Origin of the sequence: Parabacteroides sp. Y3-G-102 (assembly GCF_023656845.1) — a bacterium.
GTDB classification, from domain to species: domain Bacteria; phylum Bacteroidota; class Bacteroidia; order Bacteroidales; family Tannerellaceae; genus Parabacteroides; species Parabacteroides distasonis.
Genome location: NZ_JAMOKU010000023.1, coordinates 1 through 57,671 on the forward strand (window position 1 = coordinate 1; position 57,671 = coordinate 57,671).

Consider the following 57,671-nt stretch of genomic DNA (forward strand, 5'->3'; position numbering starts at 1 on the left):
AGTCTTTTAATGCTAAAATTAAGGCGTTTAGAGCTGCTTTAAGAGGAGTAACGGATATAAAATTCTTTCTTTTCAGACTTACAAAGCTGTATGCTTAATCCCCCAGGTTTATCGGGTGAGCCGCTTTCTCCGCCACAGCGAATAAGGATTTGAAGTCTACGATTCCGGCGCCCATCTCCGTGCTGCCCTTTCCATCCGCGTTCGCGTCTTTCAAGTGCCAGTTGGCGAAACGACCGGGATAACGGTTCACGTAATCATGACATTTAAAACCGCCATACACTAATTGAGCCGTATCGATCTGGAAAGTAACCAGCCCTTTGTCCGTATTCTCGATCATCACGTCGAACGGGATCTTCCCTTCCAGCTCATGGAATTCATCCACATGGTTATGGAAAGCGAAACGCAACCCATTCGCCTTCGCAATCTCACCACATTTATTAAATTGATCCGCTAAACGCTTCACGTCCGAAAGGCTCTTGATATCTTTGGAGGGATAACCCGCCTGAACAATCCATTTACAGCCTACCTCTGCCGTATCGGCGGCATTCTTTTTCCAGAAGTCCCATCCCTTGGTATCACCCTCCGCCAGCAAACCGCTTCCGGTATGGGAACCTACCATACGGGCACCCAGATCCGCCAGATATTTCTTCATCTCGGCCGGGGATTTCCCGTAGAATTTGCCATCCCGGTAACCGGCGGCTTCCATCCGTTTATAACCGATATCCACCAAAGCCTTCATCGTACCGTCAAAATCCGTCTTCAAGTCGTCCCGGACACTATACAACTGTACACCTATCGCTTTCTCTTTTTTAGCCAAGATAGAGGCAAAGCCATTCGGTACTACACTCAGTGCAGCCACAGCGGCACCCGCTTTCAAAAAATTCCGTCTCGTTATCATCATACTATTCTTTAAGATTAACGTCGCTAAAGGTAGCAAAATTATTTCTACTTTCGCGCACATTTAAACAAACGATCATGCAAGGAACAAAAAATCTGACCGAAGGGGTCATCTCCCGGCAACTATTCAATCTGGCGATGCCGATCATGGGTACCTCATTTATCCAAATGGCCTATAGCATCACCGACATGGCTTGGGTAGGCCGATTGGGAAGCGAGGCCGTAGCCGCTATCGGCGCCGTTGGTATCCTTACTTGGATGACGAACTCGATCTCTTACTTGAATAAAGTAGGCTCGGAGGTGAGTGTCGGGCAAAGTATCGGGGCGCAAAACGTGGAAGATGCCCGAGGATTCGCTTCCCATAACCTAACGATCGCCTTGATCCTCTCGCTTTGTTGGGGATTCTTGCTATTCGTCCTCGCTCATCCGATTATCGGCTTCTACAAACTGGAGGAACCGATCGCGTTGAACGCCGTGGAATATTTGAGAATCGTCGCTTCCGCATTCCCATTTATCTTCCTCTCGGCGGCGTTTACCGGGATTCATAATGCGGCGGGATTGAGTAAGATTCCATTTTATATCAGCGGAACAGGTCTTTTACTGAATATGGTGCTAGATCCTTTATTTATACTCGGCTTCCATTTGGGCACGGCGGGCGCGGCTTGGGCTACGTGGATCTCCCAAGCGGTGGTTTGCGGACTATTCGTCTATCAGCTAAAATGCCGCAATAAATTGTTCGGGGGATTCCCTTTCTTTGTCCGTTTAAAGGAACGCTACACCAAGCGGATCTTCCAATTGGGCCTGCCGGTAGCGTTATTAAATACATTCTTCGCGATCATCAATCTTTTTATGGCTCGTACAGCTTCCACCTACGGAGGGCATATCGGTTTGATGACGCTTACGGCAGGCGGACAAATGGAGGCGATCGCATGGAACACCTCACAAGGCTTCAGTACGGCCCTCTCCGCTTTCACCGCCCAGAACTACGCCGCACGCAAGAAAGAACGTATCTTGACCGCTTATCATACGACGCTTAAAATGACTTCTATCATCGGTGTACTCTGCACGTTGTTATTCGTCTTTTACGGTAGCGAGGTCTTCTCGCTGATCGTGCCGGAGCAAGCCGCTTATGAGGCCGGTGGTATATTTCTCCGGATCGACGGATATTCGATGATCTTCATGATGCTGGAGATTACCACGCAAGGCATGTTCTACGGTACCGGCCGAACGGTTCCGCCGGCGATCATCAGCATCTCGTGTAACACCTTACGCATACCTTTGGCCATCGGGCTAGCGGCAGCGGGACTGGGTATTACGGGTGTTTGGTGGGCGATCAGCCTTTCCAGCATGCTAAAAGGTGTCGTCGCTTTCATTTGGTTCAGTATCTTACAGAAGAAGATCTTGTAAGCGGAACAATTCTTACCGATTTTCCGTACATTCGCGATTAAAATGACATTCAATTAAAAAAACAACCTATATGGATAACAAATTCAAACCGGAAACCCTGTGCGTACAGGCCGGTTGGCAACCCAAGAAAGGAGAACCCCGTGTCCTCCCGATCTATCAAAGCACGACATTCAAGTATGAGACGAGCGAGCAGATGGCTAAATTGTTCGATTTGGAGGAAAGCGGCTATTTCTATACCCGCCTTCAAAACCCGACAAACGAGGCTGTAGCCGCCAAGATCGCGGCGTTGGAAGGTGGCGTGGCCGCCATGCTGACCTCATCCGGACAGGCCGCTAGCTTTTTCGCTTTCTTCAATATTTGCGAGGCTGGCGATCATATCGTAAGCGCTACCAGCATTTATGGAGGTACTTATAATCTACTGGCCGTTACCTTGAAGAAGCTGGGAATCGAATGCACGTTCGTAGATCAAGATGCGAGTGAGGAAGAGATCTCCAAGGCTTTCCGCCCGAATACGAAGGCGATGTTCGGCGAGATGATCTCCAATCCGGGCGTTATGGTATTGGATGTGGAGAAGTTTGCCCGCATCGCCCATAATCATGGCGTACCCTTGATCGTCGATAATACGTTCGCCACGCCGATCAATTGCCGTCCGTTCGAATGGGGAGCGGATATCGTTACGCACTCCACGACTAAATATATGGATGGCCATGCCACGAGCGTGGGTGGTTGTATCGTGGATAGCGGCAATTTCGACTGGGAGGCGCATGCCGAGAAGTTCCCGGGACTTTGCCAACCGGACCCTTCTTACCACGGATTGACCTATACCAAGGCATTCGGGAAATTAGCGTTCATCACGAAAGCGACTAGCCAACTGATGCGTGACCTCGGAGCGATCCAATCCCCGCAAAACGCATTCCTATTGAATCTGGGATTGGAGACCTTGCATCTTCGTGTACCGCAGCATTGCAAAAACGCCTTGGCGGTAGCGCAGTGGCTACAGAAATGTGATAAGGTAGCTTGGGTTCATTATCCGGAATTGGAAGGCAATCCGTACCATGAACTCGCCAAGAAGTATCTACCGAATGGCTCTTGCGGTGTATTATCCTTCGGATTGAAAGGTGGACGTGAGGTGGCGATCAAGTTTATGGATAGCTTGAAACTCGCCGCTATCGTAACTCACGTAGCGGATGCCCGTACTTGCGTGCTTCACCCGGCCAGTCATACGCACCGCCAGTTGAGCGATGAGCAATTGATAGAGGCTGGCGTGGCTCCGGACTTGATCCGCTTCTCTGTAGGTATCGAGAACGCCGATGATATCATCGCCGATATTGAGCAAGCGCTGAATAAATAAGACATCTGTGCCATGCTGATGAAACGCTTGTGCCATCAGCATGGCACACCTGCATCTACAGCACGGTACTGCTATAAGTTCCTAGATAGGCAGGAATCTCCCCAGACGCGCCACCCAATTTGTCGTAATCCTCCCTAGGCTCGTTACCGGATGTTCCTCACGCAACAAATCCTCACGGAACTCACGAAGAATAAGCCAATCCGCCTGTTTCACCCAATGCCGGAAGACCGGATTCTCCACATGACTTTCCGAAATGGATAATAACACGTCCAGATCAAAACAATCAGCGACAACGCCTGCGCCAGACAAAGAGGCATCGTAAGCATTGCAAGCTTGCTCAATATGTGTAGGAACCATCAATACAGGTTTATTCAGATACATCGCCTCACATACGGATTCGAACCCGGCGGTCGTAGCATAAGCCTTCGCCCCCGACATATAACGTAGAAACAACGTATCATCCAGCTGATGGAAAGAAAGGCAATCGTCTATTTTCACCTCGGCTCGCTGATCTTTCTTATCCCAAAAGAAATGCATCGGAACCGAAGGATGACGGGAATGCCAAGAACGGATCTCCTCACTAAACCCGCTATTCAACAAATAACCATGTAAATAACTGCCGTTCGAGGGAACCGCATCCAAGACTTCTTGCCTTAATAAAGGAGGAACCACGACTATTCCTCCCAACGGCGCCTCACGCATCTTCCGAAAAGACAAGGCTAATTTTTTGACGGAACCTATCGCCGTTAATCTCGTAAAAAATCGTAGCGATGCCAACGACAATGTGCTCTGCTTCGGGAAAACGAAGTCCGGATGCAAGAATAGATATTGATGGGCGATACATACCATCGTCGCTTTCGGACGGAGAATCAAGTAAGTCAGCCCCGTCAATAGCTCGTAGAAATTCACGACAACATCCGCATCCGTCTGCCGAATCATCCGGTCGATATAACGGATACTTCCCATGTATTTATGCAGACGCAATACATTATATAATACGCTACGCATCAAACTCACTTGTTTATTCTTAGCCGTCGGTAAAAAATTCGGACTCTCAAACGGATATACCGGCGATTGTATCTTATTCAAGAAGAAATCCGGCAAACGGCGGGCCGGGCTTTTTCCTACCAACACACCAACGATCTCATGCCCTTCGGCCATCAATTTCTGGCGTAAGGATAACGCTTGGGTCAAGTGCCCACGTCCCTCACCTTGTATGATAAACAGAATTTTCATACGGCATTCGCATATAGTTGTACATTATTATATGTAACAATATCCCACTCTCCTTGTTCATCCTCCACGAGAGCGGTCATGCTTTCCACCCAATCGCCGGAATTTAGATAATGCACATTACCATACCATACGCTCGCCGCTTGATGAATATGGCCGCAAATAATCCCATCCAAATGCTTGGCCTCCGCTAAGCGTACCAGCTCTTTCTCAAACTCCGAGATATAAGAGACCGCACTTTTCACCCGGTGTTTCACCTCTTGGGATAAAGAGAAATAAGGTTTTCCTTGCCGCTCTCTACGATGATTGTAAACCTTATTCAACCACAATAAAAAAGTATATCCCACATCCCCGAGCATGGCAAGCCAACGCATATGGGTCGTAACCGTATCGAAAATATCGCCATGTGTCACGAAATAGCGTTTTCCTTGTCTCGTCTTCAGTAAATAATCCTTTACGATCGATATATTGGAGAACTTAAAAGGAGCCAAGCTATCGAGAAAATCATCATGGTTCCCCACTACATAGATAATCTCCGTACCCCTTTTCTCCATCATCTTCATCAATACCTTAAAGAAATCGGTATGCTTTTGTTTCCAGCGTTTACCGGATTTCTTCAATTGCCAGCCATCGATGATATCACCATTCAAAATCAATCGATCGCAATCTACGTGCTTGAGAAAACGGGTGACCTCCTCCGTCCGGGAATGTTCCGATCCCAAATGGATGTCAGAGAGGACAATAGTCGGATAGTACTTTCTTAATATCATCTTTTCCTTGTTTAAGATGATACAAAAGAACACTTTCGGTATTACAAGTTCACGACAACCTAATGAAAAAGACATAACAAAAAGGCCAGCTCTTCACAAAGCCGGCCTTTTCTCGTTTAACTTTAAATATTAAAAAATTATGATGACATTTTACTTTACCTATTCTTCTGATTGAGTAGCCTCGTAAGCCTTTAACAACTTCTCTTGTACATCGGCAGGAACTAACTCGTAACTAGCGAACTTCATCGTAAAGGAAGCACGTCCGCCCGTAATGGAGCTTAGTGAAGTAGAATAGTTAGACATCTCTTTCAAAGGAACTTTCGCCAATAGTTTCTCAAATCCCTTCTCGCTATTCATACCCATAATCAAGGCACGGCGTCCTTGCAAGTCACTCATCACATCTCCCAGATAATCAGCAGGAACGGAAACCTCGACATCGTAAACAGGCTCCAAGATCTTAGGGCCAGCCTCCTTGAAAGCGGTACTGAACGCATTGCGTCCGGCAAGCATGAAAGAGATTTCATTACTGTCTACCGGGTGCATCTTACCATCGTATACGCAAATACGCACATCGCGAGCATACGAACCCGTCAACGGCCCTTGCTCCATACGAGCCATGATACCTTTTAGGATAGCCGGCAAGAAACGAGCGTCGATAGCACCACCAACGATACAGTTTACGAACACGACTTTACCACCCCAATCCAAATCAATTATCTGAGTATCACGAACATTCATCTTATACTCCTGTCCGCCGAAACGGTAGGTATCCGGAGCAGGCATACCTTCATAATAAGGCTCGATAATCAAGTGAACTTCACCGAACTGGCCTGCGCCACCAGATTGTTTCTTATGGCGGTAATCCGCACGGGCCGCTTTCGTAATCGTCTCACGATACGGGATCTTCGGCTCCAGATATTCGATCGGCAATTTATCATTATTCTCGATTCTCCATTTCAATGTACGAAGATGGAACTCACCTTGACCGGAAACGATTGTCTGCTTCAATTCCTTGGACTGCTCGATTACCCATGTCGGGTCTTCCTCACGCATACGTATCAAGATTTCCATCATCTTCTCGGCGTCAGCCTCATTCACCGGCTTGATAGCACGACGATATTTCGGATCCGGATATTTAATGAAGTCGAAACGATAATCACAACCCTTTCCGTTCAATGTATTACCACGGCGAACATCCTTTAACTTAACGGTCGCTCCAATATCACCCGCCACCATTTCCGTAACCGGGGTACGAGTTTGTCCGGCTACCGCAAATAACTGTGCGATACGCTCCTTGGAACCACGATCGGCATTCATCAAATCGTCACCTTCTTTTACTTTTCCTGATATCACTTTAAAATAGGAAACCTGACCAATATGAGGTTCCACGGTAGTCTTGAAGAAGAACAAGCTAGTAGGACCATTCGAGTCCGGAGTCACCTCTACGCCTTCCGTAGTAATCAGACGAGGCATCTTGTCGGTACAAGGAACCACGTTACCCAAGAACTCCAACGTACGACGAACACACATATCACGACCGGCACATACGCAGAATACCGGGAACATACCGCGAGTAACCAAGCCCGCACGGATACCGGCACGCATATCATCCTCGCTCAAGGCACCTTCCTCAAAGAATTTCTCCATCAAAGTATCATCGTTCTCAGCGGCGGCTTCCACCAAGGCTTGATGCAACTCCATCGCCTTATCCATTTCCTCGGCGGGGATTTCCAATACATCAGGAACTCCACCTTCCGGTTTCCAACGATACATCTTCATTTTTAATACATCCACCACGGCATTGAAAGAAGAGCCGCAGCTAATCGGATATTGGATCGGAACGATCTTACTGCCCCAACGGTCTTTCAACTGGGCGATAGTTCCCTCATAGTCGGCTTTATCATTATCAAGCTGATTGACAACGAAAATCACCGGTTTATGAAATTGTTCAGTATACCGGAACTGGTTAATGGTTCCAACCTCAACACCGTACTGGGCATTCAATACCATCAGTGCCGTATCCGTGACATTCAGAGCGGAAACAGCTCCTCCAACGAAATCATCCGAACCCGGACAATCGATGAAATTCAGCTTCCGATCCTGCCACTCAACACTGAAAACGGTTGAGAAAACTGAGTATCCATACTCTTTCTCAACCGGGAAATAATCGGACACCGTATTTCCTGCCTCAACGGAGCCGCGACGTTTTATAACTCCACCCTCGTAAAGCATAGCTTCAGCGAGAGTGGTTTTCCCAGAGCCCGAACTTCCCAAGATAGAGATGTTCTTAATTTCATTTGTTTGGTATACTTTCATGATATCAGGATTTATTTGAGTTTAACAATACGTTTATTTGGCGTGAATCACTTTCACGAGGGCGCAAATTAGAGATTGTAAAGGAAAAAAGCAATTATCGCCCGGTGTTTGAGAACTATGTTGTGCAGCAGCAAGGTTTTTTGAAATTTAAATTATATCTTTGTGTAAAGATATAATTGTGTCCATACAGATGGCAGGTTTATACATCCACGTTCCTTTTTGCGCCAAGCGGTGTTTATACTGTGACTTTTTTTCCAATACGGAGATGAAGTATAAAGAGCCGTATATAAACGCACTTATAAAAGAGATGGAATTGCGGAAGGGATATATAGGAAACGAAGCATTAGAAACCATTTACTTCGGGGGCGGTACTCCTTCCCAATTAGACGAGAAGGATTTTGGCAAGATATTCGAGGCCATCTATCGTCATTTTGATGTAGCCGAGCAAATGGAGATTACCTTAGAGGCGAATCCGGATGACATGAAACGAGAATATGTATCGCTTCTCCGTAATTATCCTTTTAATCGGGTCAGTATGGGTGTACAGAGTTTTCATCCGGAAGATTTGCGTTTTCTGAATCGTCGCCATGACCGGGAACAAGCGATTAAAGCAGTAGAACTATGCAAGGAATATGGGATTACAAATATCAGTATCGATTTGATCTACGGACTCCCCAACCAAACGCAGCAAGCATGGGAAGAGAATTTGCGACAAGCGATCCGGTTGGATGTTCCCCATCTTTCCGCCTACCACCTCATTTACGAGGAAGGTACCGCACTTTACAAATTGCTGGAAGCGGGAAAAGTGACCCCCATAAACGAGGAGTTAAGCGTCTCGTTCTTTTCCACATTAATAGATCGGTTGGCAGAAGCAGGCTATTTGCATTACGAGATATCTAATTTCGCCCGTCCCGGGTTCTTCTCCAAGCACAATAGCTCCTACTGGACCGGAAAGAAATATCTAGGCCTCGGTCCTTCCGCCCATTCTTATAACGGGATAGACCGGGAATGGAATCCATCTTCTCTACCTATATATATAGACGGTATAGAAAATGGGCATCCGACAATAGAATCCGAGGATTTAGACCTATGCACCCGGTACAACGACTTCATCATCACCGGCCTTCGAACCATGTGGGGAGTCTCTTTCGCTGATATCCAGACAAAATTTGGCAGGAAGCTCCTTTCTTATTGTCAAAAGCAAGCTCAACCCCATATCAACCAAGGTCTCTTATTACAAACCGGTGACAAATTGATTTTATCCAAGTCAGGAATCTTCGTTTCCGACGGAATCATGAGTGATCTACTTTGGGTATAAAAATTAACAAAACCACCACTTTCTCCAACAAACCTGTTAGTTAAAAGTACATTTCCTGCACATTTTCACGATTTTTGAGAAATAAAACGACGCATATTAAAAAACTATTACATATATTTGCAGCATCAAAAACAGCAAACAGTGCCATATTTGTATATAATATCAGGTTGCAACGGAGCAGGAAAAACAACAGCTTCCTTCACGATTTTACCAGAAATGCTAAAATGTAGGGAGTTTGTTAACTCAGACGAGATAGCCAAGGGACTTTCCCCTTTTAATGCAGACAGTATAGCCGTCGCCGTTGAAGCTAGTCGTATTATGTATAAGCGGATAAAGGAACTCATCGGTGCTGGTGAGACTTTCGCAATGGAAACTACGCTGGCCACCCGTTCAGTCGCAAACTTGATACGGGAAGCACAAAGGGAAGGTTATTATGTTACATTGCTTTACTTCTGGCTAAATACGCCGGATCTAGCCGTGGAACGTGTGAAAATGAGGGTAGCCGCCGGAGGTCACAATATTCCGGAAGCAACGATACGACGTCGGTATGAGGCCGGTATCCACAATTTATTTGAGCTATACCTTCCTATTAGTGACTATTGGATGATAACTGATAATTCGATGTCTCCCATGGAAGTGATCGCCAAGGGATTCAAGAATGATAAAAGGGAAGTGTATAATCTAGATATTTTTACAAAACTTGAACATCATGAATGAGCAAGAAGTTAGAGAATTCGAAGAGAATATAGTAAAAGGTGCAAATATAGCTTTTCAGCGTTTGGTGAATCAGAAGAAGAAGGAAGACGGAGAGTTGGTATTCTCTCGTAACGGTCATATCTTCAGAGTCAAAGCTGTTGATCTTGACAAGATTTATTAAGTTATAGATATACATATACAAAAAGAGGAGACGTATCTTTCAGGGATATGTCTCCTCTTTTTGGCTTTATAGAAAAAGTAAGTTAACTTCGTGGGCGAAGTATGTTAACATACTTCGCCCACGAAGTTAACTTACTTCTCTATCTTGAGAATTCCATCTCGTTCAATAAATAACCGGCTCCGGCATATTTATCGATTACGAATAGGACATAACGGATATCTACGATAATACTGCGTTGATAATCGGGCAGATATTGGATATCCCCTCCTACTCCTTCCCAGTTACGGTCGAAATTGATACCGATTAACTCTCCTTGTCCATTCAATACCGGACTACCGGAGTTCCCTCCCGTTGTATGGGTCGTAGCACAGAAGGCAACCGGCATTTTACCGTTAGGCATCTTATAAGGGCCAAAGTCTCCTGCTTGATATAATTCCTTCAAACGAGCAGAAACCACAAATTCCCAATTCGTAGAATCCTCCTTCTCCATGACGCCGTCTAAAGTGGTTTGATGACCATAATAATCGCAATCACGAGGACTGTAACCTTTCACCTGCCCATAAGTCAGACGAAGCGTAGAGTTCGCGTCCGGAAAACTAGCCAAGTCTCCATACATCGCTAAAAGTCCTTTCACATACGCACGATGGGCGATCGCATATCCGGCATCAAAATCAGCCAAAGCCTTATCTAACGCCTTTTTCTCATCCTTTACGGATTGCGCAAACAGAATCATAGGATCTTCTCTCAAAGTTTTGACAGACGGATGCTCCTTGAACGCATTAAAGTTCTTCTCGCTACCATAGATCGATTTATCAAACAGATAATCTACGAATTTATCCACATCCCCCTTAAACTTGCTATCGATTACGGATAAATAAGCCGGCTGCGACTTCGGAGCGACCAAACGCCTATATTCCTTTAACATGACTTTCGCTATCTTCTTATCAACCATCGGCGCATAATCCTTATCAGCGAAACGGTGGAAAGCCCTCTCCAATTGAGTGACCTGTTTTTGCTGCTCGGAACGATCTTTCCCCTCCAAAGCCTCACAAACAGTCTCGATATCGGTCGGAACTTTGGAGAACTCGATGCCACGGCTCAATGCCTCATCCAACATCCAACTACGGAAACGCAAATCCTTACGATCATTAACGATCTGCTCCAATGTCAGAAGCGCTTCCGGATAAGCAGGCTCACACATCTTCTTCGACCAAGCGATCAAACGATTCTGCTCATCGTTTTTCACCTGCTCAAAATTACGTTTGTTGATCGCCCAGTTACTACCGATCGCATTCTTATAAGCGTTCGTAGAACCCGCATACTTACTAGCGTATTGAATCCGGACTTGCGGATCTTTCAGCATTTCTTCCAGCATCGCCTCTTGACGGAGATTACGGATATTGATACGTACCGCATTATCTATATCCCGACGTTCGGCTACCTCCCATGAGGTATAGTATTTATTGGTACGACCGGGGAAACCCATGATCATGGCATAATCGTTCTCCTCCACACCTTTTAAAGAAAGCTTTAGCCAACGTTTCGGACGAAGCGGGACATTGGTTTCCGAATAAGGTGCCGGATTTCCGTTCGCGTCGGCATACACACGGAAAAGAGAGAAGTCTCCGGTATGACGAGGCCACATCCAGTTATCCGTATCCGCCCCGAACTTACCGATAGAGGAAGGGGGAGCACCGACTAAACGGACATCCGAATAGACCTTCTTGGTAAACATATAGTACTTATTACCTCCATAAAAAGCCTTGATCTCGACTTCCGTACCGGGGTTATCCTGTAAGAACTTCTCACCTACTTTCGCTTTAGCGAGGCCATTCAAGTACTTAGCGGACAAGAATTCCATGCTGTTCGGATCCGTGATCTTTTTCAGTTCCGTCCTCACATAATCCGTCACGTCGTCGATCTTATCGATAAAAGTAACCGTCAATCCCGGATTCGGAAGCTCCTTATCACGAGACATCGCCCAAAAGCCGTCCGTCAGATAATCATGTTCCAAGGTACTATGCCGTTGGATGCTACTATAACCACAATGATGATTCGTCAGCACCAACCCGTCCGGAGAGATCATCTCGCCCGTACAACCACCGCCAAAACGAACCACGGCGTCTTTCAAGGAAGGAGCCTCGGCGCTATACACTTCCTGATCGCTTAATCGCAGACCAAGGGCCTGCATCTCCGCAAACTTTTGTTGCTTCAATAAAGGGAGCAGCCACATGCCCTCATCGGCCAAGACCGGAAACGCCAATATAGCGGCCGCTACAGATAAAAAGAGTTTCTTCATGTATTTGAACTATTAAAAGGATGTTTTGTCAACATTGAATTATAATAACGGCGATCTCCACTTACCTCCTTACCCAGCCAAGCCGGTTTCTCAAAAGGCTCGTCCTCAGACGATAACTCGATCTCCGCAAGGATCAACCCTTCATTCGCTCCGTGGAAAACATCGACTTCCCACGTATGGCTGCCTCTGGGAACCAGATAACGAACCTTGTCGATCGCACCCGGCTCGCAAAGCTCCAACAACCGCTCGGCATCCACCAGAGGAATCTTTTGCTCAAACTCATAACGGCTCAAGCCTTTCTCATCCGAAGCGCCTTTGATCGTTAGAAATCCCTCTTCTCCCCGGATACGAATACGAACCGTACGTCCGGGCTGTGAGCAAATATATCCCTGCACGATACGGGTGGAGCTAACAGCCTCCGGTAAGAAATCACCGGAGACCAAGAATTTCCGTTCTATCTCAATGGCCATGTTGCGAGGTATCAGCCTTAATCGTTACCATCGTCGCACCAAAACCATATTCGCGGAAAGAAGCATCTTGAAAATAATGTTGTTTATAACGGGTCTTCAAATCCTTCTCGATCGCCTTACGCAGCACGCCATCGCCTTTTCCATGGATAAAGACAATCTTCTGTCCGTTATTAAGAGCGTACTGATCCATCACCTCACGGAATTTTCCCAACTGGTACGTCAGCATATCCGCATTGCTCAATCCATTCGTATTATCCAACAATTCGGTTATATGCAAATCGATCTCAAGGATAGCGCTATTCGTCGGCTTCTTTTTCACGATTTGCCGGGGAACCCTACGTTCCTCACGAACCTTTTGCTGCATAGCTTCCTTCAACTCTGCCGCAGAGACCAATAGTTCTCTCTCGGGCAAGTCATTGCGGATAATCGGATAAATCAAGGCATCCTCCTCAAAGAAATCATTCTCCATAAAGCAGTGAAGCTTGTAGAACTTAACCGTATCCAAGCGCAACTCTACAGATACGGCGTTTTTCAACGAATAGGGTTTATCTTTCTTGAAAGCGATCAGTTGCACGCAGATCCTTTCCAGATCATTCAACTCCGGCTTACCGAACTCCTCTAGGAATATTTTCGTATTCGGCTCGATAATCCCGTTATAACGGCTTGTCCAGCTATTATTCGTCCGGTTCATATAATTGAAGAACAAATAGTAATTGCTATCATTCACGAAATACGTCTCATAGCCGCATTGCTGGAACGCCTTCGGATCGACCGGGAGATAAGCCAGATACACATTCAGACGCTCTCCCTCCGGTGTCTCCTCGACCTTTTCCTCTTTGGGTTCAGGCTTCTTTGGGGAAGGAGTCTCTACCGGAGCCTGTACTTTCGGGCGATTCGAGCTATGCACTTGCATATCATTGCCCCCAACCACGACACATTCCTTGATCAAGGCAGGAACCTCAAACCCATCCTCATCCTCAACCAACACTTGGTCCTTTCCACGGAATCCACGTACGACTCCACCTCCCACACTATTCAGGAAGCGAACTTTATCACCTATTTGAATACTCATATTCTATACCTTATTATATTATGCGCACAAAATTAGGGAATAATCCGCGAATCCGAAACCTATTTACTACTTTTGCACCCGGAATCCGTACAAACGGATGTTTTTTAACAGGACAGAAGAAGTAATGAAGACGCAAGAAATACGTATTGAAGATTATAACTATTCGTTACCGGACGAACGAATCGCGAAGTTCCCATTGCCTAAAAGGGACGAGTCCAAACTTTTACTCTACCGTAACGGGGAAATAAGCGAAAGTATCTTTAAGCATATCACGGATTATCTTCCCCAGAACACCTTGATGGTATTCAATAATACCCGGGTCATACAAGCCCGCCTACTTTTCCAGAAAGAGACCGGCGCACGCATCGAGATTTTCTGTTTGGAGCCCATCGAGCCTCATGATTACGCTTTGATTTTTCAAGAGACCCGACGCTGTAGCTGGACTTGCTTGGTTGGCAACCTTAAGAAATGGAAAGAAGGCACTTTATCCAAAACGATCTTCATTAAGGATGAACCGGTCGTGCTGACAGCGGATAAGAAAAAGTCTCATGGTGACACACATTTGATCGAATTCACTTGGGATAATGAAGCTTATACGTTCGCCGATATTTTGGATGCCGCCGGGGTCTTGCCGATTCCTCCTTATTTGCACAGGGAAACAGAGAAGAGCGACCTACAGACCTATCAAACGGTTTATTCTAAGATAAAAGGCTCCGTCGCCGCACCGACCGCCGGACTTCATTTCACTCCGGAAGTACTTGCCGATATAGATGCTCGGGGCATCGGGCGGGAAGAAGTCACCTTGCATGTCGGAGCGGGTACCTTTAAACCGGTAAAAAGCGACACGATCGAAGGTCACGAGATGCACACGGAATTTATCTCCGTCCGACGCAGTTCCATCGAACGTATCAAAAGCAACCTTGGAAATATCATCGCCGTAGGAACGACTTCCGTACGGACCTTGGAAAGTCTCTATTACATGGGCGTGATCCTAGATAATAACCCCGAAGCGACTTCCGAAGATCTCGTCGTAAAACAATGGATGCCTTACGAGATGAATAACAACCGGCTGACAGCGGAGCGTTCCCTTCAAAACATCCTCGATTATCTGGATAAGCATGATGCGGATACGCTGGTAACGGCTACGCAAATCATCATCGCCCCGGGCTATGAGTTCAAGATCGTAAAAGGAATCGTCACCAACTTCCACCAGCCCAAAAGCACCTTGCTCTTGCTGATCTCCGCTTTCGTAAAAGGAAACTGGAAATCCATCTATGAGTATGCCTTAGAGCACGATTTCAGGTTCCTGAGTTATGGGGATAGTTCCTTGTTATTGTAACAGACATACAATAAGATCCCATACAATTCGTTATATTTGCACGAATATATTCCAGATTGAATGAAAGCGCATTTTACTATATATATTTTATTTTTGCTTATCGTATCTTCCTTGTATTCCTGCAAATCGGCGAAGTTGAGCGATGCCGAGGAGAAGCAGCGTATCGGGGAATACTATGAGGCAGCCGCCATTTATCGTAAGGTTTACACGAAAACATCCCCGAAGAAAAGGGATTTGCGCGGCTATATCGCTTACCGTATGGCCGAATGTAACCGGTTGATCAATAATACGGCGAAAGCGACTAGCGCCTATATGAACGCCATCCGCTATGATTACCCCGATAGTACCGTCTACCTACGCATGGGACAGATGCTGCAGAAGACCGGACGTTATCCGGAGGCGATCAAGAACTACGATATCTACATGGAGAACGATCCTAGCAATTTATTAGCCATCAACGGCATACAAGGATGCGAGTTAGCTCCCGGATGGAAAAAGAACCCTACCCGCTACGAGGTAAGACGCATGGATAAATTCAATTCCCGCCGGGGAGAATTCAGTCCGATGCTGGCCGGAGATAAATACGACCAACTATACTTCGCTTCTTCCCGCTCGAAAGACAAAGACGCGAAAGTCAGCGCCATCACCGGGCAAAATAACAATAACCTCTTCCTTGTCAAGCAAGACGAGAAAGGGGCTTGGCTAGCTCCCGTAGAGCTCGAAGACGAGGTGAATACGGAATACGACGAAGGAACCCCCTCTTTCTCCCCCGATGGAAACACGATGTATTATACCTATTGCGCCCAAGATCCGGAAGGCCCTCGTACCGCCGAGATTTACATATCTACCCGAAGCAGCGCCAAATGGGGAAAAGGAACCCGTGCGACGATCGTAAAAGACTCGGTTACCGCCCTCGGTCATCCTTCCATCTCGCCGGACGGCAAATACTTGTATTTCGTATCCGACGCCGTGGGCGGTTTCGGTGGCAAGGATATTTTCCGTGCCCGGGTAGCGGGAAACGATTTCGGCCCGATGGAGAACCTAGGAGAAGAGATCAACACCCCGGGAGACGAGATGTTCCCGTATGTCCGGGATTCCGTCACCCTTTATTTCGCGTCCAACGGACATCCGGGAATGGGCGGCCTCGATCTGTTCAAGGCCACGCAAGACAGTACAGGGAAGTGGAAGGTCGAGAACCTAGGCGCTCCCATCAACTCTATGGCAGACGATTTCGGTATCACCTTCGCCGGAAAAGAGGAACGGGGCTTCTTCTGCTCCAACCGCAACGACGCACGGGGCTATGACCATATATATTCCTTTGAACGGCCTACGATCACCATCTTCATCGAAGGAATCGTAAACGATGTCGATGAATATCCGATCGAGGACGCTACCGTACGCATCGTCGGAAAAGACGGACTGAACGTGAAAGTCCCGGTCAAGAAAGACGGTACCTATCGTGTCGAGTTGGAACGGGACATCCGTTATGTCATGATGGCCAGCGCCCGTGGTTACCTCAACCAGAATTACGAGTTGCATACCGGCCCCGAGGAGAAAAACGAGACGTATATCGTGGATTTCTTTCTCTCTCCGATCAGCAAGCCGGTTGTTATCGATAACATTTTCTACGATTTCGATAAAGCGACCCTTCGTCCGGAATCCAAGAAAGCTTTGGACGAGATGATCAAGATGCTGAACGATAACCCGAACGTAACGATCGAACTGGGTGCCCACACGGACCGGAAAGGTACGGACCAGTATAACGAGCGTTTGGCTCAACGCCGTGCGCAATCGGTCGTGGATTACCTAATAGCGGGAGGTATCGAGGCGGCTCGTCTGGAAGCGAAAGGATATGGAGAAAGCGTTCCCAAGACGATCAATAAGAAGATGGCTAAACAATTCGATTTCTTGAAAGAAGGCGATGTGCTTACCGAGGAATTCATCCTTGCCCTGCCGCCGGAACAGCAAGAGATCGCCGACCAGATCAACCGCAGAACGGAATTCAAGGTCTTACGTACAAACTATAACTTATTTTGAGGGAGCAAAGAGCGTGATCTCCTTAAAAGAGACCGGCCAATCGATCGCACTCATCAGCACATCGAAGGACAGGCGTTGCTGATAAGAGACCGAGGACTCCCTTGAATACAAGTCATGAGCTACCAAACCGATCATCATCTTAACCTTATAATGCAATTCCTTGGATAGTACCAAGCAGGCAAGTACACTCAAATCTCTCGCTTCTTCCCAATCCCGATCCGCAAAACACATCTCCTTTTGAAGTGCCGGATAATGACGAGTCCGCATGATCAGATCCGGATCACGGACCTCACACGCACCTTCCACTACATCCAATAATATACGACAGACAGCCAAACGTTGCTTTTTAATTACCTCCATATACGTTTCCCTCAAACCGGACCGTTCACCTTGTTCGGTATTTCTATATGCTACAAAAAAGAAGCGTGGGAACTGTTAATCTACTATTCGAAACTGAGGCATCGCCAAACACCCATCGGACAAATAATAAACAACAGCCCACGCCTTATTACGTATACTATTAGGCAGTATATATAACAAGCGTGAGCGTTTAGTTGCCTATTATCTCTGTCCGACTTGAAACTTGGCGATATTCAGTTCCAAAGATAATATCTTAAACGCTTATCGTAATCACACTTTGATTCATAAACCCTTGAATTTCCACAAGAGTTTACTTTATCGATACAAATATAACGCTTTTTCTCATACATCATATGGATTTATTTTTCTCTTTTAAAATCTATTGGGAAAAGATAGCGTATACTCTCTAGCGATAAATTCTTCCACTATAAACAAGATGCTTCCGTGAGTAAAAAAGAGAGGCGCATATACATCCTATTTATGTATATACGCCTCACCATTATGTGGATATTTCCAAATCCGGAACTTTCTTCCTTATTTACTCTACCGAGAACTTATAAATACACTCACTCGTATATTTCTCGCCCGGACGAAGCACTACGCTCGGGAATGCCGGCTGGTTCGGGCTATCCGGGTAATGTTGAGTCTCCAGACATAGGGCGCCACGATGTGGGTAAACCACACCTAACTTGCCTTTATCACCCGCTTTCGTCATTGAGTTACCGGCATAGAATTGAAGACCCGGCTCGTTGGTGTAAACTTCCATAACGATACCGCTTGTCGGAGATACAACCTTAGCGGCTACCTTATTGATATCGCCGGCGGCGTTCAAGATCCAATTATGATCGTAACCACCACCGTAAACCAATTGCGTAAACGGATTGTCGATATCTGCGCCTACCACTACCGGTTTGCGAAGATCCATCGGCGTGCCTTCCACGGGTTCGATACCGGTCGGGATCAACGTCTCGTCCACCGGGTTATATGTATCCGCATCGATCATGATCGTATGATCCATGATTTGCGAGCCGGGAACACCGGAAAGGTTGAAATAACTATGGTTCGTCAAATTCACGACAGTAGCCTTATCGGTTGTAGCCTCGTACTTAATATCAACGGCGTTATCATCCGTCAACTTATAGATCACCTTGATATCCAGATTACCGGGGAAACCTGCCTCACCGTCTTTCGATAGATAAGTCAACTCCAAGGTTTGGTCATCGATCTGTTTCGCGTCCCAAACTACCGCGTGATATCCTTTCGGACCTCCATGCAAGCAATGCCCGTTATTATTCTGTGGAAGTTGATACTCCGTTCCGTCCAACGTAAACTTACCATTCGCGATACGGTTGCCATAACGTCCGATCAAACCACCATAGTTATTATCCGGAAAAGCTACATACTGAGCGATATTATCATACCCAAGCACAACATCCGTCATCTTACCGTTCTTATCAGGCACCATCACGGAAACCAAGCGTCCGCCCCAATTCGTTACGCAAGCCTCAGCCCCTTTCTTATTCTTCAACACATACAAAGCAGTCGGCTTACCATCTACCTCAGATACAAAATCCGACTTCATCAAACCAGAAAGAGTGGCCTCTTCCGTAGCCGCCCCCTTCTCATTCTTACCTCCGCATGACAATAACATACACATTGCCATGACCGCAAAACAAAGTTTTTTCATCTCTTACCTTTAAAATTAATAAATGTTATTCTTCGGGCAAAGATACGCATTCTATCCACATGAGGTCCAATATCCTTACGCATTTTCTCGGGAATCCTTACCGATTTCTACTCGAAGTACTACACCATTCCTCTTGACATCTTAATCATCCACCAATTGGTAGATGATCATGCAACAGCCGTTGGAAGATCATGCAACAGTTGGTAGATGATCGTCCAACAGCTGATAAATAAGCTAGACCTTCATACAAATCCCCTAATATCTCCCGAAGAAACAGCCAAGGAAACATGAAGAAACCGTTTGAATCCTCAACCGATTTCATATTTTGACCCGTTATTCTAGTATAATACGATTCACTTTTGTACATTTGCACACTATTGTAATAAGTGAGTAATGAAACAATATTTAGAGCTGCTCAATAGAGTGCTTACCGAGGGAGTTAGAAAAGAAGACCGGACGGGTACGGGAACGATCAGCGTATTCGGTCATCAGATGCGGTTCAATCTGGAAGAGGGATTCCCGCTACTCACTACCAAGAAGCTGCATCTGAAGTCTATCATCTACGAATTGTTATGGTTCCTGAATGGAGATACCAACGTAAAATATCTGCAAGATCATGGCGTACGCATCTGGAACGAGTGGGCCGACGCGGATGGTAGCCTTGGGCATATATACGGTTATCAATGGCGGTCATGGCCGGATTATAAAGGAGGATCTATCGACCAGATCACCGAGGCCGTGGAGACGATCAAGCATAACCCGGATTCACGACGAATCATTGTAAGCGCATGGAACGTGGCGGACTTAGACAACATGAACCTGCCTCCTTGCCACGCTTTCTTCCAGTTTTACGTGGCGAACGGACGGTTGAGCCTACAATTGTATCAACGTAGCGCGGATATTTTCCTTGGCGTTCCGTTCAACATTGCCTCCTATGCCTTGTTATTACAAATGATGGCACAAGCTACCGGCCTTAAAGCCGGAGATTTTGTTCATACGTTGGGAGACGCCCATATCTACAGCAACCATTTGGAGCAAGTTAAGTTACAATTGACACGTGAGCCACGTGCGTTGCCCCGTATGGAGATCAACCCAGACGTAAAGAGCATCTTCGATTTTAAGTTCGAGGATTTCAATTTGACCGGATACGACCCGCATCCCCACATCAAGGGAGAAGTGGCCGTCTGAGAATTGGCAGTTGACGATGGACAGTTGACAGTTAATTCATAAATCATAAATTACAAATCATAAATCAATAAGTCTATGAGTACAATTTCTATCATCGCAGCAATCGCAGATAAAAGCGCGATCGGAAAGAATCAGCAATTATTATGTCACATGCCTTCAGACATGAAGCGTTTCAAGGAATTAACCACGGGACATGCGGTAATCATGGGACGTAAGACATTCGAGTCTCTCCCTGTAGCGCCACTGCCCAATCGGAAGAATGTCGTATTGACGACTATGCCCGAGGCTGGTTTCGTGAATTGTTTCGCTTGCGAGTCTATGGGGGCCGCTCTGGATTTATGTGAGAAAGAGGACGAGATATTCATCATTGGCGGTGCGTTGGTCTACAGACAGGCCTTGAGAATAGCCGACAAAATGTATATTACCCGCATCCATCATGAGTTTCCCGACGCTACCTCGTTCTTTCCCGTCGTAAACTGGGACCTTTGGGAAGAGACTGAACGTGAGGAACATCCCGCAGACGAGAAGAATCCTTACCCCTACACCTACATCACTTATGTGCGTAAAAAGTAAACATTAACGTACGTTTTACAACTTTTTGCTCTTTCTTTGTATCTATATAGGAAAGGTTTATTGTTAAACTTATAAAACCCAAAAGATATGAAGATAAGAGCAATTATTTTATCTGCCCTGATACTTTGCGGCATCTCGGCGGTTATTATGTATAGCCGGGCCGCCCAGCCTCAACAAAAAAGTTCTGTTATCACGCAAGCTATAAACGATAAGAATACCCCTATGGTGATCAAGAATCTTATCCTTAAAATGAAAGAACAGATGGAGGTAAACGATGATCAGTTCCCGGAACTGATCAAGGAGGTGGAGAATTACACCAACAGTTGCGCCGACTCGGCTTCCGTGGCGGTATTACATTCCATGCTGGCGGAGATGTATCAGAACTACTTCCAACGGAACCAGTGGACCATCAACCAAAGAACCCAATTAAGCGGTTATATCCCGGAGGATATCCGGGTATGGACTTCCAACTTATTCACGGATAAGATCAAGGAAGAGATCGATTTATCATTGCGACCTACGGCTTTATTGCAAAATACGCCTGTCAGCAAGTTCAAGGATATTCTGGAGATCGGAAAGGACTCGCAAACCCTGCGTCCGACCCTCTATGAGTTCCTTGCCTTCCGGGCACTAGACATCCAACCAACCGTACAGATCTATAAAGACTTGATCGCCTTTCAAAATAAGGAGCCAAATATGAAATCGGTCCTCCTTACGGAATTGGATTACCTACGATTCCTTTACGGGGATAAAAGGGATAAAGAGTCTTTCGTGGCTTACATGAACGCATTGGATGAGCTTTACAGGAACTTAGCTTCTCAAAACTATGCAGCCGAGATCTTAATCGCTAAATTGGATTTGGTTAGTGGCAGTATGTTTCGTTACGTCTCTACCCAATGGGATTCTATCAAAGCGGAAGAGGTGAAACTATGCGAGGAGGGTATCAAGCGGTATTCCGGTTACCCTCGCACGGCTATCTTAAAGAATCGCTTGGCACAATTGGAACAACCTACTTTATCCGCATCTACAAACAATACGGTTTATCCGGGACAGCAACTGGGGATCAAGCTGGAATATAAGAATGTACAGAAAGTCATCGTACAAATCTATCGAAGCTCGAAAACACCTTTACAAGCGGCAGCCCATACATCCGCAAAAAAATCAAGTAGCAGCACCTTGGGACAACTCGTAAATGAGAAGACATTCTCTTTGCTACTGCCCAACACCTATTCGCAGCAAGATACGACCTTACATATATCTATGGATCAACCGGGATTGTATGAATGTGTCGTAACCGTACCCGGACAACAGCTAAAGACGATCAATACGGTTAGCGTAACCCGATTGGCCGCGATCTATCGTAATCTTTCCGGTAATAAACAAGAGGTCATGGTTACCGACTATCTTAGCGGGAAGCCTGTTGATGGGGCTATCGTTACCTATTACGGAGGTCAGCGTCGTAGCTTGCAAGAACTGGGTACCGTCAAGACAGACCGGGAAGGCTTGACCACGCTTCCAGCGAACAGTCAAGTATTGGCGTTCCAAGCCAGCAGACCGGGAGATACCAACGCTATGTTGACAAATATCTATCCGATGGGTTCCGGCCACAAACCGGAAAAGAACCCGATAGAAGTCTCTATCTTTACGGACCGTGGGCTTTACCGTCCGGGACAAACCATTTTCTTCAAAGGCCTCGCCTATGTAAAAGACTCGAACGACCCGCATGCCGTGGCCGGACAGCCTTTTACGGTGACCTTATACGACGCTAACGGGAAAGAGATAACCCAGAAGAAAGTCACGACCAATGAGTTCGGTTCCTTTAACGGAGAGTTCTCCCTCCCCAAACAGACCCTAAGCGGCGTCTTCCGGTTAAGTACCGGACAGATGAGCGTATATATTCATGTAGAGGAATACAAACGTCCGACTTTCCAAGCGTACTTCCTCCCAATCAAGGGCGATATCGCTTTCGGCGATTCCGTTACCATACAAGGCAAGGCGGCTACATTCTCCGGCGTGTCACTGCCCAGCGGAGATGTCACTTGGCGTATTACACGCAGGCCCTTCCTGTTGTGGAGGTATTTCCGTCCGAGCGCTCCGACACAAGTTGCGGAAGGGAGTACCACCCTTTCCAGCGATGGGACATTCAACGTATCTTTCCGTCCCCAAAAAGAGGAGGATACGAATCCATACGCTTCCGCATACCAGACCTACGAGGTATCGGCTACCGTAACCGATAGCAAGGGAGAGACCCAAGAGGCGAATTACACTTTCTCGGTAGGAGAATCCAGTATCGTCTTATTCACGAACCTACCGCCACAAATCGAGAAAGACTCAGTAAAAGCCGTAGTCGAAGCCCGGACAATCAATGGGGAGATGGTTTCCACCTCCGGTACTTTCAAGATCGTAGAACTGATCGCAAACCGATCCGATAAGAACAGCGGAGAGAGCTATAAAGAAGGCAAGCAAGTAGCTTCCGGTAGCTTTACCAGTGGCAAGGAGATCAGTCCGGCTATTTTCAACCCATTGCCCTCCGGACGTTATCGCATTTTAGTAGAAGCCAAAGATAGCCAAGGACGACCCAGTAAAAACCAGTCCGATTTCATCCTATACGGAAAGAACGACAAGCGTCCTCCCGTATTTACCCATACTTGGCTGCTGAAAGAGAAGACAACTTGTTTACCCGGGGAGGAAGCGGAGATCGTATTCGGCACCTCCGACAAGGACGCCTACGTACTCTATGAATGGTTTGCCGGAAATAACCGCATCCATCACGAGTTGATAAAGCTAAGCGACGCGAACCATCGGTTTAAGATCCCGTTCAAGCCGGAATATGGAGAGGGAATCATCGTATCCTTTACGTTCGTAAAAGAGGGTGAGCTATATATCACACAAGTACCCGTAGAACTTCAGCTACCCAACCGGCAATTAACCATCAAGCCGATAACCTTCCGGGATCGTTTACTTCCGGGAAGTAAAGAGAGCTGGAAATTCCGTATCACCGACGCAGACTCCACGGTCGTATCCGCCGAGGTACTGACCAGCATGTATGATGCCTCGCTAGATAAAATCATACCATTCAATTGGTATTTCTCCCCGCGGCGAACGATCTTGCTACAAGCTCCCCGTTTCTCAACCGGAGCCGGATTCCAGCGTAGTTATCAATATGACCAGACAGAGGCCAAGTATATAAAAGTACCTCAATATCAGTATGACCGTTTAAATTGGTTCGGTCTATTCAATGAGATTGTCATACGAGGATACGGTTCCAGCAACCGGGCTTTCGCCACGGGTGGTATCATGCTGAAATCCGCGGCAGCCCCAGTAGTGGCGGAATCCATGAACATCATGGAAGACAGCGCCGTGTTAGAAGAGCCTAGTGTGGAATCTACGGAAGGGGAACCCGTGTTCAGCCTATCCGATCCTTTCGCCAAAGAGAGCAGCCAGCCGATAAGTCCGGAGCAAATCCGGCAGAACTTCGCGGAAACCGCCTTTTTCTACCCGACCTTACAAACGAACGAGGAAGGAGACGTATTCGTAAATTTCACCCTGCCGGAAAGTAACACGACTTGGAAACTACAGATGTTGGCCAACACCAAAGACCTAAAATACGGTCTGCTTACGAAAGAGGTCATTAGCAGCAAACCCTTGATGGTTCTACCGAATCTGCCTCGTTTCGTCCGCCAAGGGGATGAGGTCAGCATCAGCACGCAAGTCATCAACAATTCCAAGGAAGCGGTATCCGGCCGTGTACGCATCGAACTATTCGATCCCGCTACAGACCAACCGATTATCTGCTTGAGCAAGTCACAACGTCCGTTTGAGTTGCAACCGGATAGCATCGCTACTGTAAGCTGGATAATCCCGGTCCCCAAACAGATCAGCCTACTGGGCGTACGTATCCTAGCCGACTCTGAAAAGGGAAGCGACGGGGAGCAGCAGATCGTACCGGTTCTTTCCAATCAATTGCTTATCACGGAAAGTACCCCGTTCTATTTGCTCAAGGAAGGAGAGAAACAAATCCGTATCTCCGGGAACTCGGAGGGAGCGACACCGTTCCGTCTCACGCTGGAGATGACCGGGAATCCGATTTGGTACGCGGTACAGGCATTACCGACGATCACACAGCCGAACAATGATAATATCTTATCTTGGTTTGCCGCTTATTACAGCAATACGTTGGCTTCCTATATCGCCCAAGCCCATCCCCGCATCCAGAAAGTGATCAACCAATGGACCGCCCAAGGAGGGAATGCCTCTACCCTCTATTCAAACTTGGAAAAGAACCAAGAGCTGAAGAACATACTCTTGGAAGAGACGCCTTGGGTACTGGCCGCCGATAACGAGACAGAGCAAAAACAACGCTTGTCTTTATTGTTCGACCTAAACCGTGCGGACGGATTACGGGAAGCGGCCTTGCAACAACTGATCCAACAACAGAACGAAGAGGGTGGATGGAGCTGGTTCAAAGGTTTCCCCGCGAGCCGTGCGATCACGCTTGCTATCCTGAAAGGTATGTCACAGCTTGTACAGCTAAACGCGATCCAATATGGGCAAGCGGAGAAAGAGATGCAAATGAAGGCCCTCAAGTTCTTGGACAAAAGTATGCAAACGGATTATGAGAACTTGCTGAAATACGATAAGAAATGGCAAAACGCATGGCCCTCGCCGGAGCAGGTAGAGTTCTTATTCGTCCGTAGCTCCTACCGGGATATCCCGGAACTGGGAGATGCCCGGGAAGCGATCCGTTTCTATACGAACCAAGCGGAGAAGCACTGGAATCAATATTCCTTAATCAGTAAGGGCGAAATCGCCTTGTTAATGCATCGAAACGGTAAAAAGGAGGTATCGACAGCGATCCTGACAGGACTAAAGAAGACCGCTACGATCTCCGAGGAGAAAGGTATGTATTGGGCAAACAACCGCAGGGGGAGTGATTATTTTACCTCACCGATCGACACGCATTGCTTATTAATGTCCGTCTTTAACGAGATCGCGCCGGATACCCAGAATACAAACCGGATGAAACAATGGCTGCTAAACCAGAAACGTACACAAAACTGGGAATCCGTACCCACCACGGTAAACGCCATTTACGCCTTGCTACTCACGGGTAGCGATTGGCTGAACACGCAAAACACCTGTGTAGCGACATGGGACGGCAAGACCTACAGTACCGCGGAAGGGGAAATCGCCATCGGTTACCTCAAAACGATACTTCCGAACGAGCCGGCAAATAGTTCCGCCAATCCCGTGCTCTCGATCCGCAAGGAAGGAAACACGCCGGCATGGGGAGCTGTTTACGAGCAATACTTCCAAGAGATCGACAAGGTAAAAGGACAAAAAGGGGTGTTGAGTGTCGAGAAGAAATTATTCGTCGAGACCAATAACGGTACCAACCGCCAAATCCGTCCCGTAACACCGGAGCAACCGCTCCGCATCGGAGACAAGGTAATCGTTCGGCTAACGATCCGGACAGACCGTGAAATGAATTACGTATTCTTGAAAGATCTACGTGCGGGCTGCTTCGAACCGGCCGATCAACTTTCCAGCCCGGAATCAAGAGACGGTATCTGGTATTACAGATCCCCGAAAGACGTATCCGAGAATTTCTTCATCAATCGTCTGCCGGAAGGTACGTTTGTCTTGGAATATCCGGTCTACGTATCCCGTAGCGGCGAATACGCCGGAGGTATCAGTACGATTCAATGTATGTACGCCCCGGAATTCGTGTCGCACACCGCCGGAGAAAGCTTGCGGATCATGCCCTAAACAAGCCTTTTCTTACAATGCCCGTTCTAACCTCCTTACAATGCCCAGTATAAGGAGGTTAGAATGGGCACCGTAAGAAGGTAAGAATGGGCATCGCAAGAAGCGTTATCTTCCTCTAATTTTCAATTTTCAATTCTCAACTTTCAATTGAAATGACTATCTTTGTAATTCGAATTAAAACTAAACGATAAGATGAAACAAATAGTTTTTATTTTCATGGCGATCCTGTTAGCGACAGGAATGGCTTCGGCTCAGAAGAAAGCAGTTATTTCCGCGGAAACAACCAGTTTCGACTTCGGTACCATCAAGGAAGCGGACGGAAAAGTATCCCATACGTTTGAAGTATCCAATACAGGCGATATGCCTCTGGTCATTACACGTGTAATCGCGTCTTGCGGATGTACGACCCCGGAATGGCCGAAAGAACCGGTAGCTCCGGGTAAGAAAGCCCAGATCAAGGTTACTTTCGATCCGGCAGGACGTCCGGGTCCTTTCACGAAGACCATTTCCGTATACAGTAACGGGAAAACCGGAAGCTTCATCATGAACATCCGGGGAGAGGTTGAATAAGAAATACGTAAAAAACCCCCAATTGGAATGCTGAATATAAAAAGGTTGATCCTTGCTCTTACAGCAATTATATCTATAACGACAGCTTGGGCACAACAAGGCGCCCAAATCTTGTCGGACGAGTTGACTTATAATTTCGGGACAATAGCCGAGGCCGATGGATTCGCCAGTCATACTTTCACGATAAAGAATACGGGAGACGCCCCTTTGGTCATCACCCGTGTTACCGCGTCATGCGGTTGTACACGGCCGGAATGGACCAAGTCGCCGATCGCTCCCGGTAAGACCGGTGAAGTTAAGATAACGTATAATCCGAAAGGACGCCCCGGCCCGTTTTATAAAACCGTATCGATATTCAGCAATGGAAAGAAAGGGAGTTACAGCCTAGCCATTAAAGGAAATGTCACCCCGAAACCTTCGCAGCCGGTCTTTACGTATCCTTATTCTATCGGTGATCTGAAGCTGCATACGAAGACTGTTCTATTCAGCAGTATCCGTCCGGAGGAAACGTTGGGCGAGAAGATCAACATTAAGAACGAGGGAAAGACCTCGGCTACGATTCATCTGGGTAAAGTACCTCACTATCTCAACGTACAGGTGAACCCGGCTACCCTTCAACCGGACGAGGTCGGTGCCATTACGATCCTTATGGATGCCAAGGTCTTGAAGCGAAAAGGACGAGTCTCTACGCTTTTGCCGGTCATGGTACAGAACGCCGGAAAGAAGGAAGTATCCGGAGAGATCCAGATCTCCGCCAACGTGATCGATAATTTCAGCAAACTATCCGCTGCGGATAAAGCCCAAGCCCCGATAGCGGAATTATCCGGCACTTTACTGGAATTCGGCAAGCTACCGAACAAGAAAAGCATCGTTCCGTTGATCGGAGGTAAGGTATCGGGTACATTTGAGATTACGAATGCCGGAAAGACTCCGCTCACGATCTACAGCGTCACTTGTGATGATGAGCGTGTCGATTTGTCCGGCGGCAAGAAAGAACTTAAACCGGGAGCGACCGCTACTTTCAAAGTAACCTTGCGACCGAAAGAGATAAAGACAAAACTTGAAGCACTTATTAATGTCGTATGCAACGACCCGAACGGGCCTATTCGCTTGATCAAGGTCACCGCATATAAATAATGAATTATTAATATGGAACATCCAGAAAACGATGATCAGTACAAGGGATTGAAAGTGAATAAGGGCATTGCGGATGTCCCTACCGTAAATCCTTATATAAAAAAGCGTGCCCAACGCAAGGTATATACGCCTTCCGAATTCGTGGAAGGTATCTTAAAAGGGAATATCACGATACTCAGTCAAGCGGTTACCTTGGTGGAAAGCTCTAAGCATGAGCACCAGCAGGTGGCGCAGGAGATTATCGAGAAATGTTTGCCTTTCGCCGGAAAATCGGTCCGTATCGGTATTACGGGTGTTCCCGGAGCGGGAAAGAGTACCTCTATCGACTCTTTCGGCATGCACTTGATCAACCAAGGGCGTAAGCTTGCCGTACTAGCGATCGACCCGAGTAGCGAACGCTCGAAAGGTAGTATCCTAGGAGATAAGACTCGTATGGAGGCCTTGTCGAGAGAGAAAAACGCCTTTATCCGTCCTTCACCATCCGCAGGCTCCTTAGGGGGGGTCGCCCGTAAGACCCGTGAGACGATCGTATTATGCGAGGCCGCCGGTTTCGACACCGTATTCGTAGAGACCGTGGGTGTTGGACAAAGCGAGACGGCCGTACATTCTATGGTGGACTTCTTTCTATTGATCCAACTTGCCGGTACCGGCGATGAATTGCAGGGTATCAAGCGAGGTATCATGGAAATGGCGGACGGTATTATTATCAATAAAGCGGATGGAGACAATATCGATAAGGCGAATCTCGCCGCCGCTCAGTTCCGGAACGCTTTGCATCTTTTCCCACCTTCGGAATCAGGTTGGTTCCCGAAAGTATTGACTTATTCCGGTTATTACAACATAGGTATCAAGGAAATATGGGATATGGTCGGAGAGTATATGGAGTTCACCAAAAAGAATGGCTACTTCAACTATAAACGTAACGAGCAAGCTAAATACTGGATGTACGAAAGCATCAACGACACGCTGCGAGATAAGTTCTACCATAACCCGGCGGTAGAAGGCATGCTGGAACAAACAGAGAAGCAAGTCTTGAACAACGAGATCAGCTCGTTCGTGGCAGCCAAACGAATGATTGATTTATTCTTGGATCATATCGCTACGAAATAAAAGAATAAGAATGTCGCACGATCGGATCATGCGACACTCTTTTTCACTTGAACCTTACATCAATTCCTTTATCTTCTTTCGCTTTCACGGCCAACGTGCGTCCTTGTCTCTTTACCTCTCCTGTGATGAATTCAGGTATATTGTAGGATTTCATAAAGCGAAAATAAAAATCCGTATCCTTCTGGGGTAACAGGAAAGGTTTGCAAGCCTGTCCTTTCTCATCGATATAAGCGATAAACGGTCTTGTATACAAACCATCCATCCGCCGGCTGCTAAACACGATCCAACGGCTATCGCTACTCCATGAATGATAGCTTTCCACATCGTCGCTATTCGCCGCCTCCAATGGATAACTTCGCAGAGTCGATAAATCAATCATGTACAAATCGGCATCCTTATGCCAAATAGAGAAATTCCCATAACCGGACAAGGTATAGAGCAAATACTTTCCATCCGGGGAAACCCGGGGAAAAGAAACGCTTTTATCGATCTCCGATGCCTTATACAAAGTATCGACTACCGTCCCGAAACGGCGTGTAGCGGGATCGAACGAGACTGAGCATAGATCGTATCTCACTTGATCGTATTCCTTGGGCATCGTACGGACTTTAGCCGAACAGAAATAGAGCGTATTTCCATCCGGGGAAAATGTAGGGAAAGTCTCGAACGCTCCCTCTGAAGACAACAGCGGAGAAGTCACGATCTCATGCTTTTGCGTATCATAGACGACCACATCCGAAGCCGAGTCGAATACCTCCACCCGATTCCTATCGTTCATATGAAACGCTTGCTTGGTTTTATTCACAGAGAAAGCGACATATTTTCCGGAAGGATGCCAAGAAGGATAGACCAGTGGAGAAAGGGTCTGATCGGTCTTCGTATTCAGCTTCTCCACCCTATCTCCATCGATCAATAAGGTACAAGAGTAGGTCTCACGCATATGGAAAAGCATTTTCTCCGGATTCTGCATACAGAAAGAATGGCAGTTCATACAGTTATTGCCGCTCATCTTATTTTCGATGATCGCGTTCTCCGTATAATTTTCCAAGTTACGTTGATAGATACCCATACGGTTCCACAACTCATAGCCCGGTTCGATTAAACGATAAGCCAACCAACCATCGACCGGCTCCTTCGCCACCTTGATGATGAAGGGGGCATACGCGATCCATTCATCATTCACGAAGGCTTGTACGATTACATTCAGATGATTCCCGGAAGCGGTGCGCAACAGCCTTTTCCAACCGGAGGCCGGGATCACGAAACAAGCGTCTTTCCCGGTCTTGATCTCTAATTTCTCCGGGCCACATTCGAGAATGGCACGGGCCTCAGCGCAAGCGTCTTTCAGCTTAAAATTCAAGGGAGCTATATTCGGCGGGATTGTCACATCCGCATAATCCGGAAAGATCTCCGGCTTGACTTCCAGATTCTTCTGTATACGTACCGGACCGGAACAAGCCATCAAGCCCAGAATCATCCACAGACATATACATCTTATTATATACATTTTTCTCATCTCCTATTTAAACATATAATAATACCAATACGTATCGCCATAAGAGCGATACATCAAACCGGGCAGCGCATTACTATTATTCCGCCCAGCGAGCACTTGCCTCTTATAATCGGTGAATCGCCCTACGATAGATTCCGAGACACCGAAACGTTTCCAGTAATCCGGATCTTTCTCCGATAGGATGATGACCGCCTCTTGAAAAGAGACCGGTAAAGAAGGGAGTAAATCCGTTCCGTAATAGGTTTCCACCAACGTCTTAAAGCGCGTCACATCTTTTGCTAAAAGATAGAATACGCCGGCATAGTGGAAAGCGGCTTTATTGGAAGGATTCTGCTCCGCCAAGCGAATCAAGTCCGTGTCGAATCCATCCATCTGGATCAGATGATTCTCAGCTAGCAGGTTCCTGCGCATATTCCCCAATAGAGGATCTGTCTCGACCGCCTCATCATTATACAGGAATTTCCGCTGCGCTTTGGCCCAATCCTTATAATAGAAAGTATTCTCTAAGACAGCGATATATTTCTCCGCAACCGGATAGGCTCCATAAATCAAGTTCGTTTGTACCAAACGTTGCGTCATGCGGGGATTTCCATCACATAAAGCGCCGATATTACTCTCGAAAGCCATCTCTTGAGCCGCAGCGACATTTCCCATCGTAAAATAAACATCACTCAACAAGGCGGATATGGTGGTCGATTTATTCCATGCCACCATTAATCCACGAGGCCCGTGCTGCGTGTACTTAAACGCCTCATCCGCCAGAATACCTTTCCGGGCCAAAGCCATATTTTGGTAACATAAATAGAGTTGATTAGTGGTCGGCTCCTTGCATGATACCAAGATCCGGTCCCATTGCTCTGTCCGGGTAAAATAGTCCATCATCTTCAAACGGTATGATTTCTGTTCGCCATATAGATCGAAGCCTTTCCAGAAGATAAGCCCTAAGATAATGAATTGGGAGATTCCCAGCGCTAGACGCTTTTTACCAGCCCATGATTCCTTGTTTTTACAGAGGCAGGTTACAACCAGCGCCGCATAGAAAGCGATCCATGAGAAATAAATTACCTTATCCGGCACCAAACGGAAATAATAATAACTATCCGGTAAAAAGACAAAGCGGTATTCTCCGATCACCGAGTAACGCACACATAATTCACCCAAGATCAACACGATCATCGGTAAAATCGCGGAATAATACCAACGGGGCGTCCGGCTCATGGCCTCGTATCCCATCATGGACAAGGCAAACAACAAAGAGACCGGCCCGGCCAACCCAAAGAGTAACAGGGAGGCAAACAGACTTGCAATCAAACGAGGTATGAAATTCCTTATCCCTAAAACGAGATATAAAGCAAGCAGCATCATACCGAAGGCGACCGTTCCTTGAAACCTGTAATTAAAATCCCATTGCACAAACAACAAGGATAGGACGGGAAGCCAAGCCCATAAAATACCATGGCTTCGCGGATCGATCCGCCTCAAGATCGCCCAAAACAAGGCCCCTAGGCTTGTCAGCAGGGGCGCCGTTATCATAGCTCCCACATTCGGGAGAATGAAGAACTGCACCAAACAACCGGAAAGAACCATCGCTAAACCTCCCGGTTGCATTAACTTATCGATAATAAAAATGGGAGTCAACTGGAATAACTGGTTCTGCTCGACACAGTAAAAGTGGTACTCACTGAATATCCTCAAGAAGATAAACAGAAAGACAAATACGATTACATTCAAGGCCACGCCGCTATACTTCTTCATGATATCAGGTTCTTCAAATAAAAACCCGGATGTACGCAATCGCTACATCCGGGTTCCTATTCGTATAAATATATGCCTTATTTAGATTGAAGAAACACGGAGCGTGTTCAACAAATCCCGGTTAATAGGCTTATCATTCTTGATCGCTTTAGAGAACGGTACATAAACGATCTGGTCGTTCTGGATACCCATCATCACGTTACGTTGATCATCCAACAAGGCATCGATCGCGGCCACACCCATACGAGTCGCCAAGATCCGGTCTTGTGCCGTAGGAGAACCACCACGCTGCAAGTGACCTAAAATAGAGACACGCACATCGAACTGCGGATATTCCTTCTTCACACGCTCAGCGACACCCATAGCGCCACCGGTTACCTCACTTTCGGCAACCAATACGATACTACTGTTCTTGGACTTACGGAATCCATTCTCGATCATCTCGGCCAATTGGTCTTTCTCCAAGGAGATTTCCGGGATAATAGCGGCTTCGGCGCCAGAAGCGATCGCTCCGTTCAACGCCAAGAAACCCGCATCGCGCCCCATAACCTCCACAAAGAACAGACGATCATGCGAGGTAGCGGTATCACGGATCTTATCCACGCATTCCATGATCGTGTTCAAGGCCGTATCATAACCGATCGTCGTATCCGTGCCATACAAGTCATTATCAATCGTACCCGGCAATCCTACGATCGGGAAATTAAACTCCTGAGCGAAAATACGCGCTCCCGTCAACGTTCCGTCACCACCGATAGCGATCAAGGCATCGATCCCATGCTCTTGCAACTTATCATAGGCCTGTTTTCGTCCCTCGGGAGTCTTGAACTCCACGCAACGGGCGGTCTTAAGAATTGTTCCACCGCGCTGAATTATATTACTGACATTTTGTGTCTTAAACTCTTCAATCTCATCTAGGATCAACCCTTTGTAACCACGGTAAATACCTTTCACTCTCATTCCGTTATAAATAGCGGAACGTGTTACCGCACGAATAGCGGCATTCATTCCCGGGGCATCACCTCCGGACGTTAAAATACCAACACACTTTACTGTAGACATAGCGTCATTGATTTTAATGTTCTCCGGCAAAAGTAGTAAATATTTAGTTATCCTTCTGTCTTTCTCCCGGAAAGTTCACGTAATTTTAATCAAAATATCATTCCGAAGCATTCAGTTCCTTGATCCGGACCGCCACTTCCTCCATCAACCACTTGGGAGTGGATGTAGCGCCGCAAACCCCGACCCGGCGCACGCCCTCGGGCAAAGGCTCGGTAATCTCTGATACCTCGGAAATAAAAAGCGTATTCGGGTTCGCTTTCCGGCACTCCTCGAACAGCATCTTTCCGTTGGAACTTTTACGACCGGCCACAAAATAGACCCAATCGTGGCTGGAGGCGAACGCTTTTATATTCGGAAGGCGATTCGCCACCTGACGGCAAATCGTATCGTAATAATTAAACTCCACCCCTTCCGCCATCCGCTGCTTGATCTCCGCCACTACCGCCTTGAATCCATCCAAGGACTTCGTGGTTTGGGAAAACAGACTGATCGCACGGGTAAAGTCCAGACGATCGAGGTCTTCTATTTTCTCGATAACAATCGCCGTACCTTCTGTCTGGCCCACCAAGCCATTCACCTCCGCATGGCCTTTCTTTCCATAGATAACCAGCTGGGTGTTATTTGCCCGGGTCTCTTGATAACATTTATGGATCTTGCGCTGCAAACGCAAGACAACCGGGCAAGTAGCATCTATAATCGTGATATTGTTTCGCTTCGCTAAAGAATAGGTAGAAGGTGGCTCGCCATGCGCCCGGAGCAACACCTTCCGGTCTCTCAACTTTGAAAGGCCATCATGATCGATCGTATGCAGCCCCATATGCTCCAACCGCTCCACCTCCAAACTGTTATGAACGATATCGCCTAGGCAATACAGCGTATCCGTATTACCCAGCTCCCGCTCCGCGCTTTCTATGGCGGTAACAACCCCAAAGCAGAATCCGGAATCTTTATCTATCTCGACTTCTATCATATCTATAATATCATTAACAAACAAGCACTTACAGTTTTCTTAATTTTCAATCACAAGAAACTAAAGTTTCTTCATAACAAAACTAGAGTTTTCCCTAAGAGAAACTTTTGTTTCCTAGTAACGAAACTATAGTTTTCATTCGAAGAGACAAAAGTTTTCTTTATAGGAAACTCTAAGCACTCGTTTATGAACCGATCGCTTTATGATATTGTTCCAGCAACCAAGCCTTTTGCTCGTCCAAAGTCATATGGGAATTATCCAATACCAAGGCATCATCCGCCTGTCTCAAAGGACTTTCCTCCCGGGTTGAATCTATATAATCCCGCTTCTTCACATTCTCCAGCACTTCCTCGTAAGAAGCGGGGATCCCCTTCGCCTCTAGCTCATCCACCCGGCGCTTGGCACGTACCTCCGGCGAGGCCGTCACGAAAAGCTTCAACTCCGCATCCGGGAATACGACCGTACCGATATCACGGCCATCCATCACGATGCCTTTCGCCTTCCCCATCTCTTGTTGCTTAGCGACCAACGCACGGCGCACAAAGCCTAGAGTGGCTACCGGACTCACTTTATCCGCCACTTCCATGCCACGGATCTCTTTCTCTACATTCACACCGTTCAAATAGGTATCCGGCCGGCCGGTCTCCGCGTTCAAACGAAATGAAATATCGATATCATGGATAGAAGCCTTCAGCTCTTCCTCCTTAATCTTCTCTCCCTCAAAAAATCCATGCTGGATGCAATACAAAGTCACGGCCCGATACATGGCACCCGTATCGATATACGTATATCCGATCTCCTTGGCAAGATCTTTTGCCATGGTACTTTTGCCACTGGAAGAGTGGCCGTCTATAGCGATAACTATTTTCTTCATATATGTATATATTAATGTATAGGTTTATTCTGTCACCTTCTTAAAATCGGCCAAGGTCGTAGATACGCTAATCATCATCGACATGGCGGACGGATGATATTTCGCCAGCGAGAAGCCCACGTCAAACATCTTGATCCTTACGCCTGCGCCCGCCGAGAAGCCGGAGAAACTTCCCCCGCCTTTCAACTTCATATCCATATTGACCTTCGGATTGAATCCTACGCCCACCCAAAAGTTCTCGGACGGGATAAAATCCACGCCGATGATAAAATGCTTCGCCAACGTCTTAACAAAAGAATCCCCTTCATACTCTTTATCCGTATTATCGATATAATCGAACTTCCAACGGTTCAAGTATTGGGCCGTCAAAGAAAAACGAATCGGGGCATGCGCCATTTTCTGCGTGATACCCATCTGGATATCCCAAGGCATCTTTTGTCGCTCATCCTCGTAAGCTTTCAGTTGCGCGCCGATATTCTTCAAGGCGAAACCAAAAGAAAAACCCTTATCCGAATTATAATAACTCAATCCCGCATCCACGCATAAACCGATAGAGGTATAATCAGCCAAGCCCGAATACAAGAACTTCAACGACAATCCACCCCGCCAACGCTCGCTCAAGTCGCGGGAGTAGAAACCATTTACGCTGATATCTTTCGCCGAAAGACTCGCTCCGGTCACGACATTATCCGGCAACACCTCCTGGATATCGCCATAGCTTATAAACGTAGCGCCTACGCCCCAAGCCCCTTTCTCGCCATGCGCTTTCGTGAACAAGGCACTCCCTACGTTGATATCCGAGATGTAATTCATATAATTCAAGTTGATCATCCCATCCATCTCCGCGCCTAGCAACGCCGGATTATGGAAAATAAGTGAAGGATCTCTTTCTACCAACGCCACGGTATGCCCACCCAAGGCGTTAGCCCGGGTCGAGGTCGGAAAACGTAAGAAAGTATACGCCTCGCTCCCGTTTTGCGCTGAGACAGACAGTGTAACAACGAATAAAATCAGTATAAATAGTTTATTTCTCATATTTTCATGCAAAAAATCGTTCAAAGATACATTAATTCGGAAAAATGTTTTTACTTTACACCCGCAAATCTCAGAAATACGGATTTCACATTAACAGAAACGGGAAAAATGCCAAAAAGGTATATAATCGCTCTCATTTTTGTTTGATATATGAAATAATTTGTATTTTTGCAGAAGTGAAAAACACTTATAAATTATTATAAACGTATGGAAATTAAAAAATCACCGAAAGCGGACCTTGAGAAAGGTAAGACCCTAAGCATCCTTATGGGATTTGTAGTGGGCTTAGCTGTCTTGTTCGTGGGCTTCGAATGGAGTACCCGCGATGTAATGGTCGTTCAGGCTAGCGAGGGTGTAGCAGACATCATCGCTGAGGAAGAAGTGGAAATCACGAGACCGGAGAATACGCCTCCTCCACCTCCACCACCTCCAGCACCAGTTGTAACCGAGGTTTTGAACGTTGTTGAAGATGACGTTGAATTGGAACAGCAGGATATCTTATCATCAGAGGATGACCAAACCTCAGCGCAGGAGGCTGTTTATACTCCCCCCGCAGTTGTAGAAGAGGAAGAAGAGTCCGCACAACAGATCTTTACAGTTGTAGAAGAAATGCCGAAGTTCCCCGGTGGAGACGCAGAATTGCTGAAGTTTATCGCTAAATCAATCAAGTATCCGGTAATCGCACAGGAAAACGGTATCCAAGGTCGTGTAATCTGCGCATTCGTGGTTAACCGAGACGGATCAGTAGTAGACGCTGAGGTATTACGTGGTGTAGACCCATCATTGGACAAAGAGGCTCTTCGTGTGATCGGTACCATGCCTAAATGGACTCCGGGTAAGCAGAGAGGTAAACCAGTACGTGTTAAGTATACTGTGCCTATCACGTTCAGATTGCAATAGTATAACATTAAACATATCAAAAAGGCTGCTTCATTTTCGCAGCCTTTTTTTATTTCATAACTCCATTAATTGATACAGCTATGTTAGCATTCGAGAATATACTTCAAAGAATAAAAAGCGAGATCTCTCAACTACAATTCACCAATCCTCCCAAGAGCTTATACGAGCCGATAGAGTACATCTTGTCCCTCGGAGGAAAAAGAATACGTCCGGCGTTAACGTTGATGGCATGTAATATATATAATAATAGTATAGAGAATGCGATCAAGCCCGCTTTAGGTCTGGAAGTTTTCCATAACTTCACCTTGCTGCACGACGACCTGATGGATGAAGCTGATAAAAGAAGGAACAAACCTACCGTACACAAGGTATGGAATGCCAATACGGCGATTCTTTCCGGAGATGCGATGCTAATAGCGGCTTATCAATTAATCGGATCAACGGAACACGGCCACCTCAAACAAGTGTTGGATTTATTTACGCAAACCGCAGCGGAAATATGTGGCGGCCAACAATTCGACATGGAATTCGAGTCTCGCATGGATGTAAGCGAGGAAGAATACATCGAGATGATCCGGCTAAAGACAGCCGTACTACTGGCCTGCGCCCTTAAAACAGGTGCCTTACTCGGAGGTGCCTCACAGAAAGACGCAGACCATTTATATGCGTTTGGTATTAATATTGGTCTAGCGTTTCAACTGCAAGATGATTTACTAGATGTATATGGTGACACCGCCACTTTCGGGAAAAACATTGGCGGCGATATCCTTTGCAACAAGAAAACATTCTTATTGATCAACGCTCTCAGACTGGCCAATAAAGAACAAGCGGAAGCTCTCCGTAGCTGGATGGATAAAAAAGAATTCGACCCGGCTCAAAAGATACAGGCATTCACCTCTATCTACAACGAATTGCAGCTAAAACAATTAACAGAAAATAAAATCCAAGCCTATTACGACGCATCCGTAGAGAACTTAAACGCTTTACAAGTCGCCCCCGAAAAATTAACGATCCTAAAAGAGGTTTGTGATCATTTAATGCATAGACAATCCTAATCCATGAGCTTAATAGACACACATTGCCATTTATATCTGGAGGATTTCGATCCGGAGCAAGACGAACTGGCTCAAAAAGCAAAAGACTCAGGTATCGACACCCTGCTTCTGCCAAACGTAGACCTGACGACGATTGACAGAATGCACGATTTATGCGATCGATACCCAGAGTTCGCTTTCCCCATGATGGGATTGCATCCGACCAGTGTGGATAGCAATTATATCGATATCCTAAAACAAACGGAATCCTATCTATCTAAACGTACTTATTGCGGTATCGGTGAAATCGGGATCGATCTATATTGGGATAAGACTTATTTGAAGGAGCAACAAATCGTTTTCGAGGAACAACTGCGTTGGAGCATCGATCTAAACCTGCCCGTAGCCATCCATACCCGTGACGCATATCCGGAAGTTCTGGAATGCATAGATAAAGTCGGAGCGGAAAGACTTAAGGGCGTATTTCATAGTTTTACCGGCACAACAGAAGAGCTGGAAGAAATAAAGAAACTGCCCACCTTCAAGATCGGGATAAACGGGGTTGTCACCTTTAAAAATTCAAAACTGTCCGAAGTCATCCGGCAAACAGATCTTGAAAAGATACTCTTGGAAACAGATGCCCCCTATCTTTCACCAGTCCCCTACAGAGGTAGACGGAATGAGCCTACTTACATATGGAAGACGGCCGAGAAAGTGGCGGAAACATTCGGCCTCACGCTAGAGGAAACCGTAAACGCTACTCGAAAAAACACATTAGAATTGTTTAAAAGCCTAAATAAACCCATATAGACACTTTTTTTCGAATGAAGTCAAAATTTATTTCGCGGATATTGTGTATATGTCAAGCAAAAACTATAGATTTGTGCACTGAAAAGATTGCATATGGGAATTTTTTCGTATTTTGCGGTCGTTTTAGAAGAAGCTAGGCGAATAATTGGAGAGATGCTCGAGTGGTTGAAGAGGCACGCCTGGAAAGCGTGTAAACCCCTAAAGGGTTTCGCGGGTTCGAATCCCGCTCTCTCCGCAGTGGAGAATACCATGAATTAATTAACAATAAAATAAAAACAAATAAGAGAATTATTAATCTTAAAAATTAAACACACAATGAAAAAGTTATTTGCAAAAGCATTCTTGGGTTTATGTGCCCTTGGAACTTCTACCGTAGCATTCGCACAGGATGCGGCTCCAGCAATTGAAGGAGGTATGTATCAAGCATTAAAGACAAAGTTTATCGAAGGTGGTGCCGACTTCATGAGTTTGGTCGCTATCGCTTTGATTTTCGGTTTGGCATTCTGCTTAGAGAGAATTATCTACTTAAACTTGGCTGAGACAAACTCCAGCAAACTGTTGAAAGGTATTGAGGATGCTTTAGACAAAGGTGATGTTGAAGGCGCTAAAGCTATCGCTCGCGACACAAGAGGCCCTATCGCTTCTATCGCTTACCAAGGATTGATGAGAATTGACCAAGGTATTGACGTTGTAGAGAAATCTATCGTTTCTTACGGTGGTGTTCAAGGCGGTCTTTTGGAAAAGAATATGTCTTGGATCACATTGTTTATCGCAATGGCTCCGTCTTTGGGATTCTTGGGTACTGTAGTAGGTATGATCATGGCGTTCGATAAAATCGAGCAAGTTGGTGATATCAGCCCGACGGTTGTAGCAGGTGGTATGAAAGTGGCCTTGATTACTACTGTAGGTGGTTTGATCGTAGCCTTGATTCTTCAGGTATTCTATAACTATTTGTTAAGCAAATTGGAGGCTATTTTGAACCAGATGGAAGATGCTTCTATCTCTTTGCTTGACTTGGTTATCAAATACAACGTCAAATTCAAAAAATAATAACGAATTATGGCAGTTACTAAAATAAGAAAAATATCCAGTTGGACTTTACTGATAAGTTCTATTATCAGTATCATTGTGCTGGGTATGTTTTATGCGGGTGGAGTCGTTGACCCTGCCGCAGAAATGAAAGAACCCATCTATACAGGGTTATTGATTAACTGGACTTCTGTATTGTTCTTCGTGACAATCATCAGTACAGTATTGTTTGCGGTTTGGCAATTCTTGACTTTGCTGAAGACTAACGCTAAATCAGCTATCATGTCTTTGGTAGTATTAGTTTGTTTCGTAGCCGTATTGTTCATCACCTATACAATGGGTGACGCGACTCCTTTAGCAGGCTTGAACGCAGACTCTCAAGTTTACAATACTCCGGGTTGGTTAAAGATCACAGACATGTGGATCATGTCTACAATCGTACTTTTGGTTCTGATCGTAGCATGTGTAGTTTGGGGTTCTGTAAAGAGAATCATGGGTAAATAATAGTAATAACGAACTGATAAAACAAGAAAGAAATGGGTAAGAAAAGAAAGACACCGGGTATCAATGGTTCTTCTTCGGCCGATATCGCTTTCATGTTGCTTATCTTCTTCCTTATTACTACATCAATGGATACAGATAAAGGTTTGGCAAGACGTTTGCCGCCCCCTGTACCTAAAGATCAGAAGAACGATACCGATGTTGACATCAAAAAGAGAAACTTGTTGGTTGTATTGATCAATAGTAATAACCAGATTCTCTGTGGTGATCAATTTGTCGATATCAAGCAATTGAAAGAAAGAATCAAAGAGTTCATTGATAATCCTTACAATGACGAACATAAGCCTGAACGTGTTGAGGCTGATGTTCCATTCTTCGGAAAGATGATGGTAACGAAGAACCACGTAATTTCTTTACAGAATGACCGTGGTACCGAATACCAAGCTTATATCGATGTGCAGAATGAAATCGCGGCTGCTTATAACGAATTGAGAAATAAGGTTTCTAAGGAAAAATTCGGGAAGAATTTCGCTGATTTGGACGAAGAACAACAAAAAGCTGTACAGCAGATTTATCCGCAAAAGATATCAGAAGCTGAACCTAAAAATTATGGAGGTAAAAAGTAATGGGAAAGTTTAGTAAAGCGGGCGGTCGTGAAATGCCCGAATTGAATACATCATCATTACCTGACTTGGTGTTCGCTTTCTTGTTCTTCATCATGATGGTAACATCTATGCGTGAGGTAACATTGAAAGTAGAGTTCCATGCTCCACAAGCTACAGAGCTTCAAAAATTGGAGAAGAAATCTTTGGTTACATTTATCTATGTAGGTAAGCCGACTAGAGATTTGAGAGCGAAGATGGGTTCTGAGACTCGTATCCAGTTGAATGACGCTTTTGCAGAGACTTCGGAAATTCAGGATTATATCGCACAAGAAAAGTCCAGTATGAAAGAAGAGGACCAGCCGTTTATGACAGTTTCTATTAAGGCTGATAAAGAGACCAAGATGGGAACGATCACCGATATCAAGCAGGCTCTTCGTGAGGCATACGCATTGAAGATTAGTTATTCCGCAGCACAACGTGTAGAGTAATAATTATTCAGATATAGCATTATAAAAAGGGGCGGGATTTATTTCCCGCCCCTTTTTTATTCCACTCCATAAACGTTTTGGTGAATAATGGTCTTAACTCGCTCAAAAGATTGCTCAAGATCAAGTTTCCCATGAGTCATCAAACGCATTTCTAAAAATGCCTCTCCCTTACGATAGGGAGGTTGGAAATATACATGGTGATCCAAGACAAACCCCAGACGTTCATAAAAACCGATTCTACGTTTACTCATCTCCTCTGTCGGCATCTCTACCTCTAAGACAACCGGATCTTCGTGGAGAGCTAAAAAACTTGTCATTGCTTTCGCTCCGATTCCTCCGTTACGAGCGGACTCGTCGATTGCGAAATGCTCCGCATAAACAAAGCCCTCAAATTGCCATCCCGTAATGAAACCCACATAAATACCATCCCGTAGCAAGGCATACATCTCGAAACGGCTATCTTCCTCCAAAAGCTTACGTACCAAAGAGAAATCACGACGTTCTTCCTCGGGGAAAGAACTAGTATATGTTTTCTCTACTAGATCCAATAAAGGATCGGCTATCTCCCGGACAGGCTTACTAATTATTACATGATCTTCGCTCATAAAAAAAATACTTAATAATTGAATAAAGAATGCTTACAAAATCAAAATAATCTACCATAATCTTTAGATGATTATAAGATTATCATTATATTTGTATTAAATATGAAAGATATAATCTAACAGTAATACAAATATACTGAATATATGGCACATCATCAACTAGATGAACTGGACGAGAAGATACTTAAACTAATCATCGGCAATGCGCGTATGCCATTTTTGGAAGTAGCGAGGGAATGTAACGTATCCGGAGCGGCTATTCATCAACGCATACAAAAGCTGACTAATTTAGGGGTTATCAAAGGTTCAGAATTCATCGTGGATAACACAAAAGTTGGGTATGAAACTTGCGCATATATGGGGCTATTCCTAAAGTCTCCCGGACAATTTCCAAGCGTTACCGAAGCGCTGTTGCAGATACCGGAAGTCGTGGAATGCCATTATACAACGGGGCAATACGACCTGTTTATAAAAATATACGCAAAGAACAACCAGCATTTGCTAAGCATCATCCACAACAAGCTTCAACCATTGGGCTTGGCTCGCACCGAATCGCTTATATCCTTTAAGGAGGCATTCAAAAGGCAAATTCCTATTGATCTGGACGACGATTAAACAAAGGAAGCTATATAAGAAAAGGGTCCGTAATCCGGTTGAAACCGGTTACGAACCCTTTTTATCATGATCACTAAGCGCTATTAGAACTCAGCGTTATTCGGTGTACGCGGAAAAGGTATCACGTCACGGATATTTCCCATACCCGTAACGAACAACAAAAGACGCTCAAAGCCCAAACCGAAACCAGAGTGAGGCACCGTACCAAAACGGCGAGTATCTAAGTACCACCACATATCCTTCATCGGGATGCCCAACTCATCAATACGAGTCATTAGCTTATCATAGTCGGCCTCACGCTCGGAACCGCCGATGATCTCTCCGATCTTCGGGAACAATACGTCCATGGCACGCACCGTCTTTCCATCCTCGTTTTGCTTCATATAGAAAGCCTTGATCTCTTTCGGGTAATCCGTTAAAATTACCGGACGTTTGAAGTGATCCTCCACCAAGAAACGTTCATGCTCGGAAGCCAAATCTACCCCCCAATAAACAGGGAACTCAAATTTATGTCCTTTAGCGACAGCCTCTTCCAATATCTTGATTCCTTCAGTGTACGGCAAGCGAACGAATGAGTCTTTCAAGACCCCTTCCAGACGAGCGATCAATTCCTTATCGAACATATCGTTCAAGAACTTGATATCCTCCATACAGTTATCCAACGCCCATTGTACGCAATATTTAATGAACTCCTCGGCCAACTCCATATTGTCCGTGATATCATTAAAAGCGACTTCCGGCTCAATCATCCAGAATTCCGCCAAATGACGAGGCGTATTTGAGTTCTCCGCACGGAACGTAGGGCCAAACGTATAAATCTGTCCCAAGGCTGTAGCTGCCAACTCACCCTCCAACTGTCCGGAAACCGTCAAGCTAGCCTGCTTGCCGAAGAAATCGTCCTCATAAATGATAGAGCCGTTCTCATCCTTTTTCAAGTCGTACAAATTCTTGGTAGTAACTTGGAACATCTGTCCGGCACCCTCACAGTCGGAAGCCGTGATGATCGGCGTATGGAAATAGAAAAAGCCTCTATCATGGAAAAACTTATGGATAGCGTAAGCCATATTATGACGAATACGGAATACCGCTCCAAATGTATTCGTACGAGGACGCAAATGAGCGATCTCACGCAAAAACTCCATGGAGTGTCCTTTTTTCTGCAATGGATAAGTAGCTGGATCAGCCGTACCGAAGATCTCAATCTCGGTAGCCTGTATCTCCACATTTTGCCCCTTACCTTGGGATTGTGTCAAGATACCATTTACGCTGATACTAGCTCCCGTGGTAATCGGTTTCAAGAACTCATCACCCAATTTATCTACATCCACAACGATCTGAACATTATTAATTGTAGAACCGTCATTCAAGGCGATAAAATTCACCTGTTTGCTACCACGGCGGGTACGTACCCATCCTTTCACATTCACGGTAGTACCGAAAGCGTCGCTTTTCAGCACGTCTACAATTTTTGTTCGTTTAATTGTTTCCATCTGTATCGTTTTTTGTTATTCGAAAGCTCCCATCCTAAGAGCGTTCACTTCCCTTTCATTTAAGTAACGCCATTTACCGCGGCCTAAGTTCTTCTTAGTCAAACCGGCGAAATAAACACGATCCAATTTCGTCACATGATATCCCAACGATTCGAAAATACGGCGCACGATACGGTTACGGCCGGAATGGATCTCGATACCCACTTGGCTCTTATCGTCCTCGCTAGCATAGCTGATAGCGTCCGCATGGATCTCTCCATCCTCAAGCTCAAGGCCGTTGGCGATTTTCTCCATATCCTCGATAGCCACGTTCTTATCCAACCACACATGGTAGATCTTCTTCTTCTTGAAAGATGGGTGAGTCAATTTAGAAGCTAAATCACCATCGTTCGTCAATAACAAGACACCTGTCGTATTACGGTCCAAGCGGCCTACCGGATAAATACGTTCTTGGCAAGCGTTCTTCACCAAATCCATCACCGTCAAGCGCTCTTGGGGATCATCAGAAGTAGTTACGCAATTCTTCGGCTTGTTCAATACGATATACACCTTGCTCTCGATCTGAACCGGCTTCTCGTTAAATGTAACAACATCTTGACGAGTAATCTTAGTACCCAATTCCGTTACCACGACATCATTAACCTTAACAGCCCCTTTCTGGATAAACTCATCCGCCTCACGACGAGAGCAAACACCAGCGTTAGACAAGAATTTGTTCAAGCGGATCGGTTCGTTCGGGTCCGCCAAGACTTCCTTATACTTGATCTGTTTCGGACGCATGTTGTAACCCTGCTGTCTTTGGAACCCCCCTCCTCCACTGGGACGGCGATTATTATTGTAAGAAGGACGGCGATTATTTCCATATCCACCACCCCCTTGACGATTACCGCCATAAGAGTTATCGTTACCATACGAACGTCTGGGTGCGTAACCATCCCCGCCGCTTGAACGTGAATCATTGTAATCAACCCGGGTATCACCTACTCTAGGTCTTCTTTTCTTCATACCATCCGCAGACATTCCCTCTCCGGAAGGACTAGCGGAATAAGCCTTTGCCGGTCCATCATAATTAGGACGAGACGGACGATTGTATTGCCCTCCTCCATTCCCATATGACGGGCGGTTATTTCCATAAGACGAGCGGCCGCTGTTGTAGCCACCTTCACGGTTGTTACCATAAGACGGGCGATTATTTCCATACCCACCTTCGCGATTGTTGCCATAAGATGGACGACTATTACCATAGCCCCCCTCACGGTTGTTGCCATACCCGCCTTCACGGTTATTATCGTAAGAACGCGGACGGCTCGAACGATCCCCGTATGAAGGACGGTTATTTTCTCCATAAGACCGATACGGTCTACGTTCATAGCTACCCTCAGGTTTATTATAACCCTGATTGTAAGGTCTTCTTTCACCTTCTTGGTCTGTGTTTTCCCGTCTGATACTTGGTATCACTTTTTTTGGACGCGGTTGAGATTCATCTCTTTCTTCTGTACTCATTTGTTATAAATTAAACAATGGTTAAAAACTTGGTAGCCTCACGGCTACCTGTATTATCACTAAATTCCTGTATAATTATGAGGCGTTATAGCCCTTAATTCATCTTTAATCCGGTCGCTAACATTCAAGGTTTCGATAAACTCCTTGATAGATTGCTCCGTAACAGTCTGGTTCGTACGTGTCAAAGCTTTTAATGCCTCGTAAGGCTTCGGATAACCCTCACGGCGTAAGACCGTCTGGATACCCTCGGCTACCACAGCCCAGCAATTATTCAAATCCCTACTTAGGGCGTTCTCGTTCAATAACAATTTACCCAAGCCTTTTGTTAAGCTCTTGAAGGCAATTTCTATATGTGCCAAAGGCACGCCTACGTTTCTCAACACGGTAGAATCCGTCAAGTCTCTTTGTAAACGAGATACCGGCAATTTCGTAGCCAAATGCTCTAAAATAGCGTTAGCGATCCCTAGATTACCCTCAGCGTTCTCGAAATCAATCGGGTTCACCTTATGTGGCATAGCAGACGAACCGATCTCACCCGCCTTGATCTTTTGCTTGAAATACTCCATGGAGATATATTGCCAGAAGTCACGATTCAAGTCGATCAAGATCGTATTGATACGCTTCAAGCCATCGAAGATCGCTGCCAGATTATCATAATTAGAGATCTGGGTAGTCCACTCCTCACGTTTCAAGCCTAACACCTCACTAACGAACTTATTACCGAATGCCCTCCAATCATAATCCGGATACGCTACATGATGTGCATTGAAGTTTCCTGTAGCGCCACCGAATTTAGCGGAGATAGGAACGGCCTTTAACAATGCCAACTGTTGCTCCAAACGGTAAACAAAGACCATCACCTCCTTACCCAAACGAGTCGGAGATGCCGGTTGCCCATGTGTCTTAGCCAACATCGGGATATCCATCCATTCCTCGGCGTATTTTTTCAAGGCGCCGATCACCTCTTCCAAACCCGGATAATACACCTCTTGCAAAGCATCCTTGATCGATAAAGGCACAGATGTGTTATTAATATCCTGAGAAGTCAATCCAAAATGAATAAACTCGTGGTATTTCTCCGCAAGGAAATGATTTGTTTTTTCCTTAATAAAGTACTCCACCGCTTTCACATCGTGGTTTGTCACGCTCTCGATCTCCTTCACTCGTAAAGCGTCCTCCTCCGTAAACTCCTGATAAATCTTCCGGAGCCCCTTTTTTACTTCCGCCGCATTTAACTCGCTTAATTGCGGAAGAAACTCAGATAGAGTAATAAAATACTCGATCTCAACTCGCACCCTATACTTGATAAGTGCGTATTCTGAAAAATAAGCCGCCAGATTCTCAGCCTTATTCCTGTATCGCCCATCCACGGGCGAAATAGCAGTCAGTGTCGATAATACCATATACATTATTAATATAGAGTCGCAAAGTTAAGTCTTTTCCATTGAATAATAAGGTAAGCAATCGTTATTTTTAACTAAATGCCCCGTTTTTAGGACCATCAGACACTTACGTAGCCACATCCAAACAAAATTCATATTCATCCACATTTTTTCGTCAAAAAGTTTGGTGGTAATAAAAAAAGCCGTATCTTTGCAGCGCTTTAGAGAGATAAAGCGAACGAAAAATAAGTTTAAAGGGCGTTTAGCTCAGCTGGTTCAGAGCATCTGCCTTACAAGCAGAGGGTCGGCGGTTCGAATCCGTCAACGCCCACCTTTAAATTTATTATTTCACCGAAAGATTTTCGGGCGTTTAGCTCAGCTGGTTCAGAGCATCTGCCTTACAAGCAGAGGGTCGGCGGTTCGAATCCGTCAACGCCCACTTTTAATTTATTATTATACCGAAAGAACTTCGGGCGTTTAGCTCAGCTGGTTCAGAGCATCTGCCTTACAAGCAGAGGGTCGGCGGTTCGAATCCGTCAACGCCCACAGAAAATAGAGTCTGTTAATCTAATGATTAACAGACTTTTTTATTTATCCTCAACCGCACATTCACGCTTACTTCTGCTTTCGAGACAGAGGAACAGCTATCAGACGATCTAACGAGAATTTTCCGGGTCCCGTTATATACATCAGGATAAAAACCACCAAATAAATGAATGCTAACTCTTTCAAAGAAAATGGGTCATTCCCATGGATGACGAAAAAAGCCATTCCCATGGTAAAAATCATGGGGATCATCGCAAGCCGATAAAGGGCCCCGAATATAAAACCGATGGAACAAGCAAGCTCCCCAAATATCGCAAGGCCCAAAGATATTGAATGCCCTACACCTAACGGATCAGGAAATGAGGCCGACATACTATCGAAATTTGTCCACTTTTGCATCCCATGAGATAATAGTAATCCACCGAAAAGCAAACGAAGCGCCAACAATAGTAATGAAATAGCCGTTCCATCCGGCTTCATTGGAAAAAGAAATTTGTAAATTACTGACATACTCTTCTGTTTTTAATCTTATCATTCTGTCTTTTTGATTATAAAACAAAATCAAGTTAGGGTTAGTTCAGTAAATATCCGTTTATAATCGGGGCTAAACTAAAAAAGCCCCCTTGATTTTTCAATCAAAGAGACTTCCTTTCCTTCGTGACCCGGGTGGGACTCAAACCCACGACCTTCAGAACCGGAATCTGACGCTCCATTCACTAAGCTACCTTGTTATCAACACTTTAATTATCTCTATATAAGTTCAGAGGTCAACTATAGGTCAACATTGAACTATGATGCAAATTTACTAAATATTCCACTCATAACGAAATCAACCAATGTAAATTAGACTGTACAAGTAGAGATTAATATGTAGGATACTCTAATTCACACACTATGAAATGAGCTTATTATAAGTCCATAACGCAGCCACAGCGATACCTAATAGTAGATGGTAAACAAGAATTGGCAAGAGTAAACTTCCCCATCCCAAACCACATATCAATCCTACCACAACTATAATGATATATAGGAGTAGCATTGTAGCTGCTGCTAACATAATACCTTGGCTTCCAGCTACGACATAATGAAACGGAGCATTAGGGGTTAGAGAATCTGTCTTGAGTGAATTGTTAGGTAATTCAGATCGTGTCATATGTAAATAGCATTAATTCGTAAGAAGTATCTTCAAGTCTGGTTGTGAAATCTTGCATAGTGTATTAATCTTTGGTCTGTATTACTGTAATAGTGAAGAGAGAGTATAAGAAACTGCATAAGAGTTCTCTCAAACACCATTCTTTAAAGAGGTATGAAATCCATTCATCCCATATATGAACTAATATTTAGTAATTCTGTACCTCATGCCATTTAGCCATTAACAGCCCACTTCACACCGGTTGGTTCAATTCTATGTCTTCAATCTAATCCTCTGTCAGACAGTCTGATTTAGCTTAATATCGTATGATATTTAGTTTGGTGGACTACTTTGAATTGACTAAATTTGTAGTAATTAATCAGTTAGTCAATTAGTATATCTGATTAGCTCTCAACCTAAGATGTTTGTGTGAGATTAATTAAGAAAGGCTGCAAAGAGTAATCAATGCAGCCTTCTTTGTAATGTCTAAACTTTATTTCTTTTTACAAGTCAGTTTGTTGTAGAAGTCTGTACCAGACATTTCAAGTACTAATGTATTAGCATTTAATGATTTTATAGTCCAAACCTCTTCATCATAATATGATGTTGTAGGATTGAGAGTCAAAATATTATTGTCTATGTACCATGTGAACGGATTAAACTCTTGGTCATCCGCATGAGTTCCAGTACCATCTTTATAAAACTTAAGAAAGTGGTCTGAATCTTCATCTTTCCATTCATCTTTTTCACCCTCATGAAGTTCCTATCCTTCATCAGAAGTGATAGTCCAAACTCCAACTATATTATCCGTTGAACCAATTTTCTCATCATCATCCTTGCTACAAGATGATAGACCCACACACACAACAGCCATCATAAGGGCTGCTAAAATTCTAAATGTTCTCATTCTTTTAAATTTTAATTATATGTATCTATAATTTACTCAATTTCAACTGTCGTTAATTCACCAGTCTAAAAAGTAATAGTTAGTTCTCTTGGATATTCATCGGAATCTACCGTGATAGAAAGTATAGGAATTCCATAATATCGTCTAAATGTAGATGTTGTATTTAGTAAAGATTCAATGTACTCGTGATGCCCATAGCATTTAACTGCAAATGGAACTCTATCACTTTTAAGAAATAGATTGAGCTGATATAAACCACTTGACATTGTTGTAGGTACTATCTTTATCAAGATATTATTATTGGTCTGTTGCTCCGTCTGGGTATATTGAATGCCCATGTCTTCACAGTCTGCATTGAACCAATTCCAGAATAAATCTAAATTATTCATTGTATATTATTAATTAATTTATATTGTTTTAGGGATATCTCCGTTCTTGTAAATATTGATAATCGCTTTAATTATTATATCAATAATTTGTTCTCTCGTACATCCTAAAGGATAACGATATATTCTACAGAATTGATAGTGTACGTCAACTCTCCATGCAAATGTTGAATGTTCCAGTATATAAAGATAATCTTCATGGTTCTTAAAGAAGATTATCTGAATTCTATTTCCCCTATGCCTATCGTACCAAATTTCAAAACTTGTACACTCTTGATAGTAATCCTTCTGTTCTTTATCTATGCAGGATGCTATCCATATAAGATATGTGGATAAACATTGTTGATATGTATAAGGTGTTTTGAACATTTATTATTTATCAATCGTATGTATTATGTATTTTAAGTATTTATTTGTAGCTTTATTTTTTCTAATAGAGTATATGTTTCTTAATTGCTCTTCATTAAAGGCGTTGCAAGCTTCTAAGATATGAAAATTAACATCTATATATGCTAATAAGTCGTTAACAAATAAACGATTATGTATTCTAATGTGATTATCTATCGCATGATATAATGCATCATCAAAGCTAGTAGCATCCAATGCCCAATCTTGGGAGTTAATTCTTGCAACTTGGAAATCAATGTCATTATAAAATTCACTTATTGTAGTAGCTGCCTCTTGGTTGATGTTGGGTAAATTAGGTCTTAAACGTGAGGTCTCTACATATCTTTCTCCTTGATATGTCAAAATCTTCATCTTAATAGCTAGCTTCGCGTTCTCTTTTACGATTGTAATGTAGTAGTATTCAAACATAATATTTCTTTTTAGATATTAAAATCATGCTCACCTATTCCCTCTGGTAAGCTATTAAATGTAAGAACGTGAGGAACTACAACATTTAATTGTTGCCACGTCTGTTTAACTTTGACTAATTGTTAATTCTTGAATGAATATAGTTCTTCCTTCACCACTTGCATGAAAGAAAATAGGTTATTATCCCTGCCTTGAATAGGTATGATAATAGTAAATGCCGCATCTGGCATCTTAGCCCCTTTACTTGATAAGGTCTGTAACCTTCTTTCTACTTCAAGACACAGTTCCGCCTTGTCTGGCTTAGGACACCTTTGCAATTTCACCATCAGCTTCATAATGGCTCTACAATCACGGAGTAAGGAAATCCTGTCTACTAGTGTGAACAACCCCATAAGGTTAAATTTAAAGTTACTTACCTGTTCCCTTCAGTAAGCTATTAAACACAAAGAAGGCGTGGAAACTATTGAATATTACCATTGTGAGGCACTCTTATTTCTAAGAGTTCTGGACTGCCCTGATTGGATAATAAACAATAGCCCACGCCAAACGATATATAGACTACCTTATGAGATAGGTATATAACATTGACGTGAGCGCTCTTGCTCATTAACTCCAATCATAGAAATGTCCAGTTTCACAATGGGTTAATTTCAGTACGCTCTGTTAACTTATAATGTCCTCCGTTCAGTGACCTAACGCTTTAGGAGTGAAGGATTACAATGCAAAGTTACTAAATCGTTTGAATTGGCAAGAACTATTGTTCATTAAAAATCAGAGATAAGCCTAAAGTCATATATCTGGGACAGGTATGAAATCTTACTCTCCCCATATAAGAGTCAAATTCTCAACTTCCATACCCGCCTTGAATTTTCATCATCATGTCAACATATTGTTGGTGATTTACAATGGGCTATCTTCGACATAAGTTTTAAGACTTTAGATGTATATGGATTCTTGGAATTGGTGTAATTGACTATATAGTATAGGGCTGAAATGCCAAACTGTGAAGAATTGATTTTAGATGCTTCTCAACTTAATATTTTAGATGTACCATATATATAAGGTGTAGATGCTTACTTCTCCGTTTGAAATTTAGGGTAGGACAAACTTAGATTGGGGTATATAAAGCTAACCTTGCTCTGGATTTGTCCTACCTTTCAAAGTGATTTCACGATATTAACCCTACTCTGACAAGTAACCTCTTAACTTGGGTTATCTGGAATTGGCAGCCCTTAGATGTTACGAAGCCTTGCTCATTCAACAAGTCAGTCATTTCAGAGAGTGACTTACCCTGCATTGACAGTGACCGTAGCAATGCGATTGCCCTCATATTATTGGGATTGTTTTCAGCTTTAGCCTTATTGGTACGGGAGCTATTGTAGATAGCTTGCTCAAACTTGTTCATCAAGTTATCAGACTTTCCTAACTTGATTCCTCTTGCTTTCTTAGCCTGTAATGATTGCTTGGTTCTCTGACTAATTAACCCCGCTTCGTATTCTGCGATGGATGATATAATATGTAGAATTAGCCTATTAGCTTGTGGAAAGTCACAGAAGACAATCTCAACATCTGATTCCAGAAGTTTAGATGTAAATGCTACGTTCCTTGACAACCTATCCAGTTTAGCGACAATCAGAACAGAGTTAGTCTTCCTGCACATTGCCAAAGCTGCGAGAAGTTGAGGTCTGTTAGACTTCTTGCCGCTCTCCGTTTCAATGTATTCAGCAAGTATGGGTTTATTCTTTACATGGTTATGTATGATTTCTCTTTGGGCTTCCACACCTAAACCTGATAGCTGTTGCTTCATGGTGGATTGCCTTAAATATGCTATGTATGTCTTCATAATTTACATTTATTAATAGTGGGTTACAAACGCTGAATGTTCGTTCAGCTTATGTAAGTTGGACACCCAAATGAGGATGCCCAACTGAATTAGAACGGTCTATCTCCATATTGGTATGATAAGATGGAATGATAAACCCTGTCATAGAATGAAAATCCAGCACAGGCATGGAAGTAACTTTCATGTATCGCTGCATATTCACCATTTAGTCTGCTGGTTCTATCCAATAAACTGTCAAACTTATGCAGCCAGTATTTCAATGCTTGCAACCGCTTGATGTATTGGAGATTGTTCTCACAGGTGGATAGCTTTTCCTGTAATGATATAATGTGATTAATCGCATTATCAATGTCTTTGGTATTCATAAGATGTAATCTTTAAATAGTTAGTAGATATAAAGAAAGGACACCTAACTTAATAGATGCCCTTTCAATTAGTAAATTGTATGTAGTGGTACTACTTCTTGGAGTAATGGTGTCTCATTGAGAAGATGGAGACCTCTATCATATCGTCATGTACAGAGTAAATGAGACGGTGCTCTGAATTAATCCGTCTTGACCATTTACCTGCCAACTCATATTTAAGAGGTTCAGGTTTTCCAATCCCAGCATAAGGGTGTTCAGCTATATCATTCAATAAAGCTTTAATTTTATCTATGATAGCTGTATTGCCACTTCGTAAGAAGTATTGATAATCCTTACGTGCTTGGTCTGACAATATTATTCTGTACATGCTACCCGATTTAAGAAATCATCAATGCTTTCTCCTTCATTCTGGGCGATGGCATTACCATTCTTAATATCTTCCTCTCCTTTACGAATAGCGCCCATTGTGTCAGGTGACGACATGATATATTCTGTCTCCTTTAATGAATTGTATTCATCAAGGGAAATCATCACTACTCCGCTTCCCTTACCACGGTTGACGATTACAGTTTCACAATCATCAATTACAGAGTCAATATAACCTTTAAGATTTGCTCTTAAATCAGTATAATTAGCTGTTCTCATAAGTCCTCCTTTTATTTACTGCAAATATATGTACTTATTTACGTACTTGCAAGTTTAATTAGTTAATTATTAGACAAAAGGAAGGACACCTAAGTAAATAGATGCCCCTTCCTCTCTCAATCAATAAACCATCTATAAGCATCATCACCTTGCAGTGCTGATGTTATGCCTTGTGCAATATCAGTAGCGTTTAACGCTCTGTCCAAATAAGTATCAATATAGCTTGATTTGTTACTTCCTGTAAGTAAGTTGTAGAACCGCCACATCGATAATTCCCTGCCATATCCGTAGAAATTTTCATCATTCACATAAGCCCTTGCCACTTGGTTAATCTGACTATCCGTCATTAACATGGGTGGAAGTTTACGCTGGTTGATAGAAGGTAGACTTTGATATAATCGCATTTTACCCAATATCTGTGCGAATTGGTGCTGTGTAAGTGAATGATTACCAAATTCACGCATGAGTTGAAGGTGGCGACTTGGGTTGTACTGCTGGAACAACTCTAACGCTTCTTTGAATAGCTGGGTCGTATCACTAACCCTAATATCGTTCTTCAATCCGTCTGTGAACAGACAGAGGTTACAGCAAACAAGGTTCTTGAATCCAATTCCAATGCTGAACCTTTCCACTGTCTTACGTGAATATAGGTTCTCTCTGTTGAAGGCCCGCACACCTGTAACAGTAAGATTGAGCTTATTCCCTTCAACGATCTACTGAATGGATGGAACTTCATAAGCGAATGCGCAACGCTCGTAGTAGATCGTACGATCACTATCCTGTAATTGGCTTGCTCGCTTATGAATGGCAGATGGTACTCTACCTTTAATAATATGGGACACACGAATGTCTGGTTGTTCAATCCGTTCACCGCTAAAGAAATTCTGGACTGCTTCACCTACTGTCTCAATGAATGCAGCGTGTGAAACAGTAAGCTCGTTATCCTTGCTGAAGACTGGAACAATGCAATCGTTCTTTAGGTGATTGATGGTTGCTTCCTGCGTGTTACTCTCAATGAAGTGTAGGACATTCTTGTGCTTGGGCACTAGCAAAGTAGCTTCCTCCGCTGCTGATTGTAAACTCTGAAACCTTCTCTCTCTTGCCTCAAACGGCATGATCTGTAATGTACTCATAATGTAATTGAATTAAGTGATTATTGATTGATTGGCAAGTATGTGAATGAAGTCCTAAATGAAACGGATCGCTCAGTTTACAATTTAGGACTTCATTACTACTTGCTAAATGACTATAAGTGTTATATCATTAGGATATTTTACATATAGGGCTATTTAGTGTTACCTTTTACAGATTCGCTCAGTTGGAGATTGGGGAGTTGGTTGGTGAGTATAATTTTATTTGTGATTGATGGTGTACCCCCATGCCTGTCTGAATTTTGATTTTCCTTCTGGCAAGCATGGGGGGAGTAAATGAGGGGTGGGATCAACCGGGGAGAACATTAGGTATTATATGTTCCTCACAGTCCTTCCGTTTAAACAACTCCTCTTTAAACCGAACAAACTTGACCTTGGCCTCACCCTCCCGGTTACTACGCCTCGGATCGAAATATTCCTTGATGAGAGCTTCGGACAACTTGCACATTGCATCTTTCTTGCCGTCTCCATATCGGGAGTAGGTTATTCCGTAACAGTCCAACAGGTATCCAATCCTGTCAAGCACATTCTTTACGGGAATATATAAATCGTTACCTGTTTCTGACTCGAACTCTCTGATCATATCATGAAGAAACTCCGGGCTGAATCTTCGTTGTAGGGCTTCTTCCTCCTCGGTCTGTTTCAATAGTTTCTTGATCGCAGTCTTACCGTACTGTTGTTGTTCGATAACCTCCTTCCCTAACTTGAAGAAGGCGTTGATAAGCCATTCTTCCTCCACGCATTGTGCCCGGACGAACCGTATCGCCTCGGCATTGTCTTTTGTCGCTTCTAATGTGGATACAATAAGCTGGTATTTATCCTTCGCTTTAGCGGCTTTAATTCTGTAAATGTCATCTTCACCGACCGCTTCATCTTCGGGTTGGAAGTCCACATTGAAATATCCTGTATCTTCGTATGCCTGTCTAAGTGCATTGGGTGAGAGATAATATCCTTTCACCTGCTCGTCAAGTAATAGTTGCTCTATGGAGAACCTGTCAAATCTGTTCCGCTCGGAATTTAAGACCTCATTCAGCCGTAGCCGTTTTAATTCCTTATCATAATATGTGGGATCATCAGCTTTTATCCCTTCCTGCTGAATGGCTCGGTAACATTTGATTCTCGCCTCGATGTCTTTATATATTTCTTCTTCGGGTTTAACTTCAAGCTCGTTAGGAATTGAAGCTATAACCGTAAGAGAGTTATATCTCTTCCCGTTGGGGAACACATGCCTAAATCTGCCTTGACACTGGATGGCTTCGGTGAACGGATTGATTAGGGTGTGCTTCACATGATCGTAGTTCGACAGTATCAGCACATCGCAAAGTTCTTTCAGATTGATGTCTATTGACGGGAAGAACCTCGATGTAAACAGATTCACCCTTCTTAGAGGAAGTTCCAGCTTATCCGTACTATGTTCCAAGAAGCGGCTCTTTAGCTTGTCGGCACTGTCCTTTGAGCAGAAGACCTTGTAGTCGTCCTCTTTTATTATTCCGTCATGCAGCAATGATTCCACGATGCTACAGATTCCCTCTGTTGTCTTATAGAAGATGCACACATGGGGAGAACCGTTATCCAACAGCCTTTTTACTTCCTGCTTCACCCGACTGTAAAAGCTACGGGTTGTTATCAAAGTCATATCCTCCCGATAGTCATAGTCGGGCTTAATTTCTACCCACTTGAATTGGTGACGCAAGAACAGTGTTAAGGTGTACTTGCTCGGCTTTAACGGAGTGGCAGACACGACAGCCTTTCCCTCGAATTTGAAGAACTCCTTCATTGGGGCGGATATGCTTCTACGATAGCCTGTATCTTCTGTCAAGTGCTCGGATTCATCGAACAGGCAGAAGAACTCCTTATAAATATTCAAGCCCAAGTCCTTTGCCACCTTCAAGACTTTGCTCTGAAACCCTTCGGGGGTGGTTATGA

Annotated in this window: 48 protein-coding genes, 4 tRNA genes and 2 pseudogenes (1 of these 54 running past the window's edge); 25 read left to right on the top strand and 29 right to left on the bottom strand. The window is 44.6% G+C overall.

Annotated features, from left to right (window positions below; all coding sequences use genetic code 11):
- Positions 1 to 94: 94 nt before the first annotated feature.
- Positions 95 to 901, bottom strand: a complete 807-nt coding sequence (locus NBH16_RS12715; protein ID WP_250788687.1) for a TIM barrel protein — start codon at positions 899 to 901, stop codon at positions 95 to 97.
- A gap of 74 nt (positions 902 to 975) precedes the next feature.
- Here NBH16_RS12715 and NBH16_RS12720 point away from each other — a divergent pair, with 74 nt between their 5' ends.
- Together NBH16_RS12720 and NBH16_RS12725 are read left to right on the top strand one after the other, a co-directional pair.
- Positions 976 to 2,304 carry an MATE family efflux transporter gene (locus NBH16_RS12720; RefSeq protein ID WP_005868477.1) on the top strand — a complete coding sequence of 443 codons (1,329 nt, stop codon included), beginning with the start codon at positions 976 to 978 and terminating at the stop codon, positions 2,302 to 2,304.
- A 70-nt stretch (positions 2,305 to 2,374) separates the two neighbouring features.
- Entirely contained in the window at positions 2,375 to 3,655 is a 1,281-nt protein-coding gene (locus tag NBH16_RS12725) for an O-acetylhomoserine aminocarboxypropyltransferase/cysteine synthase family protein (protein ID WP_008779363.1), read from the top strand.
- Positions 3,656 to 3,736: 81 nt separating this feature from the next.
- Here NBH16_RS12725 and NBH16_RS12730 read toward each other — a convergent pair whose 3' ends face one another.
- The 3 genes from NBH16_RS12730 to fusA2 form a co-directional block, all read right to left on the bottom strand.
- Positions 3,737 to 4,891: a glycosyltransferase family protein gene (locus NBH16_RS12730; RefSeq protein WP_005868473.1), complete on the bottom strand. Its 1,155-nt coding sequence runs from the start codon at positions 4,889 to 4,891 to the stop codon at positions 3,737 to 3,739.
- The gene (locus NBH16_RS12735) at positions 4,888 to 5,658 is read right to left on the bottom strand and encodes a UDP-2,3-diacylglucosamine diphosphatase (RefSeq protein ID WP_250788688.1); all 771 of its coding nucleotides are present in this window, start codon (positions 5,656 to 5,658) and stop codon (positions 4,888 to 4,890) included. Before NBH16_RS12735 ends, NBH16_RS12730 begins: the two co-directional genes overlap by 4 nt.
- Positions 5,659 to 5,817: 159 nt before the next feature.
- Positions 5,818 to 7,974, bottom strand: coding sequence for an elongation factor G2 (fusA2, locus tag NBH16_RS12740; protein WP_005868471.1), 2,157 nt, complete (start codon positions 7,972 to 7,974; stop codon positions 5,818 to 5,820).
- Positions 7,975 to 8,164: 190 nt separating this feature from the next.
- On the opposite strand from fusA2, the gene hemW reads away from it, so the two are divergent.
- The 3 genes from hemW to NBH16_RS12755 all read left to right on the top strand — a co-directional run bounded on the left by hemW (position 8,165) and on the right by NBH16_RS12755 (position 10,169).
- On the top strand, positions 8,165 to 9,292 hold the full coding sequence (gene hemW, locus NBH16_RS12745) for a radical SAM family heme chaperone HemW (protein ID WP_005868470.1): 1,128 nt from the start codon (positions 8,165 to 8,167) through the stop codon (positions 9,290 to 9,292).
- A gap of 117 nt (positions 9,293 to 9,409) precedes the next feature.
- Positions 9,410 to 10,009, top strand: a complete 600-nt coding sequence (locus NBH16_RS12750; RefSeq protein WP_005858862.1) for an ATPase — start codon at positions 9,410 to 9,412, stop codon at positions 10,007 to 10,009.
- Entirely contained in the window at positions 10,002 to 10,169 is a 168-nt protein-coding gene (locus NBH16_RS12755) for a DUF8506 family protein (protein ID WP_005858864.1), read from the top strand. Before NBH16_RS12750 ends, NBH16_RS12755 begins: the two co-directional genes overlap by 8 nt.
- 139 nt (positions 10,170 to 10,308) lie before the next feature.
- On the opposite strand, the gene NBH16_RS12760 is transcribed toward NBH16_RS12755, so the two are convergent.
- Genes NBH16_RS12760 through NBH16_RS12770 form a run of 3 tightly spaced genes read right to left on the bottom strand, consistent with a single transcriptional unit; the run spans position 10,309 to position 14,010 of the window.
- Positions 10,309 to 12,468 (bottom strand): S46 family peptidase, encoded by a 2,160-nt coding sequence (locus NBH16_RS12760; RefSeq protein ID WP_250788689.1) that lies wholly within the window; start codon positions 12,466 to 12,468, stop codon positions 10,309 to 10,311.
- Positions 12,465 to 12,938: a CYTH domain-containing protein gene (locus tag NBH16_RS12765; protein ID WP_005858868.1), complete on the bottom strand. Its 474-nt coding sequence runs from the start codon at positions 12,936 to 12,938 to the stop codon at positions 12,465 to 12,467. Before NBH16_RS12765 ends, NBH16_RS12760 begins: the two co-directional genes overlap by 4 nt.
- Positions 12,928 to 14,010, bottom strand: coding sequence for a DUF2027 domain-containing protein (locus tag NBH16_RS12770; RefSeq protein WP_005868468.1), 1,083 nt, complete (start codon positions 14,008 to 14,010; stop codon positions 12,928 to 12,930). Before NBH16_RS12770 ends, NBH16_RS12765 begins: the two co-directional genes overlap by 11 nt.
- 124 nt (positions 14,011 to 14,134) lie before the next feature.
- Between NBH16_RS12770 and NBH16_RS12775 the strand changes: the two genes are divergently transcribed.
- Positions 14,135 to 15,349, top strand: coding sequence for an S-adenosylmethionine:tRNA ribosyltransferase-isomerase (locus NBH16_RS12775; protein ID WP_044545984.1), 1,215 nt, complete (start codon positions 14,135 to 14,137; stop codon positions 15,347 to 15,349).
- Between the two features lie 60 nt (positions 15,350 to 15,409).
- A complete protein-coding gene (gene porE, locus NBH16_RS12780; RefSeq protein WP_005868464.1) occupies positions 15,410 to 17,386 on the top strand; it encodes a PorE family type IX secretion system protein in 1,977 nt (658 codons plus the stop codon).
- Here porE and NBH16_RS12785 read toward each other — a convergent pair.
- Both NBH16_RS12785 and NBH16_RS12790 read right to left on the bottom strand, forming a co-directional pair.
- Entirely contained in the window at positions 17,378 to 17,746 is a 369-nt protein-coding gene (locus NBH16_RS12785; RefSeq protein WP_036618242.1) for a hypothetical protein, read from the bottom strand. The genes porE and NBH16_RS12785 overlap by 9 nt on opposite strands.
- A 538-nt stretch (positions 17,747 to 18,284) precedes the next feature.
- Entirely contained in the window at positions 18,285 to 19,433 is a 1,149-nt protein-coding gene (locus tag NBH16_RS12790) for an aldose epimerase family protein (protein ID WP_196006101.1), read from the bottom strand.
- Positions 19,434 to 19,826: 393 nt separating this feature from the next.
- Here NBH16_RS12790 and NBH16_RS12795 point away from each other — a divergent pair, with 393 nt between their 5' ends.
- The 6 genes from NBH16_RS12795 to meaB all read left to right on the top strand — a co-directional run bounded on the left by NBH16_RS12795 (position 19,827) and on the right by meaB (position 29,780).
- Complete coding sequence (locus tag NBH16_RS12795; protein ID WP_005858887.1) at positions 19,827 to 20,621, top strand: thymidylate synthase; 795 nt, start codon at positions 19,827 to 19,829, stop codon at positions 20,619 to 20,621.
- A 75-nt stretch (positions 20,622 to 20,696) separates the two neighbouring features.
- A complete protein-coding gene (locus NBH16_RS12800; protein ID WP_057326591.1) occupies positions 20,697 to 21,194 on the top strand; it encodes a dihydrofolate reductase in 498 nt (165 codons plus the stop codon).
- A gap of 87 nt (positions 21,195 to 21,281) precedes the next feature.
- A complete protein-coding gene (locus tag NBH16_RS12805) occupies positions 21,282 to 26,963 on the top strand; it encodes an alpha-2-macroglobulin family protein (protein ID WP_250788690.1) in 5,682 nt (1,893 codons plus the stop codon).
- Between the two features lie 192 nt (positions 26,964 to 27,155).
- Entirely contained in the window at positions 27,156 to 27,533 is a 378-nt protein-coding gene (locus NBH16_RS12810; protein WP_005858893.1) for a DUF1573 domain-containing protein, read from the top strand.
- Positions 27,534 to 27,560: 27 nt separating this feature from the next.
- Positions 27,561 to 28,670, top strand: coding sequence for a DUF1573 domain-containing protein (locus tag NBH16_RS12815; protein ID WP_196009454.1), 1,110 nt, complete (start codon positions 27,561 to 27,563; stop codon positions 28,668 to 28,670).
- A gap of 12 nt (positions 28,671 to 28,682) precedes the next feature.
- Positions 28,683 to 29,780 (top strand): methylmalonyl Co-A mutase-associated GTPase MeaB, encoded by a 1,098-nt coding sequence (gene meaB / locus NBH16_RS12820; RefSeq protein WP_005867941.1) that lies wholly within the window; start codon positions 28,683 to 28,685, stop codon positions 29,778 to 29,780.
- A gap of 43 nt (positions 29,781 to 29,823) precedes the next feature.
- Here meaB and NBH16_RS12825 read toward each other — a convergent pair whose 3' ends face one another.
- From NBH16_RS12825 to porQ, 6 genes are all read right to left on the bottom strand, one after another.
- Positions 29,824 to 31,296, bottom strand: a complete 1,473-nt coding sequence (locus tag NBH16_RS12825; RefSeq protein WP_250788692.1) for a TolB family protein — start codon at positions 31,294 to 31,296, stop codon at positions 29,824 to 29,826.
- A gap of 3 nt (positions 31,297 to 31,299) precedes the next feature.
- The gene (locus tag NBH16_RS12830) at positions 31,300 to 33,051 is read right to left on the bottom strand and encodes a DUF6057 family protein (protein WP_250788693.1); all 1,752 of its coding nucleotides are present in this window, start codon (positions 33,049 to 33,051) and stop codon (positions 31,300 to 31,302) included.
- Positions 33,052 to 33,132: 81 nt separating this feature from the next.
- Entirely contained in the window at positions 33,133 to 34,113 is a 981-nt protein-coding gene (pfkA, locus tag NBH16_RS12835) for a 6-phosphofructokinase (protein ID WP_005858904.1), read from the bottom strand.
- Positions 34,114 to 34,210: 97 nt separating this feature from the next.
- Positions 34,211 to 35,083 carry a 4-hydroxy-3-methylbut-2-enyl diphosphate reductase gene (locus NBH16_RS12840; protein WP_005867938.1) on the bottom strand — a complete coding sequence of 291 codons (873 nt, stop codon included), beginning with the start codon at positions 35,081 to 35,083 and terminating at the stop codon, positions 34,211 to 34,213.
- A gap of 184 nt (positions 35,084 to 35,267) precedes the next feature.
- Positions 35,268 to 35,957, bottom strand: a complete 690-nt coding sequence (cmk, locus tag NBH16_RS12845; RefSeq protein WP_005867936.1) for a (d)CMP kinase — start codon at positions 35,955 to 35,957, stop codon at positions 35,268 to 35,270.
- 24 nt (positions 35,958 to 35,981) lie between these two features.
- On the bottom strand, positions 35,982 to 36,992 hold the full coding sequence (gene porQ / locus NBH16_RS12850; protein WP_022193218.1) for a type IX secretion system protein PorQ: 1,011 nt from the start codon (positions 36,990 to 36,992) through the stop codon (positions 35,982 to 35,984).
- A gap of 207 nt (positions 36,993 to 37,199) precedes the next feature.
- Here porQ and NBH16_RS12855 point away from each other — a divergent pair, with 207 nt between their 5' ends.
- From NBH16_RS12855 to NBH16_RS12890, 8 genes are all read left to right on the top strand, one after another.
- Entirely contained in the window at positions 37,200 to 37,892 is a 693-nt protein-coding gene (locus NBH16_RS12855; protein ID WP_048928203.1) for an energy transducer TonB, read from the top strand.
- A gap of 80 nt (positions 37,893 to 37,972) precedes the next feature.
- Positions 37,973 to 38,947 (top strand): polyprenyl synthetase family protein, encoded by a 975-nt coding sequence (locus tag NBH16_RS12860; RefSeq protein ID WP_005867931.1) that lies wholly within the window; start codon positions 37,973 to 37,975, stop codon positions 38,945 to 38,947.
- A gap of 3 nt (positions 38,948 to 38,950) precedes the next feature.
- Entirely contained in the window at positions 38,951 to 39,736 is a 786-nt protein-coding gene (locus NBH16_RS12865; RefSeq protein WP_005867930.1) for a TatD family hydrolase, read from the top strand.
- Between the two features lie 147 nt (positions 39,737 to 39,883).
- A tRNA-Ser gene (locus NBH16_RS12870) sits at positions 39,884 to 39,971 on the top strand.
- Between the two features lie 80 nt (positions 39,972 to 40,051).
- Positions 40,052 to 40,786: a MotA/TolQ/ExbB proton channel family protein gene (locus NBH16_RS12875; RefSeq protein ID WP_005867929.1), complete on the top strand. Its 735-nt coding sequence runs from the start codon at positions 40,052 to 40,054 to the stop codon at positions 40,784 to 40,786.
- Between the two features lie 9 nt (positions 40,787 to 40,795).
- Positions 40,796 to 41,269, top strand: a complete 474-nt coding sequence (locus NBH16_RS12880; RefSeq protein ID WP_005867928.1) for a hypothetical protein — start codon at positions 40,796 to 40,798, stop codon at positions 41,267 to 41,269.
- A 32-nt stretch (positions 41,270 to 41,301) separates the two neighbouring features.
- Positions 41,302 to 41,892 carry an ExbD/TolR family protein gene (locus NBH16_RS12885; protein WP_005858924.1) on the top strand — a complete coding sequence of 197 codons (591 nt, stop codon included), beginning with the start codon at positions 41,302 to 41,304 and terminating at the stop codon, positions 41,890 to 41,892.
- On the top strand, positions 41,892 to 42,359 hold the full coding sequence (locus tag NBH16_RS12890; protein WP_005867927.1) for an ExbD/TolR family protein: 468 nt from the start codon (positions 41,892 to 41,894) through the stop codon (positions 42,357 to 42,359). The genes NBH16_RS12885 and NBH16_RS12890 overlap by 1 nt, the downstream gene beginning before the upstream one ends.
- Positions 42,360 to 42,415: 56 nt before the next feature.
- Here the strand turns inward: NBH16_RS12890 and NBH16_RS12895 are convergent, their stop codons facing one another.
- The gene (locus tag NBH16_RS12895) at positions 42,416 to 42,964 is read right to left on the bottom strand and encodes a GNAT family N-acetyltransferase (RefSeq protein WP_005867926.1); all 549 of its coding nucleotides are present in this window, start codon (positions 42,962 to 42,964) and stop codon (positions 42,416 to 42,418) included.
- Positions 42,965 to 43,108: 144 nt separating this feature from the next.
- Between NBH16_RS12895 and NBH16_RS12900 the strand changes: the two genes are divergently transcribed.
- Positions 43,109 to 43,579: an Lrp/AsnC family transcriptional regulator gene (locus NBH16_RS12900; RefSeq protein ID WP_005858930.1), complete on the top strand. Its 471-nt coding sequence runs from the start codon at positions 43,109 to 43,111 to the stop codon at positions 43,577 to 43,579.
- Between the two features lie 83 nt (positions 43,580 to 43,662).
- Here NBH16_RS12900 and asnS read toward each other — a convergent pair whose 3' ends face one another.
- Genes asnS through purB form a run of 3 tightly spaced genes read right to left on the bottom strand, consistent with a single transcriptional unit; the run spans position 43,663 to position 47,975 of the window.
- Complete coding sequence (asnS, locus tag NBH16_RS12905) at positions 43,663 to 45,069, bottom strand: asparagine--tRNA ligase (RefSeq protein WP_005867925.1); 1,407 nt, start codon at positions 45,067 to 45,069, stop codon at positions 43,663 to 43,665.
- Positions 45,070 to 45,084: 15 nt separating this feature from the next.
- Positions 45,085 to 46,572 carry a pseudouridine synthase gene (locus NBH16_RS12910; RefSeq protein ID WP_196008742.1) on the bottom strand — a complete coding sequence of 496 codons (1,488 nt, stop codon included), beginning with the start codon at positions 46,570 to 46,572 and terminating at the stop codon, positions 45,085 to 45,087.
- Positions 46,573 to 46,631: 59 nt separating this feature from the next.
- Positions 46,632 to 47,975: an adenylosuccinate lyase gene (gene purB / locus NBH16_RS12915; RefSeq protein WP_122369071.1), complete on the bottom strand. Its 1,344-nt coding sequence runs from the start codon at positions 47,973 to 47,975 to the stop codon at positions 46,632 to 46,634.
- A gap of 235 nt (positions 47,976 to 48,210) precedes the next feature.
- Between purB and NBH16_RS12920 the strand changes: the two genes are divergently transcribed.
- From NBH16_RS12920 to NBH16_RS12930, 3 genes are all read left to right on the top strand, one after another.
- Positions 48,211 to 48,285: transfer RNA gene (locus NBH16_RS12920), tRNA-Val, on the top strand.
- A 33-nt stretch (positions 48,286 to 48,318) separates the two neighbouring features.
- Positions 48,319 to 48,393: transfer RNA gene (locus NBH16_RS12925), tRNA-Val, on the top strand.
- Between the two features lie 32 nt (positions 48,394 to 48,425).
- Positions 48,426 to 48,500: transfer RNA gene (locus tag NBH16_RS12930), tRNA-Val, on the top strand.
- A gap of 69 nt (positions 48,501 to 48,569) precedes the next feature.
- Here NBH16_RS12930 and NBH16_RS12935 read toward each other — a convergent pair.
- From NBH16_RS12935 to NBH16_RS12975, 10 genes and pseudogenes are all read right to left on the bottom strand, one after another.
- Complete coding sequence (locus tag NBH16_RS12935; RefSeq protein ID WP_005867918.1) at positions 48,570 to 49,010, bottom strand: DoxX family protein; 441 nt, start codon at positions 49,008 to 49,010, stop codon at positions 48,570 to 48,572.
- A gap of 1,115 nt (positions 49,011 to 50,125) precedes the next feature.
- Positions 50,126 to 50,365, bottom strand: a pseudogene (locus tag NBH16_RS23430) (lipocalin family protein); the annotation flags it as partial.
- Between the two features lie 30 nt (positions 50,366 to 50,395).
- Complete coding sequence (locus NBH16_RS12940; protein WP_250788694.1) at positions 50,396 to 50,539, bottom strand: hypothetical protein; 144 nt, start codon at positions 50,537 to 50,539, stop codon at positions 50,396 to 50,398.
- A 758-nt stretch (positions 50,540 to 51,297) separates the two neighbouring features.
- Positions 51,298 to 51,741, bottom strand: a complete 444-nt coding sequence (locus NBH16_RS12945; protein WP_122144012.1) for a hypothetical protein — start codon at positions 51,739 to 51,741, stop codon at positions 51,298 to 51,300.
- Between the two features lie 1,168 nt (positions 51,742 to 52,909).
- The gene (locus NBH16_RS12950; RefSeq protein WP_250788696.1) at positions 52,910 to 53,584 is read right to left on the bottom strand and encodes a recombinase family protein; all 675 of its coding nucleotides are present in this window, start codon (positions 53,582 to 53,584) and stop codon (positions 52,910 to 52,912) included.
- A gap of 89 nt (positions 53,585 to 53,673) precedes the next feature.
- Positions 53,674 to 53,949, bottom strand: a complete 276-nt coding sequence (locus NBH16_RS12955) for a hypothetical protein (RefSeq protein ID WP_081024193.1) — start codon at positions 53,947 to 53,949, stop codon at positions 53,674 to 53,676.
- Positions 53,950 to 54,040: 91 nt separating this feature from the next.
- The gene (locus tag NBH16_RS12960) at positions 54,041 to 54,316 is read right to left on the bottom strand and encodes a Txe/YoeB family addiction module toxin (protein WP_057329359.1); all 276 of its coding nucleotides are present in this window, start codon (positions 54,314 to 54,316) and stop codon (positions 54,041 to 54,043) included.
- Positions 54,304 to 54,594 (bottom strand): type II toxin-antitoxin system Phd/YefM family antitoxin, encoded by a 291-nt coding sequence (locus NBH16_RS12965; RefSeq protein ID WP_048928142.1) that lies wholly within the window; start codon positions 54,592 to 54,594, stop codon positions 54,304 to 54,306. Before NBH16_RS12965 ends, NBH16_RS12960 begins: the two co-directional genes overlap by 13 nt.
- 116 nt (positions 54,595 to 54,710) lie before the next feature.
- Positions 54,711 to 55,727 (bottom strand): annotated as a pseudogene (locus tag NBH16_RS12970) (DUF3871 family protein).
- 307 nt (positions 55,728 to 56,034) lie between these two features.
- On the bottom strand, positions 56,035 to 57,671 hold the 3' portion of the coding sequence (locus NBH16_RS12975; protein ID WP_057326584.1) for a hypothetical protein. The gene runs 328 nt beyond the window's last position; 1,637 of the gene's 1,965 nt are visible here — the last part of the coding sequence; the start codon falls outside the window, past its right edge; the stop codon is at positions 56,035 to 56,037.

Bases quoted from the DNA above. Each gene is read 5' to 3' on its own strand.
- NBH16_RS12715 (WP_250788687.1), bottom strand. From the start codon at position 901: ATGATGATAACGAGACGGAATTTTTTGAAAGCGGGTGCCGCTGTGGCT.
- NBH16_RS12720 (WP_005868477.1), top strand. From the start codon at position 976: ATGCAAGGAACAAAAAATCTGACCGAAGGGGTCATCTCCCGGCAACTA.
- NBH16_RS12725 (WP_008779363.1), top strand. From the start codon at position 2,375: ATGGATAACAAATTCAAACCGGAAACCCTGTGCGTACAGGCCGGTTGG.
- NBH16_RS12730 (WP_005868473.1), bottom strand. From the start codon at position 4,891: ATGAAAATTCTGTTTATCATACAAGGTGAGGGACGTGGGCACTTGACC.
- NBH16_RS12735 (WP_250788688.1), bottom strand. From the start codon at position 5,658: ATGATATTAAGAAAGTACTATCCGACTATTGTCCTCTCTGACATCCAT.
- fusA2 (WP_005868471.1), bottom strand. From the start codon at position 7,974: ATGAAAGTATACCAAACAAATGAAATTAAGAACATCTCTATCTTGGGA.
- hemW (WP_005868470.1), top strand. From the start codon at position 8,165: ATGGCAGGTTTATACATCCACGTTCCTTTTTGCGCCAAGCGGTGTTTA.
- NBH16_RS12755 (WP_005858864.1), top strand. From the start codon at position 10,002: ATGAATGAGCAAGAAGTTAGAGAATTCGAAGAGAATATAGTAAAAGGT.
- NBH16_RS12760 (WP_250788689.1), bottom strand. From the start codon at position 12,468: ATGAAGAAACTCTTTTTATCTGTAGCGGCCGCTATATTGGCGTTTCCG.
- NBH16_RS12765 (WP_005858868.1), bottom strand. From the start codon at position 12,938: ATGGCCATTGAGATAGAACGGAAATTCTTGGTCTCCGGTGATTTCTTA.
- NBH16_RS12770 (WP_005868468.1), bottom strand. From the start codon at position 14,010: ATGAGTATTCAAATAGGTGATAAAGTTCGCTTCCTGAATAGTGTGGGA.
- NBH16_RS12775 (WP_044545984.1), top strand. From the start codon at position 14,135: ATGAAGACGCAAGAAATACGTATTGAAGATTATAACTATTCGTTACCG.
- porE (WP_005868464.1), top strand. From the start codon at position 15,410: ATGAAAGCGCATTTTACTATATATATTTTATTTTTGCTTATCGTATCT.
- NBH16_RS12785 (WP_036618242.1), bottom strand. From the start codon at position 17,746: ATGGAGGTAATTAAAAAGCAACGTTTGGCTGTCTGTCGTATATTATTG.
- NBH16_RS12790 (WP_196006101.1), bottom strand. From the start codon at position 19,433: ATGAAAAAACTTTGTTTTGCGGTCATGGCAATGTGTATGTTATTGTCA.
- NBH16_RS12795 (WP_005858887.1), top strand. From the start codon at position 19,827: ATGAAACAATATTTAGAGCTGCTCAATAGAGTGCTTACCGAGGGAGTT.
- NBH16_RS12800 (WP_057326591.1), top strand. From the start codon at position 20,697: ATGAGTACAATTTCTATCATCGCAGCAATCGCAGATAAAAGCGCGATC.
- NBH16_RS12805 (WP_250788690.1), top strand. From the start codon at position 21,282: ATGAAGATAAGAGCAATTATTTTATCTGCCCTGATACTTTGCGGCATC.
- NBH16_RS12810 (WP_005858893.1), top strand. From the start codon at position 27,156: ATGAAACAAATAGTTTTTATTTTCATGGCGATCCTGTTAGCGACAGGA.
- NBH16_RS12815 (WP_196009454.1), top strand. From the start codon at position 27,561: ATGCTGAATATAAAAAGGTTGATCCTTGCTCTTACAGCAATTATATCT.
- meaB (WP_005867941.1), top strand. From the start codon at position 28,683: ATGGAACATCCAGAAAACGATGATCAGTACAAGGGATTGAAAGTGAAT.
- NBH16_RS12825 (WP_250788692.1), bottom strand. From the start codon at position 31,296: ATGAGAAAAATGTATATAATAAGATGTATATGTCTGTGGATGATTCTG.
- NBH16_RS12830 (WP_250788693.1), bottom strand. From the start codon at position 33,051: ATGAAGAAGTATAGCGGCGTGGCCTTGAATGTAATCGTATTTGTCTTT.
- pfkA (WP_005858904.1), bottom strand. From the start codon at position 34,113: ATGTCTACAGTAAAGTGTGTTGGTATTTTAACGTCCGGAGGTGATGCC.
- NBH16_RS12840 (WP_005867938.1), bottom strand. From the start codon at position 35,083: ATGATAGAAGTCGAGATAGATAAAGATTCCGGATTCTGCTTTGGGGTT.
- cmk (WP_005867936.1), bottom strand. From the start codon at position 35,957: ATGAAGAAAATAGTTATCGCTATAGACGGCCACTCTTCCAGTGGCAAA.
- porQ (WP_022193218.1), bottom strand. From the start codon at position 36,992: ATGAGAAATAAACTATTTATACTGATTTTATTCGTTGTTACACTGTCT.
- NBH16_RS12855 (WP_048928203.1), top strand. From the start codon at position 37,200: ATGGAAATTAAAAAATCACCGAAAGCGGACCTTGAGAAAGGTAAGACC.
- NBH16_RS12860 (WP_005867931.1), top strand. From the start codon at position 37,973: ATGTTAGCATTCGAGAATATACTTCAAAGAATAAAAAGCGAGATCTCT.
- NBH16_RS12865 (WP_005867930.1), top strand. From the start codon at position 38,951: ATGAGCTTAATAGACACACATTGCCATTTATATCTGGAGGATTTCGAT.
- NBH16_RS12875 (WP_005867929.1), top strand. From the start codon at position 40,052: ATGAAAAAGTTATTTGCAAAAGCATTCTTGGGTTTATGTGCCCTTGGA.
- NBH16_RS12880 (WP_005867928.1), top strand. From the start codon at position 40,796: ATGGCAGTTACTAAAATAAGAAAAATATCCAGTTGGACTTTACTGATA.
- NBH16_RS12885 (WP_005858924.1), top strand. From the start codon at position 41,302: ATGGGTAAGAAAAGAAAGACACCGGGTATCAATGGTTCTTCTTCGGCC.
- NBH16_RS12890 (WP_005867927.1), top strand. From the start codon at position 41,892: ATGGGAAAGTTTAGTAAAGCGGGCGGTCGTGAAATGCCCGAATTGAAT.
- NBH16_RS12895 (WP_005867926.1), bottom strand. From the start codon at position 42,964: ATGAGCGAAGATCATGTAATAATTAGTAAGCCTGTCCGGGAGATAGCC.
- NBH16_RS12900 (WP_005858930.1), top strand. From the start codon at position 43,109: ATGGCACATCATCAACTAGATGAACTGGACGAGAAGATACTTAAACTA.
- asnS (WP_005867925.1), bottom strand. From the start codon at position 45,069: ATGGAAACAATTAAACGAACAAAAATTGTAGACGTGCTGAAAAGCGAC.
- NBH16_RS12910 (WP_196008742.1), bottom strand. From the start codon at position 46,572: ATGAGTACAGAAGAAAGAGATGAATCTCAACCGCGTCCAAAAAAAGTG.
- purB (WP_122369071.1), bottom strand. From the start codon at position 47,975: ATGGTATTATCGACACTGACTGCTATTTCGCCCGTGGATGGGCGATAC.
- NBH16_RS12935 (WP_005867918.1), bottom strand. From the start codon at position 49,010: ATGTCAGTAATTTACAAATTTCTTTTTCCAATGAAGCCGGATGGAACG.
- NBH16_RS12940 (WP_250788694.1), bottom strand. From the start codon at position 50,539: ATGAGAACATTTAGAATTTTAGCAGCCCTTATGATGGCTGTTGTGTGT.
- NBH16_RS12945 (WP_122144012.1), bottom strand. From the start codon at position 51,741: ATGTTTGAATACTACTACATTACAATCGTAAAAGAGAACGCGAAGCTA.
- NBH16_RS12950 (WP_250788696.1), bottom strand. From the start codon at position 53,584: ATGAAGACATACATAGCATATTTAAGGCAATCCACCATGAAGCAACAG.
- NBH16_RS12955 (WP_081024193.1), bottom strand. From the start codon at position 53,949: ATGAATACCAAAGACATTGATAATGCGATTAATCACATTATATCATTA.
- NBH16_RS12960 (WP_057329359.1), bottom strand. From the start codon at position 54,316: ATGTACAGAATAATATTGTCAGACCAAGCACGTAAGGATTATCAATAC.
- NBH16_RS12965 (WP_048928142.1), bottom strand. From the start codon at position 54,594: ATGAGAACAGCTAATTATACTGATTTAAGAGCAAATCTTAAAGGTTAT.